This is a genomic window from Terrihabitans aquatilis (assembly GCF_052542005.1).
The window spans coordinates 782,108-835,905 of record NZ_JBOCUO010000001.1 but is presented as its reverse complement, the minus strand read 5'-3'; the positions used below and the strand labels follow the sequence as shown (position 1 = coordinate 835,905).

At 63.5% G+C, this 53,798-nt stretch carries 59 protein-coding genes and 1 tRNA gene (2 of these 60 running past the window's edge); 23 read left to right on the top strand and 37 right to left on the bottom strand.

Features of this window, described 5'->3' with window-relative positions:
• Positions 1-794, top strand: partial view of a TrmH family RNA methyltransferase gene (locus ACQ6S1_RS04200; RefSeq protein WP_445039889.1) — the 3' portion only. The gene continues 25 nt to the left of window position 1, outside the view; the window shows 794 of its 819 coding nt (coding positions 26-819); the start codon falls outside the window, past its left edge; it ends in the stop codon at positions 792-794.
• Positions 795-932: 138 nt separating this feature from the next.
• Positions 933-2,270 carry a YncE family protein gene (locus ACQ6S1_RS04195; protein WP_445039888.1) on the top strand — a complete coding sequence of 446 codons (1,338 nt, stop codon included), beginning with the start codon at positions 933-935 and terminating at the stop codon, positions 2,268-2,270.
• 49 nt (positions 2,271-2,319) lie between these two features.
• Here ACQ6S1_RS04195 and ACQ6S1_RS04190 read toward each other — a convergent pair whose 3' ends face one another.
• The 6 genes from ACQ6S1_RS04190 to ACQ6S1_RS04165 all read right to left on the bottom strand — a co-directional run bounded on the left by ACQ6S1_RS04190 (position 2,320) and on the right by ACQ6S1_RS04165 (position 8,890).
• Positions 2,320-2,706, bottom strand: a complete 387-nt coding sequence (locus ACQ6S1_RS04190) for a hypothetical protein (protein ID WP_445039887.1) — start codon at positions 2,704-2,706, stop codon at positions 2,320-2,322.
• A gap of 9 nt (positions 2,707-2,715) precedes the next feature.
• Positions 2,716-3,150, bottom strand: a complete 435-nt coding sequence (locus ACQ6S1_RS04185) for a hypothetical protein (protein WP_445039886.1) — start codon at positions 3,148-3,150, stop codon at positions 2,716-2,718.
• Between the two features lie 129 nt (positions 3,151-3,279).
• On the bottom strand, positions 3,280-4,389 hold the full coding sequence (locus ACQ6S1_RS04180; RefSeq protein ID WP_445039885.1) for an ATP-dependent DNA helicase: 1,110 nt from the start codon (positions 4,387-4,389) through the stop codon (positions 3,280-3,282).
• Between the two features lie 43 nt (positions 4,390-4,432).
• Positions 4,433-5,173, bottom strand: a complete 741-nt coding sequence (locus tag ACQ6S1_RS04175; protein WP_445039884.1) for an SIMPL domain-containing protein — start codon at positions 5,171-5,173, stop codon at positions 4,433-4,435.
• Between the two features lie 201 nt (positions 5,174-5,374).
• A complete protein-coding gene (locus ACQ6S1_RS04170) occupies positions 5,375-8,356 on the bottom strand; it encodes an autotransporter outer membrane beta-barrel domain-containing protein (protein ID WP_445039883.1) in 2,982 nt (993 codons plus the stop codon).
• Between the two features lie 458 nt (positions 8,357-8,814).
• A tRNA-Ile gene (locus ACQ6S1_RS04165) sits at positions 8,815-8,890 on the bottom strand.
• Between the two features lie 98 nt (positions 8,891-8,988).
• Here ACQ6S1_RS04165 and acuI point away from each other — a divergent pair.
• The 4 genes from acuI (at position 8,989) to ACQ6S1_RS04145 (ending at position 11,606) form a co-directional block, all read left to right on the top strand.
• On the top strand, positions 8,989-9,969 hold the full coding sequence (acuI, locus tag ACQ6S1_RS04160) for an acrylyl-CoA reductase (NADPH) (RefSeq protein ID WP_445039882.1): 981 nt from the start codon (positions 8,989-8,991) through the stop codon (positions 9,967-9,969).
• A gap of 48 nt (positions 9,970-10,017) precedes the next feature.
• Positions 10,018-10,230, top strand: a complete 213-nt coding sequence (locus ACQ6S1_RS04155) for a hypervirulence associated TUDOR domain-containing protein (protein WP_445039881.1) — start codon at positions 10,018-10,020, stop codon at positions 10,228-10,230.
• Between the two features lie 3 nt (positions 10,231-10,233).
• Positions 10,234-11,235, top strand: a complete 1,002-nt coding sequence (locus ACQ6S1_RS04150; RefSeq protein ID WP_445039880.1) for a TIGR03885 family FMN-dependent LLM class oxidoreductase — start codon at positions 10,234-10,236, stop codon at positions 11,233-11,235.
• An 89-nt stretch (positions 11,236-11,324) separates the two neighbouring features.
• Positions 11,325-11,606: a hypothetical protein gene (locus ACQ6S1_RS04145; RefSeq protein WP_445039879.1), complete on the top strand. Its 282-nt coding sequence runs from the start codon at positions 11,325-11,327 to the stop codon at positions 11,604-11,606.
• Between the two features lie 14 nt (positions 11,607-11,620).
• Here ACQ6S1_RS04145 and ACQ6S1_RS04140 read toward each other — a convergent pair whose 3' ends face one another.
• Genes ACQ6S1_RS04140 through ACQ6S1_RS04095 form a run of 10 tightly spaced genes read right to left on the bottom strand, consistent with a single transcriptional unit; the run spans position 11,621 to position 18,605 of the window.
• Complete coding sequence (locus tag ACQ6S1_RS04140; RefSeq protein ID WP_445039878.1) at positions 11,621-11,908, bottom strand: hypothetical protein; 288 nt, start codon at positions 11,906-11,908, stop codon at positions 11,621-11,623.
• A gap of 50 nt (positions 11,909-11,958) precedes the next feature.
• Positions 11,959-12,531: a HupE/UreJ family protein gene (locus ACQ6S1_RS04135; RefSeq protein ID WP_445039877.1), complete on the bottom strand. Its 573-nt coding sequence runs from the start codon at positions 12,529-12,531 to the stop codon at positions 11,959-11,961.
• Between the two features lie 19 nt (positions 12,532-12,550).
• Positions 12,551-13,177: an urease accessory protein UreG gene (ureG, locus tag ACQ6S1_RS04130; protein WP_445039876.1), complete on the bottom strand. Its 627-nt coding sequence runs from the start codon at positions 13,175-13,177 to the stop codon at positions 12,551-12,553.
• A complete protein-coding gene (locus tag ACQ6S1_RS04125; RefSeq protein ID WP_445039875.1) occupies positions 13,174-13,869 on the bottom strand; it encodes an urease accessory protein UreF in 696 nt (231 codons plus the stop codon). The genes ureG and ACQ6S1_RS04125 overlap by 4 nt, the downstream gene beginning before the upstream one ends.
• On the bottom strand, positions 13,862-14,428 hold the full coding sequence (locus ACQ6S1_RS04120; RefSeq protein ID WP_445039874.1) for an urease accessory protein UreE: 567 nt from the start codon (positions 14,426-14,428) through the stop codon (positions 13,862-13,864). Before ACQ6S1_RS04120 ends, ACQ6S1_RS04125 begins: the two co-directional genes overlap by 8 nt.
• The gene (locus ACQ6S1_RS04115; protein WP_445039873.1) at positions 14,425-14,880 is read right to left on the bottom strand and encodes a DUF6314 family protein; all 456 of its coding nucleotides are present in this window, start codon (positions 14,878-14,880) and stop codon (positions 14,425-14,427) included. The genes ACQ6S1_RS04120 and ACQ6S1_RS04115 overlap by 4 nt, the downstream gene beginning before the upstream one ends.
• Positions 14,881-14,885: 5 nt before the next feature.
• Positions 14,886-16,595, bottom strand: coding sequence for an urease subunit alpha (gene ureC / locus ACQ6S1_RS04110; RefSeq protein ID WP_445039872.1), 1,710 nt, complete (start codon positions 16,593-16,595; stop codon positions 14,886-14,888).
• Positions 16,595-17,125 (bottom strand): HD domain-containing protein, encoded by a 531-nt coding sequence (locus tag ACQ6S1_RS04105; RefSeq protein WP_445039871.1) that lies wholly within the window; start codon positions 17,123-17,125, stop codon positions 16,595-16,597. Before ACQ6S1_RS04105 ends, ureC begins: the two co-directional genes overlap by 1 nt.
• Positions 17,125-17,745 (bottom strand): urease subunit gamma, encoded by a 621-nt coding sequence (locus ACQ6S1_RS04100; protein ID WP_445039870.1) that lies wholly within the window; start codon positions 17,743-17,745, stop codon positions 17,125-17,127. The genes ACQ6S1_RS04105 and ACQ6S1_RS04100 overlap by 1 nt, the downstream gene beginning before the upstream one ends.
• Positions 17,746-17,759: 14 nt before the next feature.
• Positions 17,760-18,605 (bottom strand): urease accessory protein UreD, encoded by an 846-nt coding sequence (locus tag ACQ6S1_RS04095; protein WP_445039869.1) that lies wholly within the window; start codon positions 18,603-18,605, stop codon positions 17,760-17,762.
• 187 nt (positions 18,606-18,792) lie between these two features.
• On the opposite strand from ACQ6S1_RS04095, the gene ACQ6S1_RS04090 reads away from it, so the two are divergent.
• The 8 genes from ACQ6S1_RS04090 (at position 18,793) to ACQ6S1_RS04055 (ending at position 26,868) form a co-directional block, all read left to right on the top strand.
• A complete protein-coding gene (locus ACQ6S1_RS04090) occupies positions 18,793-20,181 on the top strand; it encodes an aldehyde dehydrogenase family protein (RefSeq protein ID WP_445039868.1) in 1,389 nt (462 codons plus the stop codon).
• Positions 20,181-21,038 carry a type 1 glutamine amidotransferase gene (locus ACQ6S1_RS04085; protein ID WP_445039867.1) on the top strand — a complete coding sequence of 286 codons (858 nt, stop codon included), beginning with the start codon at positions 20,181-20,183 and terminating at the stop codon, positions 21,036-21,038. Before ACQ6S1_RS04090 ends, ACQ6S1_RS04085 begins: the two co-directional genes overlap by 1 nt.
• An 86-nt stretch (positions 21,039-21,124) precedes the next feature.
• Positions 21,125-22,120 carry a phosphogluconate dehydrogenase (NAD(+)-dependent, decarboxylating) gene (gene gnd / locus ACQ6S1_RS04080; RefSeq protein ID WP_445039866.1) on the top strand — a complete coding sequence of 332 codons (996 nt, stop codon included), beginning with the start codon at positions 21,125-21,127 and terminating at the stop codon, positions 22,118-22,120.
• Positions 22,110-23,627, top strand: a complete 1,518-nt coding sequence (zwf, locus tag ACQ6S1_RS04075; protein WP_445039865.1) for a glucose-6-phosphate dehydrogenase — start codon at positions 22,110-22,112, stop codon at positions 23,625-23,627. The genes gnd and zwf overlap by 11 nt, the downstream gene beginning before the upstream one ends.
• A gap of 5 nt (positions 23,628-23,632) precedes the next feature.
• Complete coding sequence (gene pgl, locus ACQ6S1_RS04070) at positions 23,633-24,352, top strand: 6-phosphogluconolactonase (protein WP_445039864.1); 720 nt, start codon at positions 23,633-23,635, stop codon at positions 24,350-24,352.
• 52 nt (positions 24,353-24,404) lie between these two features.
• Positions 24,405-25,142: an energy-coupling factor ABC transporter ATP-binding protein gene (locus ACQ6S1_RS04065; RefSeq protein ID WP_445039863.1), complete on the top strand. Its 738-nt coding sequence runs from the start codon at positions 24,405-24,407 to the stop codon at positions 25,140-25,142.
• A complete protein-coding gene (locus ACQ6S1_RS04060) occupies positions 25,139-25,753 on the top strand; it encodes an energy-coupling factor transporter transmembrane component T family protein (RefSeq protein WP_445039862.1) in 615 nt (204 codons plus the stop codon). The genes ACQ6S1_RS04065 and ACQ6S1_RS04060 overlap by 4 nt, the downstream gene beginning before the upstream one ends.
• A complete protein-coding gene (locus ACQ6S1_RS04055) occupies positions 25,753-26,868 on the top strand; it encodes a biotin transporter BioY (RefSeq protein WP_445039861.1) in 1,116 nt (371 codons plus the stop codon). The genes ACQ6S1_RS04060 and ACQ6S1_RS04055 overlap by 1 nt, the downstream gene beginning before the upstream one ends.
• 20 nt (positions 26,869-26,888) lie before the next feature.
• Here the strand turns inward: ACQ6S1_RS04055 and ACQ6S1_RS04050 are convergent, their stop codons facing one another.
• On the bottom strand, positions 26,889-27,398 hold the full coding sequence (locus tag ACQ6S1_RS04050) for a hypothetical protein (RefSeq protein WP_445039860.1): 510 nt from the start codon (positions 27,396-27,398) through the stop codon (positions 26,889-26,891).
• 154 nt (positions 27,399-27,552) lie between these two features.
• On the opposite strand from ACQ6S1_RS04050, the gene murI reads away from it, so the two are divergent.
• Both murI and ACQ6S1_RS04040 read left to right on the top strand, forming a co-directional pair.
• Complete coding sequence (murI, locus tag ACQ6S1_RS04045; RefSeq protein ID WP_445039859.1) at positions 27,553-28,419, top strand: glutamate racemase; 867 nt, start codon at positions 27,553-27,555, stop codon at positions 28,417-28,419.
• 3 nt (positions 28,420-28,422) lie between these two features.
• On the top strand, positions 28,423-28,944 hold the full coding sequence (locus ACQ6S1_RS04040) for a GNAT family N-acetyltransferase (protein WP_445039858.1): 522 nt from the start codon (positions 28,423-28,425) through the stop codon (positions 28,942-28,944).
• A gap of 3 nt (positions 28,945-28,947) precedes the next feature.
• Here the strand turns inward: ACQ6S1_RS04040 and metF are convergent, their stop codons facing one another.
• The 5 genes from metF to ettA all read right to left on the bottom strand — a co-directional run bounded on the left by metF (position 28,948) and on the right by ettA (position 34,280).
• The gene (metF, locus tag ACQ6S1_RS04035; protein WP_445039857.1) at positions 28,948-29,856 is read right to left on the bottom strand and encodes a methylenetetrahydrofolate reductase [NAD(P)H]; all 909 of its coding nucleotides are present in this window, start codon (positions 29,854-29,856) and stop codon (positions 28,948-28,950) included.
• The gene (locus ACQ6S1_RS04030; RefSeq protein ID WP_445039856.1) at positions 29,853-30,881 is read right to left on the bottom strand and encodes an ArsR/SmtB family transcription factor; all 1,029 of its coding nucleotides are present in this window, start codon (positions 30,879-30,881) and stop codon (positions 29,853-29,855) included. The genes metF and ACQ6S1_RS04030 overlap by 4 nt, the downstream gene beginning before the upstream one ends.
• Before the next feature lie 78 nt (positions 30,882-30,959).
• Entirely contained in the window at positions 30,960-31,703 is a 744-nt protein-coding gene (gene aqpZ / locus ACQ6S1_RS04025) for an aquaporin Z (protein ID WP_445039855.1), read from the bottom strand.
• 164 nt (positions 31,704-31,867) lie between these two features.
• On the bottom strand, positions 31,868-32,521 hold the full coding sequence (locus tag ACQ6S1_RS04020) for a hypothetical protein (protein WP_445039854.1): 654 nt from the start codon (positions 32,519-32,521) through the stop codon (positions 31,868-31,870).
• Between the two features lie 106 nt (positions 32,522-32,627).
• Positions 32,628-34,280, bottom strand: coding sequence for an energy-dependent translational throttle protein EttA (gene ettA / locus ACQ6S1_RS04015; protein ID WP_445039853.1), 1,653 nt, complete (start codon positions 34,278-34,280; stop codon positions 32,628-32,630).
• Between the two features lie 169 nt (positions 34,281-34,449).
• On the opposite strand from ettA, the gene ACQ6S1_RS04010 reads away from it, so the two are divergent.
• Positions 34,450-35,178: a cytochrome c biogenesis CcdA family protein gene (locus tag ACQ6S1_RS04010; RefSeq protein WP_445039852.1), complete on the top strand. Its 729-nt coding sequence runs from the start codon at positions 34,450-34,452 to the stop codon at positions 35,176-35,178.
• Positions 35,179-35,273: 95 nt separating this feature from the next.
• A complete protein-coding gene (locus ACQ6S1_RS04005) occupies positions 35,274-35,453 on the top strand; it encodes a hypothetical protein (protein WP_445039851.1) in 180 nt (59 codons plus the stop codon).
• Between the two features lie 87 nt (positions 35,454-35,540).
• Here ACQ6S1_RS04005 and ACQ6S1_RS04000 read toward each other — a convergent pair whose 3' ends face one another.
• From ACQ6S1_RS04000 to ACQ6S1_RS03965, 8 genes are all read right to left on the bottom strand, one after another.
• Positions 35,541-36,653: a branched-chain amino acid ABC transporter substrate-binding protein gene (locus ACQ6S1_RS04000; RefSeq protein WP_445039850.1), complete on the bottom strand. Its 1,113-nt coding sequence runs from the start codon at positions 36,651-36,653 to the stop codon at positions 35,541-35,543.
• 89 nt (positions 36,654-36,742) lie between these two features.
• Entirely contained in the window at positions 36,743-37,099 is a 357-nt protein-coding gene (locus ACQ6S1_RS03995; protein ID WP_445039849.1) for a DUF6867 family protein, read from the bottom strand.
• 13 nt (positions 37,100-37,112) lie between these two features.
• The gene (locus ACQ6S1_RS03990) at positions 37,113-37,835 is read right to left on the bottom strand and encodes an ABC transporter ATP-binding protein (protein WP_445039848.1); all 723 of its coding nucleotides are present in this window, start codon (positions 37,833-37,835) and stop codon (positions 37,113-37,115) included.
• Positions 37,832-38,737, bottom strand: a complete 906-nt coding sequence (locus tag ACQ6S1_RS03985) for an ABC transporter ATP-binding protein (RefSeq protein ID WP_445039847.1) — start codon at positions 38,735-38,737, stop codon at positions 37,832-37,834. The genes ACQ6S1_RS03990 and ACQ6S1_RS03985 overlap by 4 nt, the downstream gene beginning before the upstream one ends.
• A complete protein-coding gene (gene livM / locus ACQ6S1_RS03980; protein WP_445039846.1) occupies positions 38,737-40,155 on the bottom strand; it encodes a high-affinity branched-chain amino acid ABC transporter permease LivM in 1,419 nt (472 codons plus the stop codon). Before livM ends, ACQ6S1_RS03985 begins: the two co-directional genes overlap by 1 nt.
• A gap of 2 nt (positions 40,156-40,157) precedes the next feature.
• A complete protein-coding gene (locus ACQ6S1_RS03975) occupies positions 40,158-41,072 on the bottom strand; it encodes an ABC transporter permease subunit (RefSeq protein ID WP_445039845.1) in 915 nt (304 codons plus the stop codon).
• Between the two features lie 178 nt (positions 41,073-41,250).
• Positions 41,251-41,982, bottom strand: coding sequence for a cellulose biosynthesis protein BcsS (gene bcsS / locus ACQ6S1_RS03970; RefSeq protein WP_445039844.1), 732 nt, complete (start codon positions 41,980-41,982; stop codon positions 41,251-41,253).
• An 82-nt stretch (positions 41,983-42,064) separates the two neighbouring features.
• Complete coding sequence (locus ACQ6S1_RS03965; protein WP_445039843.1) at positions 42,065-44,263, bottom strand: esterase-like activity of phytase family protein; 2,199 nt, start codon at positions 44,261-44,263, stop codon at positions 42,065-42,067.
• 127 nt (positions 44,264-44,390) lie between these two features.
• Here ACQ6S1_RS03965 and ACQ6S1_RS03960 point away from each other — a divergent pair, with 127 nt between their 5' ends.
• From ACQ6S1_RS03960 to cueR, 3 genes are all read left to right on the top strand, one after another.
• On the top strand, positions 44,391-44,993 hold the full coding sequence (locus ACQ6S1_RS03960) for an exopolysaccharide biosynthesis protein (protein WP_445039842.1): 603 nt from the start codon (positions 44,391-44,393) through the stop codon (positions 44,991-44,993).
• An 18-nt stretch (positions 44,994-45,011) separates the two neighbouring features.
• Entirely contained in the window at positions 45,012-45,887 is an 876-nt protein-coding gene (locus ACQ6S1_RS03955) for an NAD(P)-dependent oxidoreductase (RefSeq protein WP_445039841.1), read from the top strand.
• A gap of 215 nt (positions 45,888-46,102) precedes the next feature.
• Positions 46,103-46,576, top strand: a complete 474-nt coding sequence (gene cueR / locus ACQ6S1_RS03950) for a Cu(I)-responsive transcriptional regulator (protein WP_445039840.1) — start codon at positions 46,103-46,105, stop codon at positions 46,574-46,576.
• A gap of 1 nt (position 46,577) precedes the next feature.
• Here cueR and radC read toward each other — a convergent pair whose 3' ends face one another.
• The 3 genes from radC to ACQ6S1_RS03935 are packed head-to-tail and all read right to left on the bottom strand — an operon-like array spanning position 46,578 to position 48,783.
• Positions 46,578-47,294 (bottom strand): RadC family protein, encoded by a 717-nt coding sequence (radC, locus tag ACQ6S1_RS03945; RefSeq protein WP_445039839.1) that lies wholly within the window; start codon positions 47,292-47,294, stop codon positions 46,578-46,580.
• On the bottom strand, positions 47,291-48,124 hold the full coding sequence (gene map, locus ACQ6S1_RS03940) for a type I methionyl aminopeptidase (RefSeq protein ID WP_445040259.1): 834 nt from the start codon (positions 48,122-48,124) through the stop codon (positions 47,291-47,293). The genes radC and map overlap by 4 nt, the downstream gene beginning before the upstream one ends.
• On the bottom strand, positions 48,118-48,783 hold the full coding sequence (locus tag ACQ6S1_RS03935; RefSeq protein WP_445039838.1) for a glutathione S-transferase family protein: 666 nt from the start codon (positions 48,781-48,783) through the stop codon (positions 48,118-48,120). Before ACQ6S1_RS03935 ends, map begins: the two co-directional genes overlap by 7 nt.
• 147 nt (positions 48,784-48,930) lie before the next feature.
• On the opposite strand from ACQ6S1_RS03935, the gene ACQ6S1_RS03930 reads away from it, so the two are divergent.
• Both ACQ6S1_RS03930 and ACQ6S1_RS03925 read left to right on the top strand, forming a co-directional pair.
• Entirely contained in the window at positions 48,931-50,133 is a 1,203-nt protein-coding gene (locus tag ACQ6S1_RS03930) for a pyridoxal phosphate-dependent aminotransferase (protein WP_445039837.1), read from the top strand.
• Positions 50,134-50,198: 65 nt separating this feature from the next.
• Entirely contained in the window at positions 50,199-50,669 is a 471-nt protein-coding gene (locus ACQ6S1_RS03925; protein ID WP_445039836.1) for a DUF992 domain-containing protein, read from the top strand.
• A gap of 43 nt (positions 50,670-50,712) precedes the next feature.
• Here the strand turns inward: ACQ6S1_RS03925 and ACQ6S1_RS03920 are convergent, their stop codons facing one another.
• The 4 genes from ACQ6S1_RS03920 to ACQ6S1_RS03905 form a co-directional block, all read right to left on the bottom strand.
• Entirely contained in the window at positions 50,713-51,606 is an 894-nt protein-coding gene (locus tag ACQ6S1_RS03920; RefSeq protein ID WP_445039835.1) for a LysR family transcriptional regulator, read from the bottom strand.
• Between the two features lie 4 nt (positions 51,607-51,610).
• Positions 51,611-52,576, bottom strand: coding sequence for a thioredoxin-disulfide reductase (trxB, locus tag ACQ6S1_RS03915; protein ID WP_445039834.1), 966 nt, complete (start codon positions 52,574-52,576; stop codon positions 51,611-51,613).
• Between the two features lie 75 nt (positions 52,577-52,651).
• Complete coding sequence (locus tag ACQ6S1_RS03910; protein WP_445039833.1) at positions 52,652-53,587, bottom strand: glycosyltransferase family 92 protein; 936 nt, start codon at positions 53,585-53,587, stop codon at positions 52,652-52,654.
• Between the two features lie 13 nt (positions 53,588-53,600).
• Positions 53,601-53,798, bottom strand: the 3' portion of a protein-coding gene (locus tag ACQ6S1_RS03905; RefSeq protein ID WP_445039832.1) for a glycosyl transferase. The gene runs 708 nt beyond the window's last position; 198 of the gene's 906 nt are visible here — the last part of the coding sequence; the start codon falls outside the window, past its right edge; the stop codon is at positions 53,601-53,603.

Sequence of the window (53,798 nt, the reverse complement as noted above, 5' to 3'; positions counted from 1 at the left end):
TCCCGATTGAGGACCCGCAGGATGTGCGCGTTGCGCCTTTCCGCGATGTGAAGGAGCGCGATCTTGTTGGACGCGCGGGCCAGTTCATTGCGGAAGGCGAGGTTGTGTTGCGGGGCCTGCTTCGCTCGAAGCGGCATCGTGCGGTGTCGGTGCTGATCGCTGAGAAGAGGGTCGAGGCATTGCGCCCCCTGTTGGCGCAGGTGCCGGCGGATGTGCCGATTTATACCGCAGGGCAGGCGGTGATGGACGCTATTGCCGGATTTCACATGCATCGCGGCATCCTGGCGCTGGGCGAACGGACGCAGGAGCCCGACGCGGACGGGATGCTGGCGCAATTGCCTGAGCGGGCTTTGGTGCTCGTGCTGGTCGGCATCGCCAATCACGACAATGTCGGCGGTTTGTTTCGCAATGCTGCGGCTTTCGGCGTGGATGCCGTGCTGTTGGACGCGACGAGTTGCGATCCGCTCTACCGAAAGTCCATTCGCGTTTCCGTCGGGGCCGCCTTGGAGGTGCCGTTCGTGCGCTTGGGGGCGGGGGTGGATGCGCTCGATCTGCTGGAGCGGCATGGCTTCAGCCCAATCGCGCTGACACCGTCGGGCCCGGTCGACGTGAGCGAACTGCAACGACCGCCCCGCGCTGCGGTTATCGTGGGTGCGGAAGGGCCGGGGCTGCCGGCCGATATACTGACGCGCGTGGAGGGCGTGCGCATTGCCATGGCGCCGGGCTTCGATTCGCTCAACGTCGCGACCTCAAGCGGCATCGTGCTTCATCGGCTGGCGGACAACCTCTCCTGACATTCCGCATTTCATTACCCTGAATCCATTTCATGCGCATCTTGCTTTCATTTGCATTCAGAAGTCAGATGAAAATGCGAGAGATCGCGGGAAATGAAAAGGCTTCCAAATCAAGGAGGCCAATGGGGAGGAAGAAGGATGAGACAGACAAAATGTCTGCTGGCAGCTGCGTGTGCAGTTTCCGTATTGGTGAGCTCCGGAGCTTACGCAGCCGATTATTTTCTGGCGACAGGACGTTGGGACAACACCGTCATCGTGATCGATCTCAAGAAAGCGATCGATCCGAGCAATGACGGGACGCCGAATGCAGTCATCAACCGCCTTCGCGTAACGCCTGACATCGATGTAGGCTCGGGAAAAATGGATACAATTTCCAGCGGCCAGCCGATCGTTATCACGATCGATTCCCAAGCGCGCCGCGCTTATGTCGTGAACCATTCCGGGAAATCCACGCCGGAGCAGGCCGGTAGCTTTCAGCATGGCTGGCCCGGGTCAGTCACGATCGTCAATCTCGACAAGGCGCTTGATACCAAAAACAACGGCACTCTGGGCGCGGTCGAGGGGTACATCGATTCCCAGGGCTTCGGGGCAACTGGCTTTGCGGTGGGGCCGGACGGCAAGCATGCGGCTCTGGCGCATGCGGAAGACAAGGGCCATGAGGATGGCGGTCGCTTCATCAACATCGTCGATTTGCAGAAGGGCGAAGTCGTCCACAAGATCCCGCAGGCTTACGGCAAGGCCGGATCGGATTGTCCGCCGGCGAAGCTTCCCTACAAGGCGCCTGATCCTGGCTTCGGCTGTTACGCCGACACAAACGGCGTAACGATCAGCCCGCTCGGCGGCGGCATGATCTTTACCGCGAATGGCGGTACGAACGACGTTTCGGTGATCAGCTTCGAGAAGGCTATCACCGGAGATCAGGCGGCGGAACTCGGCCGGGTGCCGATGCAGACGGGCGGGTTCGGCATCTCGACCAGCCCGGACGGCCGCCATGTCGTGGTGGCCTCGCGCGAGGATGCGCGGGATGGCAGCGAGGGCAACACCGTCTCCATCATCGATGTAGAAAAGGCGATCAAGGATCCGGCCACGAGCGAGGTGGCGCGTATCCTGAGCGGGACAGATGACAAGAACGAGGCAACGCGTCCGTTCGCGGCGGCGTTCACGCCGGACGGTTCGAAGATCGTCGCCAGCAATTTCCGGGCGAACAATCTCTCGATCATCGATGTGAAGAAGGCGCTGGCGGGCGAAAAGGCCGAGATCAAGCGCGTTCCGCTTGAAACGCCGAATGGCGAACAGTCGCGGCCGCGCGGCATCGCCTTCTCGTCCGATGGCAAATATTTTGCGATTTCCGGAGCGCCCAAGAGCAAGGCCAACAGCGGCGTGGTCTGGATTCTGGATACCGAGACATTCGAGGTGAAGGGGCGCGTGACCGAAATCGGCAACGAGACCTACCTCATCGGCGGTTTCACCGATTGATCCGGAAGCGTCGGGAGGAGGCGGTTAGCCGCCTTCTCCACATCTCGGCTCAGCCTTTTTTGGATGAGCGCCGAACGAGTTGCATCACTGCCTCGCGTTGATCGGCATTCATGTGATCCAGGAACGAGCCGGCCGCGGTGCGTGCTTCGATCGTAGCGGGTTCGTCCATCACGGTCTGAGCGTGCTCCTTGGCCTCCTGCTCGGAGGTCGCATCACGATGGCCCGTCAGCGATGCGGTGACGGCCTTGATGCCGTCGCGGACCGCTTCCGTGCCCTCATGCGCGATCTCCTTCGCGGCGTAGGACGCGCCGGAAGCGGCCGTGCCGAGTGCCACTCCGGGGTGCTTGCGGATGAGATGCTTCAGCGCATGCCAAGCCGCGCGCTGAAGAAGTGGCCGCCGGTGCTTTTTGTCAGATCCGCCGTGTCCGCCGGCCATTCCGGGTCCTCAATGATGAGACGGGCGGGCCTTGGCGACGCGCGGAGTGCGGGCACGGGTCTTCGGCGCGACCGGAGCGCGTGCCGGCACGTCGGCCTTCGCGGCCTTTTCCTTCTCGTCGTTCTCGACACCGGGGATCACGGCGCGTGCCGCGTCGCCGATCACCTCGGCCATTGCGCCGGTAACGCCCTTGGCAAGATCCTTCGCGAGATTGCCGGCCTTCTTCGTCTTCTTCACAGCATTGTCGCCGGCGTCTTCCAGCACTTCGTGGTTCCGGGCCGCGATGATGCCGGCAGCAGCCGTGGCGCCGGCGATCAGCGCATCACCCAGGATCTTGCGACCGGTGTCACTGGCCAGCAGGCCGGTCACAACGGGAGATTTGCGGATGGCCTTCGGGATCTTGAACCCGGCAACCTTTTTCGGGATCTTGTTCTTCTTGGCCAATTCTTTGCTCCTCGCCGTTCGACGGACGTAAAACGCCTGTTACAGACAGGCTAAATGATGATCATCCCGTCATAGTTCATCGTATTGTCACAAACGAGGGCTGGCTTTGAAGATTCTTCCAAGGCTTCCTTAAAGAACGATGCTGAGGCGTTTGGCGGCGCGTGTGATGCCGGTGTAGAGCCAGCGGGCGCGGCTGTCGGAGAAGGCGAAGCTCTCGTCGAAAAGGACGACGTCGTCCCATTGCGAACCCTGGGATTTGTGCACTGTCAGCACATAGCCGTAATCGAACTCGTCGTAAGCGCGGCGCTCTTCCCAGGACATGTCCTCGATGCCGCCGAGGAAACATTCAGGCCGCACCGTGACCTTGGTCTCGCGCGCGGCGCCGTCGTCCTCCGGACGGATGCGCATGGTGACCAGCTTCGATTTCGAGGCGCGGCGCTCGGTGACGGTCCACAGACCGCCGTTGAACAGGGCCTTGCGGCGGTTGTTGCGCAGGCAGACCAGCTTGTCGCCGACCATGGGCAATTCTTCGGTGAGGCCGCGCCGCTCGCGCATGCGCTTGTTGTAGGCGCGGCGTGTGTTGTTGCGGCCCACCAGCACCTGCTCGGCCCCCAGCACGCGGGCGGGATCGAGATTCTGCCTGGTCACCACCTCCGTCTCACCATAGGTGCCCTGCACGAGCGGACGTCCGGCACGCACGTCCATGGAGAGCCGCACGATGGGATCATCCTCCGCCTGGCGGTGGACTTCGGTGAGCATTACGTCCGGCTCGGCATTGGTGAAAAAGCCGCCGCCCTGGACCGGAGGAAGCTGGGCCGGATCGCCGAGCACCAGCACGGGCACATCGAAGGACATCAGGTCGCGGCCAAGCTCCGCATCGACCATGGAGCATTCGTCGACGACGATCAGCTTGGCGCGTGAGGCAGGCGCCTCGTCCCACAATTCGAAGCTCGGCGTTTCCTCGCCGCTTTCCTTGGCCTTGTAGATCAGGCTGTGGAGCGTGGAGGCACCTTCGCAGCCCCGGCTGCGCATGACGAGCGCGGCCTTGCCGGTAAAGGCGGCGTATTTGACCGTGCCGTCGATGCCTTCCGCCAGATGGCGGGCGAGGGTGGTCTTGCCGGTGCCGGCATAGCCGAACAGGCGGAACACCTGCGGGGTGCCGCCGCGTCCGGGCTTGGACTTGAGCCAGTCCGACGCCGCCTGGAGCGCGGCGTCCTGATGGGGGGTGAATGCGGGCATGGGAATCGCCCGCAATCCTAGTGCAAGCGCCTTTGGCGGTCGATCAGGGAGCGACTTCCCACACCGTCATGACATTGGCCTCGATCTCCTGTTCGCCCTGGGCGACAGGAACTTTCGCGGCGCTGTGCTGCGCGATTTCCGCGCGCATCATCAGGGGCCGGGGCGGCGGAGCATTGACGTTCTGGTCGCTGATCTCACGCAGCCGGCCGAGCTTGACGCCGGCGGCTTCGGCAAACAATTCGGCCTTGGCGCGGGCGTTCTCGAACGCCTTCTTGCGGGCTTCGCTCAGCACCTTGTCCTTGTCGGAAATGTCGAAGACCAGATTGTCGATCTGGTTGGAGCCTTCCGTCACGACCTTGTCGAGGATGCTGCCGAGATTGGCGAGATCGCGCACCTTCACGGTCACGGCGTTGCGGACCTCATAGCCGGCGATGCGCGGAGGCTGCCGCGCAGAGGAGCTGGAAACGGACGAAACGGAAGTATAGCGTGGCTGCACGGAGAAGCCGGAAGTGGCGATGTCCCTTTCCTCGATTCCGGCCGAGCGGAGAGAGGCGATCAGCTTGTCCATGGCGGCGTTGCTGGAATCGAGCGCGGCGCGCGCGGTCTTGGCTTCGCTCACCACACCCGAGGTCAGCACCGCGATATCGGGCGCTGCGGAAGCCGTTCCCTGACCCAACAGGCTGAACGTGGCCGGCTTCGGGCCATGACCCGGAGGCGGCGATGCCGGCTGAGCAAGCGCGGGCGCGGAGGCAAGAAGGGCAAGGCAGACAAGGATATGACGCATAAAACGCTCCGTGATTTGGAACATTATCTCACGGGTCAATGAAGGCACGATAAAGGCGAAGGGCCCGTGATGGTGGATGATCTCCACGTCGAGCGAGTGGAGGGTTAAAGCGCTGCGAGGGTTTCGAAATACGAGATCTGCTAAAAACTAAAGAGCGCGCCCGGTGGGTGCCGGGCGCGCTTATTCTACGGCAATTACGTCTCAGAATTTATAGGAAAAATCGGCCTTCAGCTGATTGTCCGAGGATTCATCACCGAACTGACCCGTATATGTGATCCCAAGTGCAGTTGCCGAGGACACAGCGAAGTCGAGGCCGACTTCGACTACCGCGGCATTCTCCGATAGCGGCGCCCCGTCGATGGTAAAGGCGCCCGTGCCGGCGAAGGCCAGAGAGGTGCTCGGCTGATCATCAAATGCATGGCGCCAGCCGATCATGCCCCGGCCCGTGACTTGTTGCTCGCCCCACAGGAAGTCGGTCGATGCGCGAAGTCCCAACGTCGAGAAGGTGACATCCGTGTCCTGGTCTGCGGACGAAAGAGCTGCCGCGCCGCCATCTTCGGTGAAGCCGTCCGTGTCGACATTGACATAGGCGATGCCAGCGAAGGGTTCAAACGTGGCGCGGCCGGTCACGATCTCATAGCCAACTTCGCCGAACACCTGGGTAGTGCCCGCATCGTAGTCGGCCGGCAAGGTATCGGCGAAGCCGCCGAAGGCCACGGCTCGTTGCGTTTCCACGTCATTCCAGCTGTACGCTGCCCCGGCCTTGATGCCGAAGCCGGAAATCCTGGTTCCTCCATAGATGCCGACATGCACGCTGTCGGCTTCTGCCGAAGAAGCCCGGTCATCGAGCTCGAACTCGGAATGGCTGTAGCCGGCGAGAATGCCGAGGTGCACGCGATCGGTGATCATCCCATCGGCGCCCACGAGGAAGCCGCCGACATCACGTTCCAGCCGACCGGTGTTGGCGTTGCGGTCGTTCTCACCCCACGATCCATACACCTGGCCCCACACGCCCGTATTGTTGAAGCCCGTCGCGCCGGCCGAACCTGTCGCAATCGAGGCTGTGGTGTCGTTCTCGACGAAAGCACCCTGAACCCGTCGCAGAGCGGCGTCACGAACGTGCCGGCTTTCCTCGATGAGGCCCGTCTTCACAGAGGCATGAACCTCACCGGAAAGCTGATCGAGCGCGCCCCGGACCTCTTCTACCGAGCTCAGTGCCAAGGCGGAAGCAAGGCGGCTGCTAGATGCAAGGCCGTCCAGCGCGGAGGCGGTTGCGGACTGGTTCGACGTCTCCGCCGCGGATACGAACGAGACGTCGTTGCGCTCTATGGTGAGGAGGACGTTGTTCGCATCGTAATCCAACGTGGCGTCGATGAACGCGTAATCGTCGGAGAAGGTCACACCGGTGAACTGCGTGCCGTTCAGCGAGCCGGCCGTCAGAATGGTGTAGGGGCTGTTGAGCACGAAGCCGCCCAAAGGCGTCACCCGGACTTCGCCGTTCAACGTGGCCGTACCGCCGACCTCAATGAGATCGGAATTGCCAAGTGCGTCAATTTCCACCTCATAAATCGAGGTGGGGCTGAGCACCAGATTTCCGGCGACGCTGATCACGCCGGGAGAATTGCCCGGTGCGAGAATGCCCGCACTGCCGAGATCGCCGTTGATGTACCAATTGCCGCCCATCCGGGAGGAGCTGTCGACGGAGACGTTGCCGGCAACGTTGATGCGGTTCTCGACCGTGCCGCCGATTGTGCTCGAACCGTTGGCGAGCGTGACGTTCCCCCCGATCTGCGCACCTTGATCGCTGAAGGTATAGTCGGTGCCATTTCCGCTGAGATTGCCCTCGATCAGCGTCTCGCCCTCGAAGTCGACGGTGCCGCCGGGTGCTGAGAAGAAATTGCGGACGCCGCGGAGGATGCCGGCGAAGTCAGCACCTTCCTCGAGCCGGACATCGGTCCCGCCGTTTGCGGATTTCTCACCTTCGTCCAGGATGTCCCCGCGTGTGATGGACCCGGCGCCGAGCGTCAGATCCACCACGCCCTCCGCGCCGTTGCCGGCCCGATCGACCCGAAGCAATGTGCCGTCATTCTGCGTGGCAACCGCTCCGTCACCCAGGACAATGTTGGCCTGGGCTGCGCTATCGAAACTCGCGACGAACGTGCTTCCGGCGGAGCTGATCGTCGATGACGAAAGATCCACGTTCCCGCCATTGGTCAAAACGACTCCGGAACCCGCGGCCGAGCTCAGCTGAGCGTTTCTGATCGTGACGGAGCCGCCTTCCAACTCGACTGCTGCGGCGCCTGCACCGGATGTCGACACCGAGCCGCCATCCATCACGACATCTCCAAGGTAGGAGAGGATGCCGCTCGCATTGGTGCCTTCTGTCGAGATGGACACGTTCGCGAGGTTGATGTCGCCCTGATACGCGTAGGCGCCGAGAGCGCCAGCGCCGCGCGTTTCTATCGAGGTTCCGCTGGCATCGATGCGGGAATTCGCTCCCTGAGCCAGCAATCCGTAGGCGTTCTGGCCGGAGGTCGTAATCGAGCCGCCTTCGATGTCGATCGTTCCGGCTCCCACGCCAGCGGCGTCGGAAAAGGCGAAAGCCCCCCAAGCCCTGTCGCCGGTCGTCGTTATGGTGTCGTTCGTGCTGAATGCACGGCTTTGCTGCCGGTTGCCCGAAGCGAGAAGGCCGAGAACCGCGTCTCCTTCCACCTGGATCGTGCTGTTGGACGTCCGGATCGTTCCTGAGCGCACTTTCACGCCGGCCGCAGGCTCGGCGGTTGTCGAACCCGTCGCCCGGAGGGTGATATTCAGGTTGTCGCCAATGATCTCGGCTCCGGAACCATTGGTATAAAGGCCGCCGGCGTCCTTGGCGCCATCGATCGAAATGGCCGTGCCGCTGAGGGTGGCCTGGCCACTCACGACGCTGACCCCGCTCACATACTTCGCAGTTCCGCTCTGGGTGATCGATCCGCCGGAGAGGCGGGCGGATCCCTCCGTCAACGTCAAGCCTGCATTATTAGAGCTCTGGGTGATGACGAGGCCCTCTCCCTGCAGAGCCGCGCCATTGGTCACTCGAATGCCGCTGTAGGGATTGCCGGCCGACGTGAGCGTCTGGTCCGTGCCGATTGTCGTCGTCTGGGCGAAGGCCCCGGTCGCGCTTACCAGGAGAAAAGAGGTCAACGCGCTTGTGCTGAGGAGTACCGCCCGAGACCGGGATCGTTGAGCACGCGGCTGGCTTGTCGGGTTCATAAGCGGACTACTCCCTCAATTTCAGGAGCACTCCACATATAATAACCCCAAGTTGCAATAATTTATTCCCTCAACCAAACCGTATGGCCGATGGTCGTGGTTTTATCGCAACAGTATAAAATCATTAACTTTTTCCGTTCCGCGTATGCCGGCGTTTCGGATGCTCTGCTTCCCTCTTGCGCGCATACGAATTCGGAAAAATTTCAAATGCCAGCACCATCATGAATGGAATCTGGCGCCAGATTTTCTTTGGTTTATTAGAAACAACAACGCAGTCGCGTCAGCGATCTCTTTTGCGTTGTTACCTTGATGATTCTGCGTGTTGGCCGCAGGGGTGCCGGGTTATTGGACAGGATGCAGAGCTCCTGTCCCCGTAAGCCTTGAAACTGTGGTGGGCCCGGAGGGACTCGAACCCCCAACCAGACCGTTATGAGCGGTCGGCTCTAACCATTGAGCTACAGGCCCAGCCCGAAGGCGATTCTTCATAGACCAGAGCGGGGGCGGCCGTCACCTGGATTGAGACGATCCGGCGATCATTCAACCACCCATTTCAGGAGGGGCGCATGTTTCGGGGAATCGTGATCGAGCGCGTTGGCAAGAACTCCGTGGCGCGACTGGCCGATCTAAACGAGGAGGATCTGCCGGAGGGCGACGTCGTCGTTGCGATCAGCCATTCCACCCTGAACTACAAGGATGCCCTGGCCATAACGGGGCGGGGACAGGTGGTGCGGCGATTTCCGATGGTGCCGGGCATCGACTTTGCCGGCCGGGTCGAGGCGAGCCATCATCCGGATGTCGCTGTCGGTGACCGCGTTCTGCTCAATGGCTGGGGACTGGGAGAGACCCGCTGGGGTGGGCTGGCGGAAAAAGCGCGCGTCTGCGGAGACTGGCTCATTCCACTGCCCCCGGGCTTCGATGCCGAGCACGCCATGGCGCTGGGAACTGCCGGCTATACGGCGGCGCTGGCTGTGAGGCGCTTGCAGCACCTCGGCATCACGCCTGCACGCGGCGACGTGCTGGTGACCGGCGCCAATGGAGGAGTGGGCGGTGTTGCCATCGTGCTTCTGCACGCGCTCGGCTTCCGGGTGGTCGCGGCGACCGGACGGCCCGAGCAGGGCGATTATCTGCGGTTGCTCGGTGCGGACGAGGTGATCGACCGGGCGGAATTGTCCATGCCCGGCAAGCCTCTGCAGGCGGAGCGTTGGGCCGGCGCGATCGACAGCGTGGGCAGTCACACGCTCGCCAATGTTTGTGCGGCGATGAAGCATGACGGCCTGGTGGCCGCCTGTGGGCTGGCACAGGGAATGGAGTTCCCCGCGACCGTGGCGCCGTTCATCCTGCGCGGCGTCACGCTCGCCGGCATCAACAGCGTTTATCGCCCGCGTATGGACCGGCTCGACGCGTGGAGCCTCCTGGCTGAGCATGTCGATGCCGAACGGCTTGCCGCGATGACACACACAATCCCGCTCGGCGCGGCAATCGAGGCGGCGTCCGATCTGCTGGATGGCAAGGTGCGCGGCCGCCTCGTCGTGGCGATGGACTGACGGAACGAGCCTTTGCCGCCAGCGTTGCCTCCCGACAGGAGGAGCGTCATGGCCGGCAAGAGCTTCAAAGCGGGCGACACGGTGAAATGGGACACCTCGCAAGGTGAGACCCGGGGCCATGTGGTGAAGACCATTACGAAGCCCATGAAGATCAAGTCGTTCACCGCCAAGGCGTCCAAGGACGATCCGAAGATCCTCGTGGAGAGCGACAAGAGCGGGGCGCGTGCCGCGCACAAGCCCGGCGAATTGCGCAAGGACTGAGGGATGGCGGTTCGCATCGGTTATCACGCCTCCCACGAGCAGTTCTCGCCGCGTGATCTTCTTCGCCATGTGCAGGAAGCGGAGGAGGCGGGCTTCGCCTGCGCCATGTCGTCGGAGCATTTCGCGCCGTGGAGCGAGCGTCAGGGCCAATCCGGTTTCGCCTATTCCTGGATGGGCGCAGCGCTGCAGGCGACTTCGCTGCCCATGGGCATGCTCTCCATCCCCATGAATTTCCGGTTTCATCCGGCCATCGTGGCGCAGGCCGGCGCGACGCTGGCACAGATGTTTCCCGGCCGGTTCCGCTGGATGGCGCTCGGCACCGGCGAGGCACTGAACGAGCACATCCTGGCCGAGCCCTGGCCCGACAAGGCGGAGCGGACGGAACGGTTGCGCGCGGCGGTCGATATCATCCGCGCGCTTTTCCGGGGCGAGACGGTGAGCTGCGACGGGCCTATACCCACCGATGAGGCGCGGCTCTACACGCTTCCGGAAACGCCGCCGCTTTTGTTCGGCGCCGCGCTGACACCGAAGACGGCGGAATGGGCCGGCGGCTGGGCGGACGGGCTTGCCGTGATCAACCAGCCCATCGAAAAATTGCAGGAGATGATCGCAGCGTTCCGGCGTGGTGGTGGTGCGGGCAAGCCGATCGCGCTGCAGGTTCATCTGTCCTACGCCGCAAGCGACGGCCTTGCGCGCGCCAATGCCTTCGATCAATGGCGCAGCAATGTGATGACCCCGGACATGGCCGCCAATTATCGGATGCCGCGGGAATTCGACCAGGCGGCCGAGAACGTGCGGCCAGAGGATTTGGATCAGGCGGTGCTGATCTCATCAGACCTCGATTGGCATCTTGAGCGATTGCGGGACTTTGCCGCGCTCGGCTTCGAGGAGATCTATCTGCACAATGTCGGCCGCAACCAGAGCGAGTTCGTTCGGGACTTCGGGCGAGACATCCTCCCGGCCTTGGGTCAGAATGTGCCGAAGACTGCGGATATGGCGCTTTGATCAAACTTTCCTGTTCCCGGCAAAGACAAAGTCGCGCAGCGCCCTATATGTAGGGTGTGAGCAATTTGAATGCATGAAGGAGCCGGCCCATGAGCGATAAAGAACTCACCCGGGAGACGCGGCTCAAAGTCGCCGAGGAGAAGCAGCGCGAAGGCGCCAAGGCCATGGCGGAATACGAAGCCGCACGTGTGGCGCTGAACGAGCGCACCGTGAAGCTTCGCGCACTGCGGCTCGAGCGCGAGGCCGCCGATGCCGTCGCGGAGGCGAAGGCCGTCAAGGCCAAGGCCGCGGCCGCCAAGAAGGCTGCTACCGCGAAAGCCGCCAAGGCCGCTGCGAAGCCTGTGCGGAAAAAGGTTGCCGCGACCGCCTGACGGGCCGGAGCGAACTAGTCCAGCGTTTGCGGATCGAAGGGATCGGAGTTCGGGTGGCTCGGGACTTTCCCGGCCTGCCACATCTCGTCGTGCACGCGCGTGCCGGAATCGGTGACGCGGTAGATTTCCTCGTCCTGCTCATTGCGGCCGCGCGATTCCAGCAGGCCATGGCCGATCAACGCCCGGATGGCTTCGCTGCCGAGCTCGGGCCAATTGCTGGCGGGAGATTCGAAATCGTGCGCGCGGGCGAAGCGATCGAGGGCGCGTCGTTGGGCCGTGTTGAGGTCGCGGTAGGTCGTCATCCGCGTCATCTAGGCCGGCAGCGCGTGCGCCGCCAGCCCGACAAGGCCAATCAGCCCACGAGAAGGGCGATCCCGGTCAGCGCCATCGCTGCACCGGCTGTGCGGACGACCAGCGGATTGCGCACAAGGACGCCCGCGCCGACGCCCATTGCGTGGAGCAGGATCGTCGCCGCCGCGAAGCCGGCGCTGTAGCCAAAGGCATCGGCGTCGAGCGGCATTTCCGCGCCATGGGCGTGGCCGTGAAACAGGGCGAAGAACCCGACGAGCGCCATCGCTGCCGTAAGCGGCCATGACAGGCCGAGCGCGGTCACGGCTCCCAGCATGATGATGGACGCCGTGATGCCAAGCTCGACGGCCGGCAGATCGACACCTGTTATGCCGAGCCCGCCGCCGACCAGCATCATGCCGACGAAGGCCGCAGGCACGGCCCACAGAGCGCGGCCGCCCAAAATCGACGCGAACAGGCCCACGGCGACCATGGCAAGGACGTGATCGAGCCCGCCGATGGGATGCGCGAAACCGTGGATGAAGCCGTGCGTATCGCCAACACCCGTATGAGCAAGAGCCGGCGTCGCGGCGAGAGCGGCGACAAGCCCGAAGGCTGCGATGGGTGTTCTGGTCATCCTGCGTTATCCCCCCGGATCAGGCTGCGGCGGCGGATAGGCCGCCTGCGCGTTCGATGAAGCTCGCCACGGCATCCACCCCGATGCCGCCGCGAATGTTGCTGAAGACGTAGGGCCGCTGGCCGCGCATACGCCTGGTGTCGTCTTCCATGATCTGCAAATCCGCGCCGACATAGGGTGCCAGATCGATCTTGTTGACGACGAGAAGGTCGGAGCGGGTGATGCCGGGGCCGCCCTTGCGCGGGATCTTCTCGCCGCCGGCGACGTCGATGACATAGATCGTGATGTCGGCGAGTTCCGGGGAGAAGGTGGCGGCCAGATTGTCGCCGCCGCTTTCGATCAGCACCACGTCGAGCGCCGGGAATTTGCGGCGCATGTCGGCCACGGCCGCGAGGTTGATCGACGCATCCTCGCGGATCGCCGTATGGGGGCAGCCGCCGGTTTCGACGCCGATGATGCGCTCTTCCGGCAGCGCGCCGGCCACGGTCAGGAGCCGGGCGTCTTCTTTGGTGTAGATGTCGTTGGTGATGGCGCAGATGTCGTAGCGATCGCGGAACGTCTTGCAGAGCGCTTCCATCAGCGCCGTCTTGCCGGAGCCGACCGGGCCGCCGATGCCGACACGCAGGGGACCGTTGGGGGAACTCATGAGCGGAACAGCCTCGTATATTGGGTTTCGTGGCGGAAGGAGCCGAGATCGGCCCGGAACGTGCAGGCGCTGAGATCGTCTATCGTCGCGCGTTCGGCTTCGGCCGCGATCTCGCGGATGACTGGCATCAGCGCATTGATGACGCGCATGCCAGCGGTCTGGCCGATAGGCGCCGAGCGGATCGCGGCGGAAACGAGATTTTGGGCGAAGGCGAGGACGAATGCGGGCAAGGTGTCGCCCAGTGGAATGCGATGTGCGGCGGCGGCCATGCCGACCGCGACGGGATAGGCGATGCGATCGATGTCCCCGGCCAGCGTGGTGATCTGGGGCCGGGGCCAGGCTGCGAGCGCGGCATCGAGGAAGCTTCGGCCCTGCTGCGACGTTTCCAAATAGAGCTCGGCGGACGGAGCGAGGGCGAGGGCGAGTTCGTTGATTCCGCTCAAGGCCTTGGCGTCATCGGCTGAGACGGCACGCCAGCTTTCCGCGAGCAGGATGGCGTCGTTTCGGCCGGCTCCATGCTTCAGCATGTCCGCGAGCCAGATGAGCAGGGATGCTTCATCCATGATGTCGCCGTCTTCCACGGCCCATTCGAGGCCGTGGGAGTAGGCATAGGCGCCGACCGGGAAGGATGGCGACAGCCAGGCGAACAGCGGCAGCGACGATGCTGCATATTCGCCCGGCCGATCAGTCATGGTGATGACCGCAGCCGCATTGATGGCCGTGCTCGTTCTCGTGGTGCTCGTGAACGTGGGGCCGGTCATCGCCGTGGACGTGAAGCACGTCGCGGCTGGCCGTGCTGCCGTGGCCATGGTCCGTGTGCTCGTGATAGGCGCCACGCTCGGGGCGGAAGGGACGCTTTACGGGCTCGGCGCTGCCGCCGAGCCCGCGCACCATCTCGACCAGTACGTGGTCCGGTGCGAAATAGATCGCATCCTTCGTGATCTCCGCCGGCACATGACGATTGCCGAGATGCCAGGCGAGCTTCATCAGCCGAAGGGGGTTGGAGGTGGTCACCTCGATCAGGTCTTCGTTCGCGGCCACGATCTGTATGAGGCGGCCATCGTCGAGCTTCACGGCATCGCCGTCGTCCGTCACCGAGGCGGTTCCGAGATCGAGAAGGAATTCCAGGCCCTGATCGGTCGTCATCGCCATGCGGCGGCGATGGCGCGATTGATGATCGAGCGTGATGGTGCCCGCGACATCGGCGGGCTTTACCGCCAGTTTGCGGACGATCTGGGTGGCGCGGTTCATGCGGCGTTCCTCTGTGATCCGATGCGGGTGTAGGCACTGGTCACAGTATAATCCTTGTTGGGGCCGGTGACGCTGTTAACGATGGTGAAGGTCCCGTCCGACGCAAATCGATAGGCGGTGACGTAGAGATCGCGCCCGCATCGATGCGGAGCTTCTCCGATCAGGCTGCCCTCGTCCGTGCGCGACAGACGCACGCGGTGGAACAGGCGCGGCGCGGCGTCCGCGAAGTGAACCGAGAAGCCGTCATCCTCCGGGTCGAAACGGTACCGCCGCTCGGCGGCGAATGTGCCGTGCGGAAGAACCAGGTCGCCACGTTCCTGATAATCGAGCCCGCCATCCGACCGCAGGCTGAAATCGGCGGTGCCGCTGAGCGTGCCAGCGGGTGCGACGACACGGTCCAGTCTCCACGATCCTTCCAAACCGGCGAACAGGGAACGCAAGGTGTCGTCCATCGGCATCAGAACATGAAATAGCGCTGCGCCATCGGCAGCTTTTTGGCCGGTTCGCAGACCAGAAGCTCGCCGTCGGCGCGCACGTCGTAAGTCTCCGGGTCGATCTCGATGACGGGCGTGGCGTCGTTCAGGATCATGCTCTTCTTGCCGATGCCGCCACGCGTGTTGTCGACGGCGACAAATTCCTTCAGCGCTCCGAGCCGGTCGCGCAGACCGTTTTGCAAGGCCGATTTCGAGACGAAGGTCAGGGACGTGGACTGCGCCGCACGGCCATAGGCGCCGAACATAGGACGGTAGTGCACCGGCTGCGGAGTGGGGATGGAGGCGTTCGGGTCTCCCATCGGGGCCGCCGCGATGGCGCCGCCCTTGATGATGAGATCGGGCTTCACGCCGAAGAAGGCGGGCGTCCACAGAACGAGATCGGCCAGCTTGCCGGCTTCGATCGAGCCGATGTGCGCCGAGACGCCGTGGGCGATCGCCGGATTGATGGTGTATTTGGCGATGTAGCGGCGCGCGCGCAGATTGTCGTTCTCGCCGCGCTCCTCGAACAGCCGGCCGCGCTGCTGCTTCATCTTGTCGGCGGTCTGCCAGGTGCGGATGATGACCTCGCCGACGCGGCCCATGGCCTGGCTGTCGGAGGACATCATCGAGAGCGCGCCGAGATCGTGGAGGATGTCCTCCGCTGCGATGGTCTCCTTGCGGATGCGGCTTTCGGCAAAGGCGAGGTCTTCCGGGATCGACGGCGACAGATGGTGGCAGACCATCAGCATGTCGAGATGCTCGTCCAGCGTGTTCACCGTGAACGGGCGCGTGGGATTGGTGGAAGAGGGCAGCACGTTGTGCAGGCCCGCCACTTTCATGATGTCCGGCGCATGGCCGCCGCCCGCGCCTTCGGTGTGAAAAGCATGAATGGTGCGGCCCTGGAAGGCGGCGATGGTGTCCTCGACGAAGCCGGATTCATTCAGCGTGTCGGAATGGATCATCACCTGCACGTCATGACTATCCGCCACCGAGAGGCAGCAATCGATGGCGGCGGGCGTGGTGCCCCAATCCTCGTGGAGTTTGAGCGCGCAGGCGCCGGCCAGCACCATCTCCTCCAGCGCGCCGGGCAGCGACGCATTGCCCTTGCCGGCGAACCCGAGATTCATGGGGAAGCTGTCGGCCGCCTCGATCATGCGCGCCAGATGCCATGGTCCGGGCGTGCAGGTGGTGGCGAAGGTGCCCGTGGCCGGCCCGGTGCCGCCGCCCAGCATGGAGGTGACGCCGCTCATCAGCGCCTCCTCGATCTGCTGCGGGCAGATGAAGTGGATGTGCGTGTCGAAGCCGCCGGCCGTCAGAATCTTGCCTTCGCCCGCGATGATTTCGGTGCCGGGGCCGATGATGATGTCGATGCCCGGCTGAACGTCCGGATTGCCAGCCTTTCCGATGGCGGCGATGCGCCCGTTCTTGAGCCCGACATCGGCCTTCACGATCCCCCAATGATCGAGGATCACGGCATTGGTGATGACGGTGTCCATGGCGCCGTCGGCATTGCTGATCTGGCTCTGGCCCATGCCGTCGCGGATGACCTTGCCGCCGCCGAACTTCACCTCTTCGCCGTAGGTGGTGAAGTCCTTTTCGATCTCGATCTCGAGCGAGGTGTCGGCCAGGCGAACCTTGTCGCCGGTCGTGGGGCCGAACATGTCGGCATAGGCGGCACGGGGAAGGGAGGCCATTAGATCAGGCTCCTTGCTTCTTCTGCTGTGCGGTCGAACAAGTCTGCTAGAGACGTGCTGCCATCGCGACAGCCCGCTACCACCTTCTCCGCGAACGACACGTAATCCAGCAGACGATCCCGCTCCCAGTTATCGGGGGGGCTGGCCATGAGAGAGCGGACATTGCTGATCTTGTCCGCGATCTTCAGCGCTTTGCCAGCAGCAGATTTGTGAGGAGCGTTCTCGATCTGCTTCTGGCGCTGCTCGGCTTTTAAAAGACTTTTGTCATCCGTGGCTTCGGCAACGAGAGACGCAACGTTGGCACCAAACTCTTTTTCGAGCTCATCGCGCGTTGTTTCCGTGTCTTCGATTGTGTCGTGGAGCCATCCTGCTGCAACGAGATCAGCGTCCGCACCATGGTCGGCAAGAAGGGCCGCAACCTCTGCGAGGTGGTTTATATAAGGTTCTTGAGCGCGGCCCTTGCGTCGGTCGCCAACATGTCGGCGGGCGGCGAGATCAGCCGCGCGTGAAACCAGTTGGATGCCGTCCATCAAAGTTTTCCCATCACGTCGCCACGGAAGCCGTAGACTTCGCGCTTGCCGCCAAGTGGGACGAGCGTCACCTCACGGCTGGCGCCGGGTTCGAAGCGGACCGCGGTGCCGGGCGCGATGTCGAGCCGCATGCCACGTGCCTTCTCGCGCTCGAAGCGCAGGCCGGGATTGGCCTCGTAGAAATGATAATGGCTGCCGATCTGGATCGGCCGGTCTCCGATATTGGCGACTTCGAGCGAGATGCGGGTTGCGCCCTCATTGAAGATGATCTCGCCAGGCAGTGGGGTGACGCAGCCGGGCACGTTCTCCGACGCCGCTCCCCTGATGGGATGGTGAACCGTGACGAGCTTGGTGCCGTCCGGAAACGTAGCTTCGACCTGGATGTCGTGGATCATCTCGGCGATGCCTTCCATGACCTGGTCGGTGGTCAGGACGCCCGCGCCGCCCTCCATCAGTTCAGCCACGGTCCGGCCGTCGCGCGCGCCTTCCACCACATATTCCGTGATGATGGCGACTGCTTCCGGATGGTTCAGCCTGACGCCGCGTTCCAGCCTGTTGCGGGCCACCATCGCGGCCATGGCGACGAGCAGCTTGTCCTTTTCACGGGGCGTGAGGTTCACCGATGAGGTCCTTGTTATCCGTGCCAGACGCGGGGCAGGGGATGCCCCAGAAACTTGGTGAGAAAAGCCGTGCAGCTGCGTCGCAGCGGACCGATCTCAGGTGCCAGAAAGCGAACGGAGAGAAGGCCGTTCCAGGTACTTGCACCGCATGCACATTCCGCGCCAACGAGATGCTCACGCGCGGCTTCGAGGCGGGCTTCGGCGTCGGGCGCGACGTAAAGAAAAGTGGCGATGGCCGTGGCCCCGGCGGTGATGGACGGACGGGCCAGCTGTTCGTGAATGGGCCCCTGAAGGTGAAAATCCTCGGCGAAGACGAGGCGGTCTTCGCGGCGGATCCGCCAGCGATCGTGAAGCAGGCCGTCCGTCATCCGCTCGCCCCGGGCGCTGCGGCCGAACATGATGGCTTCGAACATTGCGAGACGGGAATCGGCTGCGATCTCGGCCTCGAACGAGCGGCGGGCACGGGCATGGTCGTAGAGGATCGTTTCCTGCGGAAGCCAGGACAGCCGTGCCCCCCTTTCCAAATTCAGGCGGACGTGGATTTCGGAAACATCCCCATCGGACCGATAGATCCGCTCGGCGGCGGGCGAGGTGATGACGATTTCGCTGCCTGTTTTTGCGGCAATCTGCACATTCATGCGGTCGCCGCAGGCAATACCTCCGCCTGTGTTCATCATCACGGCTTCGAGTCGTGGACCGTGCGCGTTCGGGAAACGCAGCCGCAGGGGCCCGCTCTCGGCCAGATGCATCGTGCGGGTCGCAGACCCGAAGCGGCCGGCCTCGAAGACGATGCGTCCCTCGGCACGCTGGCGCCGTGGGCTTTGTGCCGTAAATGAAGAGGCGCGGGGATCGGCGTACATCGGTATCCGGCATTGGAAATTCGCCGGACGGTCGGGCTTTTTGCCAACAAAGTCAAAGCGGCGGCCGTGCAAAATCCGTGCAAAAACACGAGGCGGCTGGGGTCGCGGCATCGGTCATCCGTCGCTACATTGCCCTTCATGCGAGGATCGGCTCCGGTTTTCGCCTCCCTCTGACAGGACGTGCATCATGAGTGACATCGTTTGCATCTCCCCGGTCGATGGCCGCGAAGTGGCGCGGCGGCCCATTGCGCGTGGATCGGAGATCGAGGCGGCGCTGGAGGAGGCCCGTGCGGCACAGGCCCGATGGCGGGACGTGCCGGTTGCCGAGCGCTCCGCCTTTGCGTTGAAGTTCATGGATGCGTTGCTGGCCATGAACCAGGAGATCGTGCCCGAACTCGCTCTGCAGATGGGCCGACCGGTGCGCTATGGCGGCGAGTTCCGGCCTGTCGAGGAGCGGGTCCGCTACATGGTGGACATCGCCGAGGAGAATCTGGCTCCCATCGTGCCCGCGCGAAAGGAAGGTTTCCGGCGTTTCATCAAGCGTGACCCTCTGGGTGTCGTGCTCGTGGTGGCGCCATGGAATTATCCGTATCTCACCGCGGTGAACACGATCGTTCCGGCGCTGATCGCCGGCAATGCGGTGCTGCTGAAACATGCTTCGCAGACCATCCTGGCCGGTGAACGGTTCCAGCAGGCGTTTGACGCAGCGGGCGGGCCGAAGGGCCTGTTCCGCAATCTCGTGCTGGGCCATGAAGACACGACCCGCATTCTGTCGTCGGGCTCCGTGGACCACGTCAATTTCACAGGTTCCGTGGCGGGCGGCAGGGCCATTGAACAGGCTGCCGCCGGCACGTTCACCGGCATCGGCCTCGAACTCGGCGGCAAGGACCCGGCCTATGTGCGGGCCGATGCCGATTTCGACCACGCGGTGGAAAATCTCGTCGACGGCGCGTTCTACAATTCCGGCCAGTGTTGCTGCGGCATCGAGCGGATCTACGTGCACGAGAGCCTCTACGACGATTTCGTGGAAAACTATGTGGCCAAAGCGGGCGCCTATGTGCTGGGCGACCCCCTGGATGAGGCGACGACGCTCGGTCCGATGGCCAGCACGAGGTTCGCCGATGCCGTGCGCGCCCAGACATTGGAGGCCCTTGCGAAGGGGGCGGTGGCGCATATCGATGCGTCGCGGTTTGCGGCTGACCAGTCCGGCACGCCCTATCTCGCGCCGCAGGTTCTGACGAATGTCGACCATTCGATGAGCGTGATGAAGGAGGAGAGCTTCGGCCCCATCGTGGGCATCATGAAGGTCTCGTCCGATGAGGAAGCGCTGCGGCTGATGAACGACAGCCCCTATGGGCTGACCGCCTCGATCTGGACCGCCGATATCGATTCCGCCGAAAGGCTCGGCGGGCAGATCGAAACCGGTACCGTTTTCATGAACCGCTGCGATTATCTCGACCCGGCTCTGGCCTGGACGGGGGTGAAGGACACCGGGCGCGGCGCGTCCCTGTCGGAGATCGGTTATTCCATGCTGACGCGGCCCAAGAGCTTCCATCTGCGCGAGGCGTTGGCCTGATGCGCATTCTCGTTGTCGAGGGAAACACGAGCCGCGCCCGCGAGCGGCAGGCGGCCTGCACGGGAAAGACCTTTGGCGAGGGCTATGCCGATGTGCTGCGCGGCATCGCATCCGACGCGGTGGTGGACATCTGCTTCCCGGCAGACGAGGGCGCGAACGTGCCGGACGGTGGCGGCATCGAGGGCTATGACGGTGTCGCCATTACCGGCTCGTCGCTCAACATCTACGAGGGCAAGCCGGAAAGTCTGCGGCAGATCGATCTGGCGCGTGTGGTGTTCGATACAGGCGTGCCGTTCTTCGGCTCATGCTGGGGGCTGCAGGTGGCAGCGGTGGCGGCTGGCGGGGTCGTCGCGCGTTCGGTTAAAGGCCGCGAACTCGGCCTGGCCCGCAAGATCCGCCTGACCGAGGAGGGGCGCGAGCACCCGATGTATGCGGGCAAAGGCGAGGTCTTCGACGCTCCGGCCGTGCACACCGACGAGGTGGCGACACGCCCGGAAGGCATGGTCGTGACCGCGACGAACGCATTTTCCGACGTGCAGGGCGCGGAAATCCGCCACGGCAGGGGCACGTTTTGGGGCGTGCAATATCACCCGGAATTCACGCTTTCGGAGATGGCCGCAATCCTTGAGCGCTACGGCCAAACGCTCGTTGACGAGGGGCCGTTCAGGAACCTCGATCAGCTTTCCGCGCATGCGGCCGATCTTCGTGAACTGGAAGCGGATTCCGGCCGCACCGATCTTGCCTGGCGGCTTGGCTATGAAGCGGACGTTCTGGATACGGAGCGTCGCGTCACCGAGCTTCGCAACTGGATCGAACGCATGGTGCGCCCCACAATGAGCCGGCGCGGCCGCGCCTGATCGCTCGATCTGATACGAATTGTTGAAGTGCCGCACGTCTTTAGCCTGTCGTGGAGCGGCACTATGTGGAAGCGGGGAGAGATCCGATGCAGCTTGGAATGATCGGCCTCGGCCGGATGGGCGCCAACATCGTGCGCCGTCTTCATGCGACCGGCCACAGCGCCGTGGTTTATGACCGCGACCAGGCCGCCGTGCAGGTTCTGGCGGACGAGGGAGCCGTCGGCTCCACCGATCTCGCCGATCTGGTGGCCAAGCTGGAAAAGCCGCGCACCGTATGGGTCATGGTGCCGTCCGGTGAGATTACCGAGGGCGTGGTGCAGGAATTGCTGCGCCTGCTGGAGCCCGGCGACACCATCATCGATGGCGGAAACACGTTCTGGAAGGACGATATCCGGCGCGCCCGGCAAGCGGCCGAGCTCGGCATCTTCTATCTCGATGTCGGCACGAGCGGCGGCATCTGGGGCGTCGATCGCGGCTATTGCCTGATGATCGGCGGCGAGGAATCCGAGGTCGAACGGCTGGAGCCGATCTTCTCGGCGCTGGCGCCAGGCCATGGCGAAATTCCGCGTACCGCCGGTCGCGAGGGCGAGTATTCCCGTTCCGAACAGGGCTATATCCATGCCGGGCCGAGCGGTGCCGGCCATTTCGTGAAGATGGTCCACAACGGCATCGAATACGGCTTGATGCAGGCCTATGCCGAGGGCTTCGACATCATGCGCAACGCCGCCTCCGAGCGTCTGCCCGAGGAGGAGCGGCTGGACATCAACGTCACCGAGGTGGCCGAGGTGTGGCGTCGCGGCAGCGTGGTGACATCTTGGCTGCTCGATCTCACGGCCGCCGCCCTCGTCGAGGATGGCACTCTCAAAAATTATTCCGGCTTCGTTGAGGATTCCGGCGAGGGACGCTGGACCATCCAGGCCGCTATCGCCGAGGCGGTGCCCGCAGAGGTGCTGTCGTCGGCCTTGTTCGCGCGCTTCCGCTCGCGCCAGGAACACACGTTTGCGGAAAAGGTGCTGTCGGCCATGCGCAAGGGGTTCGGCGGCCATCTCGAACCCAAGGTGCCGCCGCCCGATGTCCATTAAACGCAAGATCCAGACGCCTCCGGCCGACCCCTGTACCTTCGTCATTTTCGGCGCGCTGGGCGATCTGACCCGGCGGCTCCTGATGCCGGCGCTCTACAATCTGGCGGCGCAGGGCCTGTTGGCCGACGAGTTCAGCATCGTTGCCATCGGTCGCGAAGAAATGAGCGCCGACGCGTTCCGGAGCGAGATGCGGGCCGCGCTGGCGCAACACGCGACGCAGAAGGTGGACCGTGACGTGGCGCAACGGCTGCTGGCCTGCGTGTCGTTCGTGTTCGGCGACCTGCGCGACCCGGCGACCTATCAGAACCTGCGGGAGCGTCTCGAAGGCATCGAAAAGGAGCGTGGAACCAAGGGCAACCGCCTTTTCTATTGCGCCACGCCGCCTTCGGTCTTCGCGACGATCGCGCAACGGCTCGGTGATGCAGGACTGACGCAGGAGGGCAGCGGCTCCTGGCGTCGGGTGATCGTGGAGAAGCCGTTCGGCACCGATCTGGAATCCGCCAAGCAGTTGAACCGAGAGCTGCTATCCGTGCTGAAGGAAGAGCAGATCTTCCGCATGGACCATTATCTCGGCAAGGAAACGGTTCAGAACATCCTCATCCTGCGGTTCGCCAACGGCCTGTTCGAGCCGGTGTGGAACCGTGACCACATCGACCACGTACAGATTACCGTGGCCGAGACCGTGGATGTCGGGCTGCGCGGCGCATTCTACGATTCGACCGGCGCATTGCGCGACATGGTGCCCAATCATCTCTTCCAGCTTCTGGCGCTCGTGGCCATGGAACCGCCCTCGCGTTTCAACGCCGATGCGGTGCGGACGGAAAAGGCCGATGCGCTCGATTCCATTCGCATCAACACGCCCGAGGAGGCGCTGGCGAGTTCGGTGCGCGCGCAATATCTCGCCGGCCAGGTCGGAGACCGGCATGTGGTCGGCTATCGCGAGACCGAAAACGTGGCGCACAGCAGCACGATCGAGACATTCGCGGCCTTGCGGCTGGAGATCGACAATTGGCGCTGGGCCGGCGTGCCGTTCTATCTGCGCACGGGCAAGGCGCTCGGCAAGCGCCGCACCGAGATCTCGGTGAAGTTTAAGCAGGCTCCCGTCAGCATGTTCCGTCATCTGCCGATGGATGCTCTCGGCGAGAACCAGCTCGTCATCGGCATCGCGCCGGAGGAGGGGATCAAGCTGCACTTCAACGCCAAGATCCCCGGGCCGGAGATCGAAATCGCACCGGTGGGCATGACGTTCAATTACCGCGATTATTTCGAGGCGGTGCCGGCCACCGGCTACGAAACCCTGATCTACGATTGCATGACGGGGGATTCGATCCTCTACCAGCGTGCCGATGGGGTGGAAGCCGGCTGGCGCGCCGTGCAACCGTTCCTCGATGCCTGGAAGGCGGCTGGCGAGCGCGGGCTCGAGACCTATGTTGCAGGAAGCGACGGGCCGAAGGCGGCTCATGATCTTCTGGCACGAGACGGGCGCCATTGGCGCTCGCTAGGGTGATGCTCATGATCGACGATCACCACATCAACCAGCAGGCCGATTCCGATGCGCTCGCACGCGCGGCGGAGCAATGGTTCATCGATATCGTTCAAAGCGGTGGCGAGCGCATTGCTGTTTGCCTTACCGGCGGCTCCACGCCGGAACGGCTCTACCGTCTGCTGACCGCCCTCGATCTGCCTTGGCAGAAGATGCATTTCTTTCTGAGTGATGAGCGTTTCGTGCCGGCCGAGGACAGCCGCAACAACATGGCCATGGCGCGCCGCGCGTTGCTCGATCATGTGCCGGTGCCGGCTGAGAACGTGCACGCTGTTCCGACCGATTCCGCGAGCCCCGATGAGGCCGCTGCTCTCTACGAGCAGGATCTCAAGGCCTTCTATGGCGCCGATAATCTCGACCCTGAAAGGCCCCTGTTCGACCTCGTGCTCAACGGCATGGGCGATGATGGTCACACGGCCTCGCTCTTTCCAGGATCGCCCGCTCTCGCCGAGCGCGCACGCTGGGCGGTCGCCGCGGATGCCGGAATGGAGCCGCATGTGCCGCGCGTGACGTTGACCTATCCCGCCTTGGAGAGCTGCCGCGCTTCCGGCTTCCTGGTCAGCGGGGCCGGCAAGGCCAACGCATTGTCACGTGTACGAGCCGGAGAGCATGTTCCCGCGGCGCGTTTGAGGCCTCAGGGAACCTTGACGTGGTTTATCGATCGCGCGGCGGCGGGCGAAGAACGCTAGCGATCCTTTTCGCGAACTTGTGGCCCACGTCGTCCGACGTTAAGCCACGGGAATGGGTGCCACGTCTCCGTCCTTGTCCGGCAAGCCTTATCTCGCCTTCGCCGATGTGACGCTCGCACGTGGCGATCGCCTCGTGCTCGATGGCCTCGCACTGGGCCTTTCCGAGCCGCGTATCGGCCTGATCGGCAATAACGGATCCGGGAAAAGCACGCTTCTGCGTCTTGCCGCCGGGCTGCTGCTGCCTGATTCAGGCGAAGTGCGCGTGTGGGACAAGGAAACGCGCGAACATCGCCGTGATCTGCCGCGCGAGATCGGCTTCCTGTTCCAAAACCCCGACCATCAGATCCTCTTCCCAACCGTGGGGGAGGAGGTGGCTTTCGGGCTGACCGAGGCCGGGATGCGGACAAAGGACGCCGATGAGCGGGCGCGGGCCTTGCTGGCGCAGCATGGCTGCGCAGGCTGGGAGGACCGCGCCACGCACGCCCTCTCCGATGGACAGAAACAATTGGTCTGCCTGCTGGCGGTGCTGGCTTCGGAGCCCTCGATCTTGCTGCTGGACGAGCCGTTCTCCAGCCTCGATCTGCCGACGCGGCTCGACATCTCAGCCCGCCTCGAAGCGCTTCCGCAAAAGATCGTGATGGCGAGCCACGATCTCCATCTGCTGGCGGAGTTCGACCGGGTCATTTGGCTGCAGGACGGACGCGTGCGGGGGGATGGCCCGGCACGCGATGTCCTGGCCGCCTATGAGGCCGATGTCCGTGCCGGGCGCATGAAAGGGGACGCGTCGTGATCTCCGGCTATTTCGAGGCCCGTTCGTGGCTGCATCGGGTGCCGGCCGGTGTGAAGCTCGCGGCGCTGGCCACTATCAGTATGGGTTTGCTGCCCATCAATGATTGGCGGCTTCTTCTAGCCGGTCTGTGCCTGTGCCTTGCACTCTATGCGTCGCTCGGCAAAGCCGCGCTGCGGCGGGCCGGCGGAGGCATGCGCGCGTTCCTGCCTATCCTGATGATCCTGTTCGCGCTGCATCTCCTGTCCGGCGATCCGCGCGCAGGTGCGAGCGCGGTGATCCGGCTCGTCCTGATGGTGCTGCTGGCCGATCTCGTCAGCATGACGACTACGATGCAGGCCATGATGAATGCCCTGATGCCGCTGCTGAGGTTGCTGCAGCCGCTCGGCGTGAACCCACGCAAGCTGGCGCTGGCCGTCGCACTGGTGATCCGCTTCGTGCCGGTGCTCAACGCGAACTGGCAGGCACGCAGCGAAGCCTGGCGTGCCCGGACCGGGCGGCGGGCCTCCTACCGTCTGATTGCGCCGTTCATCGCCGAGACGCTACGACTGGCCGATCAGGTTGCCGAATCGCTCGATGCGCGGGGCTTCGACCGTCGGGGCAGGGGGATGTGATGGACATTCGTGGGTTGGGCCGCATCCTGTTTTTCGCGGCTCTGATCGCGGCGCTGGGTCTCGTACCAAAGATCGACCTTCCGCTCCTGGGCGGCGTGCCGATCACGGCGCAGAGCCTGGGCGTGACGATTGCGGGCGCTTTTCTCGGTGCGCGCCGCGGGGCACTGGCCGTCATCCTTTTTCTCGTGGGCGTTGCCTTCGGCCTGCCGCTTCTTGCCGGCGGTCGCGGCGGCGTCGATGTGTTCACCGGCCCGACCGCGGGCTATCTCATCGGCTTCGTTCCGGCAGCCTTCGTGACGGGCTGGATGGTGGAGCGCTGGGGCGACCGTTTCGGCCTGCTCCTCGGCGGCACGCTGGCGGCCTTTGTCGGCGGTTACGTCGTGCTCAATCTCATTGGCATCCCGTTCAATGCCTGGATGACAGGCAAGAGCTTGAATGCCTGCGTTGATCTGGCCATGGGCCTTCTGCCGGGCGGCATCGTGAAAGCGCTGCTGACGGGCGTTGCAGCCTATTTGTTCGAAGAATCGGTTGGGGCTGACAAAGGGGGGCAGAACATGTCGCTGGATACGCGGGATATCGTGCGGGTTTCGTTGTTCGCCGCCATCATCGGCGCCCTGGGATTGCTGCCGCGCTTCGACCTTCCGATCGTCGGTGGTGTTCCCGTGACGGCGCAAAGCCTGGGCGTGATGCTGGCGGGCGTGATCCTCGGAGCCCGGCAGGGTGCGCTGGCCGTGATGCTGTTTCTGTTCGTCGTGGCACTTGGTGCGCCGCTTCTGTCCGGGGGGCGCGGAGGGCTCGGCGTGTTCTTCGGCCCGACGGCCGGATATCTGTTCGGTTATGTCGCCGCCGCGTTCGTCTGCGGTCTCGTCATGGAACGCATGAGCCGCACTCCGACCATGATCGCGGGCATCATCGCCTCGGTCATCGGCGGCATTCTCGTGCTCTACGCGTTCGGCATTCCGTGGATGGCATGGAAAGCCAATATGAACCTGATGTCTGCGATCGCGGCCAGCACGGTGTTCCTGCCGGGCGATCTTCTGAAGGCGGTCGCGACCGGCCTGATCGCCGATGCCGCCAGCCGTTCGGCGCCGCAGACGAGCGCGCGGCGCGGCTGAGGCCGCGCCGCTGACAGGATTTATTTCGACAGGTTGATGTCGGTCATGCGGACGGTCTTGCCGCCCGGCTGGTCGAGATCGTCCACGGCGAAAGTAAAGCCGTTGCCCTTGTTGGTGATCGTCATCGTGGCCTTGGTGTCGCCGTTCACGGGCTTGGGCCAGGTCACGTTGAGGCGAACGGTATCACCGGAGCGCTTGCCGGAGATTCTTGCGGGGCCGATCTTCGAGCCGACATAGGTGCCGCTATAGGTGCCGTCCGGGCTGATCTTGAGGTCTGCGCCGATCTCGCGGCTGACGACGACCGCAGCCGTGCAGGTGCCCTTAATGCTGACCGAGGTGGGCGAGGATTTGCCCGTTACCTTGCACTTGGCGTTCCAGGGGCTGCCATTCGCCTCGGTGCGGACCTTGCCGCCGCCGCTGAAGGAACCGTCGAAGCGCTTGGCGTAATCAGCCTCGGAGGTCTGTGCGAAAGCGGGGCCGGCGAGAACCGCCAGTCCTGCGACGAGCGCCGTACGCGTCAGATAGGTCATTTCAGAAATCTCCAACAGAAGTCTGCTCGATGGCCACGCGGCCAAGGGCCCAATGCCTGTTAATGGTGAGTCTGCGCAAAGGTTTCGTTCGTTAACCAGTTTCGCTATGAAATCGGTCTAATCTGAGGAGACACAGGCGGACCGGAGCTTTGGTGTGAGGGTCGATCTTCTGGCGGGTGCCGCGGGCAGCGGACTGACGCGTGTTCCCGATCGCAGGCCGCGGATCGGTGTGTTCGATTCCGGCCTCGGCGGGCTGACCGTGCACGCCGAAATCGCGCGGCTGTTGCCCGGCGCCGAGCTGATCTATCTGGCCGATACGGCCGTGTTTCCCTACGGCCGCCTGCCGCCGGACGTGCTGGTCGAGCGCATCGATGCCGTGATCGGCACCTTCGTTCGGGCGCACGATCCCGATCTCGTAGTCATCGCTTGCAACACCGCATCGACATTGGCTCTTCCCGTGCTGCGGCAGCGCTACGATCTGCCATTCGTCGGGACGGTGCCGGCCATCAAGACGGCCGCGCATCAAACCCGTTCGAGGCGCTTCAGCGTGCTGGCGACGCCCGGCACCGTGACGCGTGACTACACGCGTGAACTGATCGCCGTTCATGCCGGGGATTGCCAGGTGACGCTTGTCGGCAGCCCTTCGCTGGCCAGCCTGGCGGAGGCTGAATTACGGGGTGCGCCGCCCTCCGATGAGGCGATCGCGGCCGAGATCGCGCCATGCTTTGTCGCGGACGAGGGAGGCCGCACCGACACGATCGTTCTGGCGTGCACGCATTATCCCTTGCTGCTGCCGCGCCTTGAGCGCCTCGCGCCGTGGCCCGTCCAGTTCATCGATCCCGCGCCTGCCATCGCCCGGCGCGTAGCCAGCCTGATCGGCGCCGAGGACGGCCTGCAATTGCCGCCCGTTCCCTCGCGCGCGTTCTTCACCAGCGACGCGCCCGTTTCGGCCGAGCTTTCGCATGCGCTGGCCGCCCGCGATTTCGGCGATGTCGCGACCGCCTGTTTCTGTACGTCCTGAGCCATGCTGAGCCTCCTGTTTCCCACCGTTGTCGAGATCGCCGGCCTGTTCGGCGATGTGCCGCATGAGGGACATCTCGTGGGCGTGGAAAAGGCGTTCGGCGATCCGGAGATGATGAGCAAGCTGGGCGGCGTGCGCGAGCCGGCCGCCGCAAAGGCATTCATCCGCCGCGAGCGTAGCCATTGGCGCGAGAACCATTACGGCATGTGGTTCTTCCGCGATCTGGAGACCAGCCGCTTCGCCGGCTGGGGCGGATTGCGCCGCTCGGAAATCGAGGGGCAAGAGGTCATCGAGTTGACCTATGCCCTGACCGCGCCGCATCGGGGAAAGGGCCGGGCAACCGAGATCGGCAAGTTGGCGACGCAGCTCGGCTTCGAGAATCTCGGCCTTCCTGAGATCGCAGCCGTAACCCAGACATCCAACGCCGCATCGGAAGCGGTGCTGGTGCGCTGCGGGTTTTCGTTCGAGCGCGCGCTTACGCGGGCCGGGCAGCCGCACCTGATGTATCGGCTGCGGGCAAAATAGCACTCAGACCGTTTCGAGCGTCTTCGGCCGCAGGCCCAGAAGATGGCAGGTGGCGTAGACGAGGTCTGCCCGGTTCATCGTGTAGAAGTGGAAATCGGTGACGCCGCGGTCCACAAGGTCGAGCACCTGTTCGGAAGCGACAGCGGCCGCCACCAGCTGGCGCGTCTCGGGATCGTCGTCCAGCCCCTCGAAACGCTGGGCCAGCCAATCCGGCACGCTGGCGCCGGCCTTCCGTGCGAAACTCGATACCGCCTTGAAGGAATGCACCGGCGCGATGCCCGGCACGATCGGCAGATCGATGCCGGCCCGGCGGACGCGCTCCACGTATCGCTCGTAGACGTCGTTTTCGAAAAAGAACTGGGTGATCACCCGCGTTGCCCCGGCATCGACCTTGGCCTTGAGGACTTCGATGTCAGCGTCGAGCGAGGTGCTTTCCGGATGCATTTCCGGATAGGCCGCGACCGAAATCTCGAAATCGCCGATGCGCTTCAGGCCCGCCACGAGATCGGCGGCATAGGGATAGCCGTTCGACTGCGGCTCGTAGCGCGTGCCTAGCCCGCCCGGAGGATCACCGCGCAGGGCGACGATGTGGCGGACGCCGGCATCCCAATAGGCACGGGCAACCTCGTCGATCTCCTCGCGTGAAGCCGAAACGCAGGTGAGATGGGCCGCGGGCTGGATGTCCGTCTCGCGAACGAGCCGCGTCACCGTCTGGTGGGTGCGCTCGCGCGTGGAACCGCCGGCACCATAAGTGACGGACACGAAGCTCGGCGATAACGGCAGCAGCCGGTTGATGGAGGCCCAGAGCGCCACTTCCGATTCCGGAGATTTCGGCGGAAAGAACTCGAAAGAGACATTGATATCGAGTGGGCCGCCACAGCGGCTGAGACGTTCGGAGGTAGGGGGCGTCATGCCACGGACCGGTTCGGATCGAGAGGGGGAAGATCGGTGATGATTCTTGGGTCGCGCGCGAGCCACAGCGACACGGTAAGCTTGTCGCGGGCGCTGTCCGGCGCAGCGAGATCGCGGCGGTTGCAGGGCTCAAGCCCCGCCTGACGCAGCCATTGCTCGACGACATCGGTCGCGAAACCAAGCCGCCTGTGCGCGTGGGCCTCGCGCAGGAATTCGAGCTCGTGCGGAGCAAAATCGACGATGAGCAGCCGGCCGCCAGGCGCGACCGCGCGAGCGGCTTGACGCACGGCGCGGGCTGGATCTTCCAGGAAGTGCAGGACCTGATGGATGACCACGAAGTCGAAGCTGTGGGCGGGCACGGGCAACGCGTAGATATCGCCCTGGCGCAATTGCGCGCGGCCGAGATCCGCCTGCGCCAGCCGCGAGCGCGCCACGGCCAGCATGTCGGGCGACATATCGAGGCCGGTGATGCGATCGGCCTGCGGCCCCAGCACCTCGATCATACGGCCCGTGCCCGTGCCGATGTCGAGCAAGGCGCGGATGGGTTCGGGACCGGCGGCCTCGCGGATCGCGGCTTCCACCGCCGCTTCCTCCACGTGAAGCGCGCGGATCGTGTTCCAGTTCTGGGCGTGATCGCTGAAATAGGCGGCGGCCCGCGCATCCCGGGCTCCGCGGACTTCCGTCATTCGCTCCTGATCGGCGAGGAGGGCTGGCTCATCGGCTGCGATGCGGGCCACTATATCGCGGGCAAGGCCAGCTCCCGGTCCCTCGTTCGCGAGCCGGAAGAAGGCCCAGCTGCCTTCACGCTGGCGCTCTATGAGGCCGGCTTCGGCGAGAAGCTTGAGGTGGCGGGAAATACGCGGCTGCGATTGTCCGAGGATCTCGGTGAGATCGGTGACGTTCAGTTCCCCATCGGCAAGGAGCGCCAGAAGCCGGAGCCGCGTGGGCTCACCAGCCGCGCGAAGGCCGGCGAGCACATCGCGCAGGGGGGAGGCTTCCTGTGATGAATAATCGTCCTTGGACATAAAGATATGTTTATGCGGAGCGTTGGCGCTCCGCAAGCGTGTTCGATCCTGGCCAGGCTGGTTTGCCGGGAAAAACGATCACACTGGCGTGGACCGTTCCTCGATCACCTCCGTGTCGATAATGCCCGCAGGCTCATAGAACCAGCGCGCCAGAGCTCCGGCAATGACCGCGCCCGCGATGGGTGCGATCCAGAACAGCCAAAGCTGGGCGATGTATTCGCCACCCGCGAACAAGGCCGGGCCCGTGCTGCGTGCCGGATTGACAGAGGTGTTGGTCACCGGGATCGAGATCAGATGGATCAGGACAAGGGCGAAGCCGATCGGAATGCCGGCAAACCCGGTGGCCGCGCCCTTGGACGTCGTGCCGATGATGATGAACAGGAAGAAAAACGTCGCCAGCAGTTCCACCGTGAAGCCGGCAGCCAGACCGTATTTGCCGGGGCTGAGCTCGCCGTAGCCGTTCGACGCAAAGCCGCCCGCCACCCAGCCGGCCTGGCCGGATGCGATGATGTAGAGCGCGGCCGCGCCAAGCACTGCGCCCAGGACCTGCGCAACGATGTAAGGCAGGACGTGATGATTGGCGCAGCGTCCGGCAGACCATAAACCGAACGTGACCGCTGGATTGAAGTGTCCGCCGGAGATATGGCCGACGGCGTAGGCCATGGTCAGCACCGTCAGGCCGAACGCGAAGGCGACGCCCAGAAAGCCAATCCCCAGCTCGGGGAAAGCCGCCGACAGCACCGCCGCGCCGCATCCCCCAAAGGTTAGCCAGAACGTCCCGAACAGTTCGGCGGCAGAACGCCGGATCGTATCTTCATTCATCTCAGCCCCCATGGGCGAGACAGATGCGAACGCTCGTTTCAGGACGCGTTCAGAAGTTCATGTCCGGGAGACTCGCCCGCTCCCCTTCCCAAAGGTGGAGGGTTTTTCAAAGCAGGACAAGCAAAAGCTGCAATTCGGCAAGATTCACGCGAGCGTTTGCTGCTTTAAACCTTGTCGGCATCCGATGGTTTCTCGCTGGCGGGCGTGGCGTCGGACACGGGCTGCTCGACATCGGAGGGCGCCTCGATTTCCGGGCTGGCGGGTGGTTGCGTCTGGACGACAGGCTCAACAGGCTCAATTCCGTCTTTCGCGACGCTGCTCTTGGCGGCTGAGGGCTTTCGGCTGCGGGCCGGCTTCTTCGGCTCGGGAGCCGCTCCATCCTTCGGTTCGGCGGGAACGGCTTTCAGCGGAGCCGCACGCTTGCGAACGGCGGCCGGCTTGGGAGCGAGATCCTTCTCGCCGTCTTCGACCTTTGGTTCGGAGGCCGCGCCGCGTGGTTTGCGGGCAGGGGCTTTCGACGAGCGCGCGGCATTGTGGGCCGGAGATTTCGCCGTGTTGCGCGATCGGGCGGGGCTGCGCGCGGCCACGCTCTTGCGGGGCGGTGGAGGCAGCGGGGTGGTTTTGGCGGTATCGACGAGATCCTCGTCGGTATTCTCCGGCTTGTCGTGGGCCGAAGCCGGCATCGCGTTTTCGACGCGTTCGGTCAGATCCTCGACGGTCTCATGCGCCTTCTTGATGATACCGCTGACGCGATTGTCGTCACCCCACGAAAGGACCCGCTCCAGGAGCCGTCCCCAAAACGTTCCTTCCTTCGCCATGCCGCAAATGCCTCCGCTCGTGGTGTTTGCGAAGGCTAACGCGAGATAACGGAGGTTCCAAGACAGCGCAGGCGGGAAGATCCCGCCTGCGACAATGAAACTGCGATCAGCGCGAAAACTTCTTGTATTTCAGGCGCTTGGGCTCGACGGCATCCGGGCCGAGGCGACGCTTCTTGTCTTCCTCGTAGTCCTGGAAATTGCCCTCGAACCATTCGACATGGCTGTCGCCCTCGAAGGCGAGCATGTGAGTCGCGATGCGGTCGAGGAACATGCGGTCATGGCTGATGACCACGGCGCATCCGGCGAAATCCTCAAGCGCCTCTTCCAGCGCGCGCAAAGTCTCGATGTCGAGATCGTTGGTGGGCTCGTCGAGCAGGAGGAGGTTGGCGCCCGATTTCAGCATCTTGGCCAGATGCACGCGGTTGCGCTCACCGCCCGAGAGTTGGCCGACCTTCTTCTGCTGGTCGGAACCCTTGAAGTTGAAGGCGGAGGTGTAGGCGCGCGAGTTCACTTCCTTCTTGCCGAGGTAGATGATGTCGTTGCCGCCGGAAACTTCTTCCCAGACATTCTTGTTGGGATCGAGCGCGTCGCGCGACTGATCGACATAGCCGAGCTGGACGCTCTCGCCGACCTCGATCGTGCCGCCATCCGGCTGCTCCTGCCCGGTGATCATGCGGAACAGGGTGGTCTTGCCCGCGCCGTTCGGCCCTATGACGCCGACAATGCCGCCTGGCGGCAGCTTGAACGACAAATCGTCGATCAGCAGGCGATCTCCGAACGCCTTGTTGAGGTTCGTGAAGTCGATGACATTGTTGCCGAGCCGCTCGGCCACGGGGATGACGATCTGCGCCGTGCCGGGTGCCTTGTCGGCGGCCTTCTTGACGAGGTCCTCGTAGCGCTGGATGCGGGCCTTGCTCTTGGCCTGGCGGGCCTTGGGCGATGCCGAGATCCATTCGGATTCCGCGGCCAGGGCACGCTGCCGAGCGGTGTCCTCGGAGGCTTCCTGCGCGAGACGCTTCTGCTTCTGCACCAGCCAGGACGAGTAATTGCCCTCGTAGGGAATGCCGCGGCCGCGATCGAGCTCGAGGATCCAGCCCGTCACATTGTCGAGGAAGTAGCGGTCATGGGTGACGATGAGGATCGCGCCCGGATAGTTCCGCAGATGGTTTTCCAGCCAGCCCGTGGTCTCGGCGTCGAGATGGTTGGTCGGCTCGTCGAGGAGGAGAAGTTCGGGTTTTTCCAGCAGCAATTTGCAGAGCGCCACGCGGCGGCGCTCGCCACCCGAGAGCTTGGTGACGTCGGCGTCATCCGGTGGGCAGCGCAAGGCTTCCATCGCTTGATCGACCTGGCTGTCGAGATCCCACAGGCCCTGCGCCTCGATCTCGTCCTGCAGGCGGGTCATCTCGTCCGCCGTCTCGTCGGAATAATTCACCGCAAGCTCGTTGTAGCGGTCCAGGATCGCCTGCTTGGCGGCCACACCCTCCATCACGTTCTCTCGCACGGTCTTGGCGGGATCGAGATGCGGTTCCTGCGGCAGATAGCCGACGCGCGCGCCGGGAGCGACCCAGGCTTCGCCGCTCCATTCCTTGTCGGTGCCGGCCATGATGCGGAGCAGGGTGGATTTACCTGCGCCGTTGACGCCGAGCACGCCGATCTTGGCGTCCGGGTAGAATTGCAGGTGCACGTTGTCGAGCACCTTCTTGCCGCCGGGATAGGTCTTGGTCAGACCGCTCATGTGATAGATGAACTGACGGGCCATGACGGTTCGCCTCGCGAGAAAGTCGTGATGGTTCGGATGGATTGCCGCTCTTCTAGAGGGCCGCACCCGCGCGAGCAAGGCATGCGTGCGCTTCGGGCGCATGGCACCTTGCCATTTGCGGGCTTAAAAGCAGCCTGAACGACCGGGATCGAAAGGACCCTCGACCATTATGGAGATCACGCTTCCAGCGGTGTTCTTCGCCGGAATGCTGAGTTTTCTGACGCCATGTGTGTTGCCGCTGGTGCCGGCCTATCTCAGCTTTCTGGCCGGCGCCACGCTGGACGAGATGGCCGCAGAGGAGCCGGATCGCGTGGTGGTGCAGCGGGCACTCGTCACGTCGCTGCTGTTCGTTCTGGGCTTCGGCACCGTGTTCGTGCTGCTGGGGGCGACGGCGTCGGCGCTGGGCGGCCTTATCCGCCAGCATCTGGACTGGCTGACGATGTTCGCCGGCATCGGCATCATCGTCATGGGTCTGCATTTCCTGGGCGTGTTCCGGATTGACCTGCTGTACCGCGAAGCCCGCTTCAACCCTTCCAAGCCCGTGGGGTTGTGGGGCGGCTATGCGATGGGCCTCGCCTTCGGCTTCGGGTGGACGCCGTGCATAGGCCCGGTTCTGGCCGCCGTGCTCACAGTGGCAGCGGCGGAGGCAACGGTTGTGCGGGGGGCCGGTTTGCTCGCCGTCTATGCCGCCGGTCTCGGCCTGCCGTTTTTGCTGGCGGCGTTTGCCATGGGACCGTTCACGGGTTTTCTCGCGCGGTTTCGCCGCCATCTCGGGCGGGTGGAGCAGGTCATCGGCGTGCTGCTCATCCTTGTCGGCATCGCCTTCCTCACCGGCTGGATCACCCAAATGTCGTTCTGGTTGCTGGAAACGTTCCCCGCGCTCGGCAGGCTGGGCTGAGCACAATCGGATTTTCTGTGAACCACACGGAAAAAGTGCGGAACTCTCCGATCACGAACCCGTTAATCAAGGGAGACAGGACGAGAGGGTCGTCTATGCCAAACAATTTACATCTGGCCGTTGCCATTGCAGACACAACCGCGACCACCCCCATTGTCGGGGAGGAGGAAGCGATTGCGAAGGCCGAGCATCTGGCCGCACGGCATCCCGAATCCGATGCCAGCGTCGAAGAGGTGGCGGATGCGCTGCGCGAGGCGAGCCTAGGCTGCTCGTAAGACAGCCGACATGGCCTGCCAAAGCTCTTTCCACGCATGAAAAAACCCGCTCCGAAGAGCGGGTTTTCTCGTTCTTTCGGCATTGGCTCAGTTGGTGGCGTAATCGTAGGCGCCGGCCTTCCACTGGTAAACGACATAGCCCGGAAGGGTGACATCGCCCTTGTCGTCGAAATCGATCTCGCCGATCACGGTCGGGAACTTGCCGTCGTCCAATTGCTTGATGACAGCCGCAGCCTCGGTGGTCTTGGCGGCTTCCACCGCTGCCTTCCACGCCTGGATGGCGGCGTACGTGTAAAGCACGTAGCCCTCGGGCTTGATGCCCGCATCGTTGAAGCTCTTCACGATGTCGGCGTTCTTCGGGTCCTTCGCCGGATCGGGGGAGAAGGTCATCAGCGTGCCTTCGCCGGCCGTGCCGGCCACGGTCCAGAACTGGTCGGAAACCAGGGCATCACCCGCCATGAGGGTGGCCTGCACGCCCTGCTGGCGCAGCTGCTTCAGGAGATTGCCGGCTTCGGTGTGGTAGGTGCCGGTGTAGACCAGATCGACCTTAGCCTGCTTCAGCTTGGATACGAGAGCGCTGAAATCGGTGTCGCCCTTGTTGAAGCTGTCGGACAGGACAGGCTTGCCCCCGGCATCCTTGAAAGCCTTCTCGGTTTCGCTCGCGAGGCCTTCGCCATAGGGTGATTTGTCGTGCAGGAACGCGACGTTCTTGCCCGGGAAGTTCTTCATGATGTAGGCGGCGGCCGTCGGGCCCTGCTGATCGTCACGCCCGCAGACGCGATAGATGCCGGGGCCGGGGCGCTGGTCGGTGAATTTCGGATTGGTCGAGGCGGGGGAGATCTGGACGATGCCGGATTCGGCATAGACGCTCGATGCCGGAATGGACGCGCCCGAGCAGAACGAGCCGGCCACGAACACGACGCCCGAACCGGCGATGCGGTTGGCGACGCTGGTGGCTTCCGTGCCGTCGCATTTGTCGTCTTCCAGAGACAGCTGGATCTGCTTGCCCAGCACGCCGCCGGCGGCGTTGATGTCCCGGACCGCGGCTTCCGCACCGACCTTCATCTGTGCGCCGAAGGTGGCTTCCGCGCCCGTGATCGGTCCCTGAAGGGCGATCTTGATCGCCTCCTGCGCTTGCGCGCCGGACGCGACCGTGAGGGCGGTACCGAGCAACAATCCCGTGAGCAATTTCCTGGTCATTTGCCGTCTCCTAGCGAACGCGTCTGAGCGCGCTTTCCCAACCACAGCTTGCATTGTGCACGAGCGTGCGCGGAGCGAAAGCCCGTCTATCAGGCGCTCTGCCCACTTTTCAGCCGCCACGATAACGCGCCGGCCGGTTCGATCGCCCAGCCATAGCGCCGCGTCATCTGCCGCGTGCGGGTCAGGCGATGGCCGAGCGTCGCGGCAAGGGCGAGAATGATGAAATCGACGATGTAGAACTGCGCCGACAGCAATGTGCCGTGAAACAGCGCGAAATGGACGAAGCGCACCGCCGCCGCCAACAGGACCATCCAGACGATGGCGCGCCACAGCGGCCCCCAGCCATTGGCCACGGCCCGACCGGCCATGTAGGCCGCGCCGCCGCCGAGCACGAGCGTGACGATGATGAAATCCGCGAGGCCGATTTCCCAGAGAATGCCCTGCATCTGCCGGTCTCCTTCAATGGGCGCCTTCGAGGTAGGCCGCACGGACCTCCTCGCGGGACAAGAGTTCGCGGCCGGGGCCGCTCAGGGTGATCTCGCCATTGACCATCACATAGCCCCGATGGGCCAGTTTCAGCGCGTGGAAGGCGTTCTGCTCGACGATGAAGACCGTCAGGCCCTCCTGCTGGTTGAGCAAACGGATGGCGTCGAAGATCTGCTTGACGATGAGCGGCGCGAGGCCGAGCGACGGCTCGTCGAGGAGGAGGAGCCGCGGACGCGCCATGAGGGCACGTGCGATGGCCAGCATCTGCTGCTCGCCGCCGGACAAGGTGCCGCCGCGCTGGTGCAGACGCTCCTTCAGACGCGGGAACAGCTGGAACATGCGCTCGAGATCTTCCTCGAAATGCGCCGTACCTGCGACGACCGAGCCCATCTGCAGGTTTTCCAAGACGCTCATGCGCGCGAAGATGCGGCGACCCTCGGGCGATTGGGCAATGCGCAGGCGGGCAATCTCGTGCGTCGACAGATTCGTGATGTCGTGGCCGTCGAACAGAACCTGGCCCTGTCGGGCGCGCGGGCTGCCGCAGATCGTCATCATCAGGGTCGATTTGCCGGCGCCGTTCGCCCCGATCAAGGCGACGATCTCGCCCGCATGTACATCGAGATCGACGCCGGACAAGGCCCGGATGTTGCCATAATAAGTGTGGACGCCGCGCACTGCGAGAAGAGGCGTGCTCATGCCTTGATCTCCTCGGTCACGGCGTCCGCCTCGTCTTCCTCGACGCCCAGATAGGCTGCGATAACCTTGGGGTCTTCGCGCACGGCGGCCGGCGTGCCGTCAGCGATCTTCTTGCCATAATCCAGAACCACGATGTGGTCGGAAATGCCCATGACGACGCTCATATCGTGTTCAATGAGCAGCAGCGAAGTGTTGTGTTCCTGGCGGATGAAGCGGAGCAGGCCGTTCAGATCGGCGCTTTCGCGCGCGTTCAGGCCGGCGGCCGGTTCGTCCAGGCACAGAAGGACAGGGTCGGAGCACATGGCACGGGCGATTTCGAGCCGCCGCTGATCGCCATAGGGCAGGGAAGCCGCCGGATCGTCCGCGCGGTCGATGAGGTTCGTCCGGTCGAGCCAATAGCGGGCTTTGTCGATCGCCTCCCGCTCGGCCCTGTTGTAGCCGCCGATGCCGAGAAGACCGAGGAAGGCATAGCCCGAGGCCTTCATCAACCGGTTGTGCTGGGCGACGAGGAGGTTTTCCAGCAGCGTCATGCCGCCGAACAGGCGGATGTTCTGGAAGGTGCGGGCGACATGCGCCTGCTCGGACACTTTGTGGTTCTGCAGCCGCTCCAGCAGGAACAGCGCGCCGTCATCGGTTTTGAGGGATTGGGCGCCGGTGTTGGTGATCTCGTCGAGACGGCCTAGGACTTGGTCGCTGCCATGCACGAGCGCAATGCGCCCTTCGCTCGGCTTGTAGAAGCCGGTGATGCAGTTGAAGACCGTGGTCTTTCCGGCGCCATTGGGGCCGATCAACGCGGTGATCTCGCCGCGCCGGGCGTCGAAGGACAGATTGTCGATGGCCACGAGGCCACCGAAGCGCATCGTCAGATGCTCGACCCGAAGAAGAATGCCGCCGTCCGCCATCAGCCGCGCCCCTCGCTGACCATATCGGACGTCACGGTTTTCTTTTCCTTCAGGAACACTGTGGGCGAGCGCGAGGAGACGAGGCCGCGCGGCTTCCACACCATGATGATGACCATGACCAGGCCGAAGATCAGCATGCGGTACTGCACCGGATCGAAGCCGGGGCCGAAGATCTCGCGGATGAAGCCGAGATTGCGCAGCATTTCGATGCCGCCGATCATTACGACCGCCGAGAACACCACACCCAGATTGGACCCGAGGCCGCCGAGCACGACGATCGCGACGATCAGTGCCGACTGGATAAACGAGAAGTCCGACGGGCTGATATAGCCCTGCCGCGCGGCGAACACGGTGCCCGCGAAGCCGCCGAACATGGCGCCGAGCGCGAACGCCGTCAGCTTGGTGTTGACCACCGATATGCCCAGCGAGCGACAGGCGATCTCATCCTCACGCAAGGCTTCCCAGGCGCGGCCGATCGGCAGACGGCGCAGGCGGATGGTGACGAGCAGCGTGACGAAGGCGAGTGCCAGGATCACGTAATAGAAAAATATCAGCCGATGGACCGGCGAGAACGGGATGCCGAAGAAGGCGGCGAAGCTGTTGGGCCCGGCCGCCGTGAATTCCAGGCCAAAGAAGCTTGGACGCGGGATCTGGTTGATGCCGGACGCGCCGCCCGAAAAATCGCGCCAATTGATGAGGACGAGGCGTATGATCTCGCCGAAGGCGAGCGTGACGATGGCGAGGTAATCGCCCCGCAGCCGCAGCACGGGAAAACCCAGCATGATGCCGAACAAAGCCGCCATCATGCCGGCAAGCGGCAGGCAGACCCAGAACGACAGGCCGAAATTCATCGACAGCAGCGCGAAGGAATAGGCGCCAACCGCGTAGAAGGCGACGTAGCCCAGATCGAGCAGGCCGGCGAGGCCGACCACGATGTTGAGGCCCCAGCCAAGCAGCACATAGGTCATGACCAGGATGCCGAGGTCGACCCAGTAACGGCCGGTGATCAGCCCACCGGACAGCCAGACCGACAGAAAGGGATAGCCGATCGCCAGCAGCACCATGACCGGCACGAGATAGCGGCGAAGCTGGCGCGCCACGGGGCTGTCGAGCGCCGTTCCGGATGCGGCGCGAGCGGTGGCGGTCTTCGGCTTCCGCCAGATCGTGATGTTGAGGAAAATGCGGCCGAAGAAGACGATCGCCGCGAAGACGAAGACCACGCCCCAATGCTGCTCCAGCTGATAGCGGCCACCCTGGGCGACCGTCTTCAGGCCGATGATCGGCCCGGTGAGCAGCAGCGTGATCAGGCCCCAGATCGCAGCGTCGATCAAAAGGGAGACGGTCGGATGGCGGCTCTGCACGGGCGAGGGGGCGACCGGGGCTTCCTCGGGAGCCGTCTGAATCGTTTCGACCGACATGCTCATACCTTCTCGACTTCGGGACGGCCGAGCAGGCCAGTCGGCATGAAGATCAGCACGATCGACAGGATCGAGAAGGCGGCGACGTCCTTGTAGTCTACCGAGACATAGCCCGCGAAGAAGGTTTCGATCAGGCCGATGGTGATGCCGCCGAGCACGGCGCCGGGCAGTGAGCCGATGCCGCCGAGCACGGCCGCCGTGAAGGCTTTGATGCCGACCACGAAGCCTGCATAGAAATCCGTCACGCCGTAATAGAGCAGGTGCATCAGGCCGGCGACCGCGGCCAAGGCCGCGCCCATCACGAAGGTGAGGGAGATGGTGCGGTCGACGTTGATGCCCAGCAGCGAGGCCATCTTGATGTCCTGCTCGCAGGCGCGCTGTGCCCGTCCGAACGGCGTCTTCGTCACCACATAGGTGAAGATCAGGAGCACAACGATTGTCATGACCATGACGGCGATCTGCGAATATTGCAGCCAGACCGAGAAATCGGCTTCCTTGAAGAACTCGATGCCGCCGGGGATCAGCGCCGTGAAGGCCTTCTTGTCCGCGCCCTGCGCGTTCTGTGCGTAATTCTGCAGCACGATCGACATGCCGATGGCCGAAATCAGGGGAGCCAGGCGGAACGATCCGCGCAACGGGCGATAGGCCATGCGCTCGACCGTCCAGCCGTAGAGCGATGTCAGCAAGACCGAGAGCACGAGGATGGTCAGCAGAATGATCGGGATGCTGGCAATGCCCACGGTGGCGAGCAGGACCAGGATGACCAGCGAGATCATCGTGGAGATCATGAAAATATCGCCATGGGCGAAATTGATCATGCCGATGATGCCGTAAACCATCGTGTAGCCGATGGCGATGAGCCCATAAATGGAACCGAGTGAGACGCCGTTGATCAATTGCTGGAGGAAATACTCCATCCGCGGTCCTGCTCTCGATCCTGGGGCAGCCTGAAGGACGCCGGTTGCCGGAAAGGCGATTCCCCGCAGGGCTTGCCTGCAAGGGTAGGTAGCGCAGCTTTCAGAAGCTTCCGAGTCTTTTCAAGTTTTTTAATCGGGCATCCAATGCCCGGTTTGGTGGCAGCCCGTGGGCGAAGCTCTACCAATAGATGTCCGCGCCGAAGCGGCTGTAGGCACCGATGCCGTCGTCGTCGTGCAGGGCGCCGGCCGAGGCTTTCAATGTCAAACGCCCGAGCGGGACCCCTTCCACAAAGAGGCCAAGGCGCTGCTGATCCGACTCGCTGTTCTTGAAGGATTCGGCTTCGAGGCCGGACAGGACATTGCCAATGATCGCGTAGCCGCCGGCAATCCGGGCGCGGTAGAGATCGAAGGCCGAGCCATAGGCGCCGGACACGTCGAGGCGCGTGCGGTCGGTCGGCTTCCAGGAGAGCTCACCGGCGATCCGCACGCCAACTCCGGTGCCTTGCACCTCGTTATCGGGATCGATCCTGTCGAGCGCGTGATTTTCCACTTCGAGCCCGACCAGAGCCGCAGCCCACATGCGCGGACGCAGGATCCGCCAGCCGGCCAGAAATTCGCCGGTCACGACCTCGCCGTTGACGTGGCCGTTCTCGATGTCGGCATTGTAGGAATAGCGGCCCGTGCCGCCGACGATGCGCAAAATGGGCCCGGAAACATCGCGCGGCCCGAACAAGGGAGCATCTACCCCGACCCAGGTGAAATTGGACACCGTGGACAGATCCGCGCCGCTGAAGAAGAGGACGTTGCGGGCCTTCTTCGCATCATCCGGTTCGGCGGAGGCCGAACCCATGCAGGCGAAAAGCAGCGTGAACGCCCATGCCGCTCCCCTGAAGCCTGATGTCGATGTCATTTTCGCCCGCCACGTACCCCATTCGCTTAGCGAATTTCAGGGCTTGGGGCGAGCGAAATTACCAACCGAGGCTCGAGGGATTCTACTCGGCGCCGAACTTCCCCAAACGGATCAGCTGGGTTTCGCCGGACGAGCCATCCACGCCGTCATTGTCGGTAATGATGAAAGCCGCGCCGGCCGCATCCACCGCAAAACTCTCGACCTTTTCGATGACGGTTCCGTGCGGCTTCTCAAGATCGGGCAGGAGGTCCAGCAGTTCTGTCTTCTTCAGCACCGGGATTTCCTTGGAGCCGATCGGTGCGGGCTCGATGCCGTCGAGACTGGTCTTCATCAGCTTCTTGACGCGGGCGGCATCGCCGATCTGGTTGTCGCGTTCGATGACGATCCAGCCATCGCCGGCGGCGGTCAGCTCCGAGAGGCCGATCCAGCCCTTCTCGGCCTTATCGAGCGGGTAATGCACGGCGCTCCAGGCTTTGGTTGCCGGCTGGTAGGACAGGATCTTGGTGAAGCCTTTCGGATCGTCCTTCCATTCGCGCTGTACGGCCAGCCAGATGCGCTGATTGTCACCCGAGCCGGTCACGGCGACGCCTTCGAAGCCGAAACGCGTGGCCTGCGCCTTCAGCTCTTCCGGCAGTTCGATGATTTCCTGAATAGCTCCGGCCTCATCCACGCGGACGAGCTGGGACTGTGTCGCCTTTTCCTTCTTCTCCGGATTGCCTTCGGAGGCCAGCCAGAAGCCGCCTTCGGCGCGCACCGCGATGCCTTCGAGGTCGAGGCCTTTTGCGGGCTTGCCGTCCTGAGTGACCGTCAGGGCATCGGTGATGAGCGCGGGTGTCTTGCTGGCGTCGATCGTCAGGATCTGCGCTTCGGAATAGAAACTGTCCGTCACGGCATAGAGCTTGCCGGGTTCGACGGGGTCGGCGGCTGTGCCCGAGATCGCTCCCCAGGCGATGGGCAGGCCGTTCTTGTCCGCGGATTTCAGCGTCGGATACAGGGCCGGGCCGTCCGTGCGGGCGTAGATCGTGACCTGAGATCCCGCACCGCCTTTCTCACGGGCGTCGTTCTCGCTGGCGGTGACGAAAAGATTGCGGCCGGGAATGGCGAGCAGGCCTTCCGGACCGATGCCGCCGGGCAGGATCTGGAGCAGTTCCGGCGCGGCCTTTGCGCCCGCGTCCCGGTAGACGCCGACGACGGAAGCCCGCTCCGAGCCGACGAAGATCAGACGGTCCTGGCCGAACGTGTCGACCTCGATGCCCTCGGGCTCGATCCCCTTCTTGTTGCGGTTCTCGGGATAATGGCCGATGCGCACCACCTCGTGCTCGAAGCTTGCGCCGCTTTCGTAATCGATCGTGCCGTCGCGGTTGAAGATGGTGAAGCCGCGTGAGCCGCCCTTCCAGTCGCCTTCATTCGCGGTGACGAAGCGATTGTCGTCGATCCAGTGCACGGAATCCGGCTCCCGCGGCACGTCCTTCATCGAGCCGGTGAGGCGGATCACGCCGTCCTTCTCGGTGTCGATCTGCTCCAGCGAAACGGTGCCGGCGGGGAAATGCGCGGAAATCTTCGCCGTTGCGAGATCGACGATGGCGATGTGGTTGTTTTCCTGAAGCGACACAATTGCTTCGTTGCGGTTGTTGATGTCAACGAATTCCGGCTCCGCATCGTCTGGCCCGATGGCGGCGATTCCGGTCAGATCGACGATCTGCTTGCCGGCGCAATCCGGCTCGCCGTCCTTCAGGCGCACGATGGTGAGATTGCCGGTCGGCAATTGGGGGATCGCACCGTCGTTCAGCTCCTCGTCGCGCTCGTTCTCGATGACGATGGCGAGGAATGCTTTGTCCGGGCTCGAAGCGATGGAATCGGGCTGGCCGCCGAGCTCGCATTTCGCCACGACCGCCTTCGTGGCGAGGTCGACGACCGCGAGATGGCCGTCGGGGCTGGTATAGGATTCGGAGGTGTTGACGGCGACATAAGCCCGTCCGCCCACGATCTTCACCGAGGTTGGTTCGCCCTCCAGCTGAACGAAGCCGGCCGGCTTGGGCTGGGCGGGGTCGATGATGTCGACCAGGCCAAGCGCCCCGCGTTCGCTGTCGGTATAGGCCAGCAGATTGCCGTCCTCGGTGGCGCTGATGATCTCGGCGATGGTTTTCTTCTCGATGTCCGCGCCTTCGGGCAGATTGCGAACCACTGGGAACGTGGCCACGCGATTGAACATTTCGGCGGCTGAGGCGGGCGCGGTGCCGGCAAGAAGCATTGCGGACAAAGTGAGAAGGGGCGCGCGCATAAGGAACCTTCCGGTAGGATAAGATTGTTGCCTTACGAATGCGCCGTGACGGCGCGATGACTGCCTCTTAGCCGCCGCTTTACCAGCTTCGGGTATTCTTGGAACGATCAGTAGAAAAAGAGGTCGAGTGGAACAGCGTGCCCCCCGAACCTCGGAATTGATTTCCGAGCTGCCCGACAGTTTTCCCGGAGACACGCTGACGCTCGGCGAGCTGATCTCGGCCCTGCGCAATCGCGCGTTCGGCATGGGAATCCTGCTGTTCGCCATTCCCAACATTTTCCCCATGCCACCGGGCATCCCGGCCATCAGCGGCGGCGTTCTGATGCTGTTCGGCCTGCAATTGGCAATGGGCCGTTCGAGCCTGTGGCTTCCGGAGAAGCTCGCCCGCCGCAGCATCGGCCGCGACACGTTGCTGCGTATCTCGGATCGCTCGCTGCCCTGGATCCGCCGCTTCGAGAAGTTCAGCAAGCCGCGCATGCAGCAATTTGCGACGCCTCTGGCCGCGCGCGGCGTGGGGGCGATGATCTTCGTGCTGGGGCTGGTGCTGTTGATGCCGTTCCCGCTGCTCGGCAATATTCCGCCGGGCATGGCCGCCTGCGTGTTCGGCCTGGGCCTCGTCGAACGTGATGGCTTGATCGTGCTCCTGGGCTATTTGGCCTCTGTCGTGGCTCTGGCGCTGACGGCGCTTGCCACCTACGCCATCTATTACGGCGTCACCTGGTTCTTCTGATTCTGCGGACGTTTTCTCATGTCGCTCAAGCTTTCCTTTCTCGGCACCGGCCTGATGGGTGCCCCCATGGCCCGGCGCCTGCTGGCGGGTGGCTTTTCGCTGACCGTCTGGAACCGAACGCTTGAGAAGGCCCAGCCTCTGGCCGAGCAGGGGGCGATCATTGCCGCCAATCCGGCCGACGCCGTGCGTGATGCCGATATCGTCATCACCATGCTCGACAGCGGTGCGGTGGTGACGGACGTTCTCTTCGCGCAGGGCGTGGCCGAGGCGTTGAAGCGCGGTGCAGTCATCGCGGATATGAGCTCGATCCCCCCCGCGATCGCCCGGGAGCATCATGCCCGCCTGGCCGGACAAAGCGTGCATCATCTCGACGCGCCGGTCTCCGGCGGCACGGTCGGAGCAGAGGCCGGCACACTGGCCATCATGGTGGGCGGTGAAGCAGATATATTCGAGCGCGTGAGGCCGGCGTTCGCACCGATGGGCCGTGCGCTTCATGTCGGGCCCACCGGATCCGGGCAGCTGGCGAAGCTCGCCAATCAGGCCATTGTCGGCATCACGATCGGAGCCGTGGCCGAAGCGCTTCTGCTGGCCGAGCGGGGCGGGGCCGACCCTGCCGCCGTGCGAGAGGCCATCCGTGGCGGCTTCGCGGAAAGCCGGGTGCTGGAAGTGCATGGCCGGCGGATGGTGGAAAACGACTTCACCCCCGGTGCCCGCGTCACCACGCAGATCAAGGACATGCAGACCATCGTGGCTGAAGGGGAAGCGCTGGGGCTCGACCTGCCGCTCAGCCGTGACGTGCTTGTTCGCTACGAAGACCTTCGCGATCGCCTTGGCGGCGGCGACCTCGACCATGCTGCCCTGTTCCTGCAATTGCAGGCAGAAACCTCGCATTAACCCATCTTCGTGACCGCGCCGGCTTGGAACCAACATTCGTTGGCTGGTGTTTCGTGTCCAGGAAGGTTGGGGGAATGATGAAGGGCATCCGCTTTGGCTGATTTGCGTTTCTTTTCTCCCTCGGCTCTCAGGGTTTTTCAGGTTTCTTCCATGAGGTGCGGGGGCCAAGGTGCCCTGGTTTCTCCGGACGACGCCGAAGCGAAGGGAAGCGCGCGATGAACATCGCAGAAGCCGCACGCCGTGCCGCGCTGACGCCGAAAGCCATCCGCTTCTATGAAGCGCAGGGTCTGCTGCGTCCTGACCGCGCCGCGAATGGGTACCGCGCCTTCAACGATCAGGACGTGCACACGCTGCGTTTTCTGAAACGAGCGCGTGATCTCGGATTTTCCGTGGAAGAATGCCGGGCGCTGCTCGCGCTCTACCATGAGACAGAGCGTTCGAACGCCGAGGTGAAGGCGCTAGCGGAAAACCGCGTTGCGGAAATCGACCGGAGACTCGCCGATCTCTCGTCCATCCGCTCGGCGCTCGCGCATCTCGCCAGTACCTGCAGTGGCGACGAACGGCCGGAATGTCCCATTCTGGAAGATCTGGCTGGCGGCAACGATTTGTCGGAGAGCGACTCAACACGGGAGCGCAGCGGCAAGAACGGATCAAGCGTCCGGACCGAGCGACGCTCCTCCGCAGCTTAGCCTAGAACAGTCCGAGGCTTTTCAGGCTGCAATGACCATCCCGGCCCACGATGATGTGGTCATGCAGCTTGATGCCAAGAGGCGTCGCGACCTCGTTGATCGTGTGGGTCATGGCCACATCGGCTCGGCTCGGCTCGGGATCGCCGGAGGGATGGTTGTGCACCAGCACGATCGCCTTGGCGGAGAGTTCCAGAGCGCGGCGCACCACCTCGCGCGGATAGACAGGCGTGTGATCGACCGTGCCGGTCTGCTGCACTTCGTCGGCGATCAGGGCATTCTTGTTGTCGAGGAAGAGAATGCGGAATTGTTCGCGATCCTCGAACGCCATAGCGGTGCGTATGTAATCGAGCACCTTGTTCCATGAGCCGAGCACGGGCTTCTTGCCGATTTCCCCACGCGCGAAACGTCGGGCCGCCGCCTCCACCAGCTTGATCTCGGTGACGGCCGCTTCCTTGATACCCTTGGTTTCCATAAGCCTGGCCGGCGGCGCCGCCACGACTTCCGCGAACGATCCGAAGCGGCGGATCAGTTCCTTGGCGATGCCTTTGGTGTCCTGACGAGGGATGGCGCGGAACAGCAAGAGCTCGAGAAGCTCGTAATCGGGCAGGGCGTCGGCGCCGCCCTCGCGAAAACGGCTCCTGAGGCGATCGCGGTGGCCGAAATAATGCGGAGCCTCGCTCAGTCCGCTCGGCTTTCCGCCATCCTCGTTCTTGCTCATGCCCGCGCGGCGACAGGATTTTCGAGGCCGGCCCGGGACAGGGTGAAGATCTCCACCCCGGTCTCGGTCACGCCGACGGAATGCTCGAACTGAGCCGACAGCGAGCGGTCGCGGGTTACGGCTGTCCAGCCGTCGCTCAGCACCTTCACATGCGGGCGCCCGAGATTGATCATCGGCTCCACGGTGAAGATCATGCCGGCTTTCAGCTCCACGCCATCGCCGGCGCGGCCGTAATGCAGGATGTTCGGCTCGTCGTGGAACAGCTGCCCGACGCCGTGGCCGCAGAAATCGCGTACAACGCCCATGCGCTCCTCGCCTTCCGCATAGCTCTGGATTGCGGCGCCGATATCGCCCGTCGTCCGGCCGGGCGCGATGACCGCGATGCCGCGCATCAGCGATTCGTAGGTGACCTCGATAAGGCGTTCGGCCCGGCGCGGGATCGGGCCGGCGGCATACATGCGGCTGCTGTCGCCATGCCAGCCGTCCAGCAAGACCGTGGCATCGACGTTGAGAATGTCGCCCTCGCGCAGCGGCTTGTCGCTCGGGAAGCCGTGGCAGACCACATGGTTGATCGAGATGCAGGTGGAATGAGTGTAACCCCGATACATGAGCGTGGCGGGGAGGGCGCCATTATCGAGCACGAATTCGCAGACGGCGCGGTCAAGCTCTGCCGTCGTGACGCCCGGCGCCACCTTGTCGGCCAGCATGTCCAGCGCCTCGGCAACGAGCTTGCCGGCCCGGCGCATGCCTTCGAAAGCCTCTTCTCCATAAAGGCGGATCTGCCCCGTCTTGCGGGTGGAGGCGAGGGAGGCGTCGATGTAAGTCATGATCCCGCTGTATGTAAGCGATCCGCAGGTGTTGAGCCAGATGTCTCCGTGGATGGGCGCCACGACATGGGCACAAAACCGTTCTGCCGGGAAAAACGCTGCAGCCAGATCCGTACGGCCTGAAACGGGGTCAGATCGAACCCGCCCTCGTGCGCGAGGTGCGTGTTGGCGTAGAGCGCGATATCCGCCAGCGTTGGAGCCTCACCGCCGAAAAACGGATGGGCCGCCAGATAGGTCTCCATGACGCGCAGCGCCTCGTAGCCCCGATCCTCCCATTCCTCCAGCAGGTTCTGCTTCAGCTCACGCCCGCCTTTCTGCAGAGCGAGCCAGAACCGCGCCTGCCCGATAAATGGATCGTGGGAATGCTGTTCGAAGAACATCCAACGCAGGGTTTCCGCGCGGGAGAAAGGCTCTTGCGGAAGCAGGGGGCTGCCCTCCGCGAGGTAATGCATAATGGCGCCCGATTCCGGCAGTGCCCGGCCATCTGCCAGGATGAGGATCGGCACCTGGCCGGCGGGGTTCATGCGCAGATAGTCCGACGTCCGGTTGCCGCCGGCTAGGATATCGACATCAAGCAGCTGAAACGGCGCGCCGAGAAGCGCCAGCGCCAGACGCGCTTTATAGCTATTTGCCGAGCTTTGCATGGAGTATAGCTTATACATACCGATTCACTGCGTTTTATTTGCTGGAACGTCAAGCAGGCATTCCAGTCTGTTCCAAAAGTGTTGCATTTGCCGCTTGCGTGTTTCGCTCTTGCGCACTAGGTTCCGCCCCGTTTCAATATCCCCCAGCCAGTCCGGAGAGTAATTATGGGCTTCCTCGCCGAGAGCCTCAGCCGCGTTAAGCCGTCCGCCACGCTTGCCGTCACCCAGAAGGCGCGGGAGCTGACGGCCCAGGGCCGGAGCGTTATCTCGCTCGGCGCGGGCGAGCCCGATTTCGACACTCCGGACAACATCAAGGCCGCCGCCATTTCCGCCATAGAGCGTGGCGAGACGAAATACACGCCTGTGCCCGGCATTCCGCAGCTGCGCGAGGCCATCGTCAAGAAGTTCAAGCGCGAGAACAATCTCGATTATCTCCCTTCGCAGGTGATCGTCGGTACCGGCGGAAAGCAGATTCTCTACAACGCCTTTGTGGCGACGATGAATCCGGGGGATGAAGTCATCATCCCCGCGCCGTATTGGGTCAGCTATCCGGAGATGGTGGCGCTGAATGGCGGCGAGCCTGTGATCGTTTCGACCACGCAGGAGAACAATTTCAAGCTCCAGGCGGCCGATCTCGAAGCGGCCATCACGCCCAAAACCAAGTGGCTGATCTTCAACTCGCCGTCGAACCCCTCGGGCGCCGCCTATACGCGCGACGAACTCAAGGCTCTGACGGACGTGCTCGTGAAGCATCCCCATGTGTGGGTGCTGACCGACGACATGTATGAGCACCTGACCTATGGCGATTTCACATTCGCCACGCCTGCCGAAGTCGAGCCCGAGCTCTACGAGCGGACCCTGACGATGAACGGCGTGTCGAAGGCCTATGCCATGACCGGTTGGCGTATCGGCTACGCAGCCGGTCCGCAGCAGCTGATCAAGGCCATGGACATGATCCAGGGCCAGCAGACCTCGGGCGCCTGCTCCATCGCCCAGTGGGCGGCCGTCGAGGCTCTGGAAGGTCCGCAGGACTTCATCGCCGAGCGCGCCAAGATTTTCGAGGAGCGTCGCGATCTGGTGGTGTCGATGCTGAACCAAGCTCCCGGCATCGATTGCCCGTCGCCGGAAGGCGCGTTCTACGTCTATCCGTCGTGCGCAGGCACGATCGGCAAGACCGCGCCTTCGGGCAAGGTGATCGAGACCGACGAGGACTTCGTTTCCGAATTGCTCGATTCCGAAGGCGTGGCGGTCGTCCACGGTTCGGCTTTTGGACTCGGCCCCAATTTCCGCATCTCCTACGCCACGTCGACGGAGAAGCTGGAAGAAGCCTGCCGCCGCATCCAGAAGTTCTGCGCCGAACTGCGCTGAGCCCAGTAGGAACCTTGCCTGAACACGCTGCGTTCTGACGCCAGCGTGTTCAGGAGGTTCTTTCGATGAAAAAGCTCGTATTCGCGGCGGCCCTCGGCGGCCTCCTGCTGCCAATGGCCCCGGCGCACAGCGCCACCGAAGCTGGCCTCCTGGAATGCGACGTGTCCGGCGGCGTCGGATTGATCGTGGGCTCCACGAAGGCCATGAGCTGCCGCTACACGTCAGCCGACGGCAAGATCACGGAACCTTACAGCGGCGAGATCAGCAAGGTCGGCGTCGATATCGGCGTCACGGGCAAATCCGTCATGGTGTGGACGGTCCTTGCCCCGACGGACACGTTGAGGCCGGGTGCTCTGGAAGGCACCTATGCCGGCGTTTCCGGGCAAGCCACGGTGGGCGTCGGCGCGAGCGCCAACGTGCTGGTCGGTGGCTCTGATCGCACCATTTCACTGCAGCCGCTTTCGGTAGGCATGCAGACGGGCCTCAACGTGGCCGCAGGCATCGGCTCGATCACGCTGCGTTCGCCGACGCGCTGAGTGTGCGCGCGATAAAAGAAAGGCGCTCCCGGGAGCGCCTTTTTCATGACCAGCCGGAGACCTTCGCCAGAAGGAAATCCCGGAACACCTGGATACGCCGCACGCTGCGCAGCTCTTCCGGATATGCGAGGTAGGCCTCCAGCACCGGCGTGTCGTAATCTTCCAATACCCGGACCAGACGATCGTTCGGCTCATAGAGATATTGCGGCAGCACGCCCAGGCCGACGCCCCCTTCGACCGCGCGCTTCAGCCCCAGCATGTTGTTGACGGACATGCTCGGCTGGCGCGGATCGGAATCCTCGCGCCCCACATAAGCCAGCCAGTTCAAGGGCTGGAGGAATGTCGGCACCAGGCCGCCGAAGCCGACGATACGGTGCTTGTCGAGATCCGCGGCGGTCTTCGGCTGGCCGAAACGCTCCAGGTAATCCGGCGATGCGTAGACGTGGTAATGGACCGGGAACAGCTTGCGCTGGATCAGCTCAGACTGGGTGGGCTGCCTCAGACGAATGCCGACATCGGCCTCGCGCATGGCAAGGTCCAGCTCGTCGTCGGTCAGCATAAGCGTGACGAAGATCTCGGGATAGAGATCGAGAAATTCACCGAGCAGGGGCGACAGCCAGCCGCCGCCGAGGCCGACCGACGTCGTCACCTTCAGCACGCCGTGCGGGCGTTCGCGGCTATCGGTCAGCAGGAGCTTCGTGGATTCCAGCTTGGCGAACAATTCCTGCGTGGTGCGGAACAACAATTCGCCCTGTTCCGTCAGCAGCAGGCCGCGCGCGTGGCGGTGGAACAGCGGAACCTTCAACTCGGCCTCGAGCGCCGAAACCTGTCGGCTCACCGCGGATTGGGACAGGCCCAGTTTATCGCCGCCATGGGTAAAGCTCTTGGCCTCAGCCGCGGCGTGGAAGATTCTCAGCTTGTCCCAATCAAGCGACATGGCCTTATTCCGCAGCCATTGCAAGGGAGGCCTGGGCGTGCAGGTAGCGCTCGGCATCGAGCGCCGCCATGCAGCCCATGCCGGCGGCCGTGACCGCCTGCCGGTAGACCTTGTCGGTCACATCGCCGGCAGCGAAGACCCCGGGAATGCTTGTCTGTGACGTGCCTGGCTCAACCAAGAGATATCCTGACTCATCCAGCGGGAGCTGCCCCGCGAACAATTCGGTTGCCGGCGCATGACCGATGGCGACGAACACGCCTTCCACATCGATCTGCGTTTCAACCGAGGTCTTGATGTTCTTCACACGGATAGCGCCGACCGCAGGCGGCGTTCCGCCACCTACGATTTCGTCCACGACGGAATCCCACACAAGCTCGACCTTAGGATGGGCAAACAGGCGATCCTGCATGATGCGTTCGGCGCGCAAGCTGTCGCGACGGTGGACGAGATAGACCTTGGAGGCGAAATTGGTCAGGAAGAGGGCCTCCTCCACCGCCGTGTTGCCACCGCCGATAACGGCGATCTCCTTGCCCCGGAAGAAGAACCCGTCGCAGGTGGCGCAGGCCGACACGCCATATCCCTTGTAGCGGTCCTCGCTCGGCAGGCCGAGCCAGCGTGCCTGCGCACCGGTCGCGATGATGAGGCTGTCGCAGGTCCAGACCTTGCCGGACTCGCCCCGCAGCGTGAACGGCCGGCGCGACAGATCGACCTCGGCGATGTGATCATTCTCGATGCGGGTGCCGAACCGTTCGGCCTGTGCCTGCATCTGCTCCATCAGCCACGGGCCGCCGATGGGATCGGAAAAACCCGGATAATTCTCGACATCGGAGGTGATCGTCAGCTGTCCGCCCGGCTGGATGCCGCAGATCATGACCGGCGTCAGCATTGCGCGCGCGGCGTAGATGGCCGCGGTATAGCCCGCCGGGCCCGAGCCGAGAATGATGAGACGCGTGTGCTCGGGAGAGGTCATCGGATCACTTCACTGCGGACGAAAGCGTGGTGCCCAATGTAGGTGCGCCGGACAGACTCTTTCAAGGCAAAGGCCTTAGATGCCTGTGGGTACGTCTGAGACTTCCAGGACGATGCCCTTGCGGTCGAGGAAATCGATCATGGCGCGGTCCTCGATCATGTCGGATTCGATGCTCGCCATGCCGGTCTTGACCCGAGTTGCATGACGCTGTCTCGACGCTGGTGAGGCTGGACCACGGGCGAGCTTCGCCTCCAATTCCTCAGCTGATTTCGAGTAATAATGGTTTAATTGCAGGAATTTCGACGAATAGAATGCTGGTGCCTTGCGACCCTTTCGCGTCGCCGTGAAACCTGCATCGTTCGCCATCAATTCGCCGTGCCGTGCGCTCTGAAAATGGTGAATACTAACCCGGCTCACCTCACTTGGATCCACGATGCACTTGAAGTTGCTCGCATTCTTCTTGGCGCTGAGTGGGTCGGTACCACGCATTGTGTAATTCCGGAGCACCGGTCCGGAAGGGCGCGTGCGATGGCCGCTCGTTCCGAACATATGCCAAGGCAGGGCGATGATCGGAAACCCCTGAGCTCCGACCAGTGCATCCTCGATATTGTCTCCCGTCTTGGGTAGCAGGAACTCGTCCACATCGATGAATGCCATCCAGCGATAGCCTGCCCCAAAGTTCAGGAGGGCGTGCGCGAAGGCCAGAGCCTGGGCGTTGAGAACAACCTCACGAGGCGCGTCCGCCAGCCTCATATGCCAAGGAATGACGGTGAAATTCTGGTTCGGCAACGTCTTTGCGACGATTTCGAATGTGCCATCCGTGGAGGCGTCATCGTAAAAATAGAAATGCCGTATTCCGACCGCCTGATGGAAGCGGATCCATTCCTCGATATAGACCCGCTCGTTTTTGACCATGACCGCAATCGCCACGCCGTGCCGATCGGCCGCGGGTTTCGGCGGCGTGATCGACAATTGCTTGGTGAAGGGGTCTTTTTTCTTGAAAAGCCGCACTGTCTGTCCCGCGTTAGAGAATCTGGTTGAGCAGCGATATCGGCGAATGACTGCGAAGATGTGTTCCCTGATCCCGACAGACATCCTTGGCCAGCACCATGTGCCTGAGAATGCGGGCTTGTGACCTCTTGATGCCGGACGGTGCCGTGTCACCCGACGTCTCATAGAAGCGCGGCTGGTCGGCGTTCATGATGTCGATGCCAATCAGCCC

What these genes read in the sequence shown, in the direction of transcription:
- ACQ6S1_RS04195 (WP_445039888.1), top strand. Translation starts at nt 933, where the DNA reads ATGAGACAGACAAAATGTCTGCTGGCAGCTGCGTGTGCAGTTTCCGTA.
- ACQ6S1_RS04190 (WP_445039887.1), bottom strand. Translation starts at nt 2,706, where the DNA reads ATGGCCGGCGGACACGGCGGATCTGACAAAAAGCACCGGCGGCCACTT.
- ACQ6S1_RS04180 (WP_445039885.1), bottom strand. Translation starts at nt 4,389, where the DNA reads ATGCCCGCATTCACCCCCCATCAGGACGCCGCGCTCCAGGCGGCGTCG.
- ACQ6S1_RS04175 (WP_445039884.1), bottom strand. Translation starts at nt 5,173, where the DNA reads ATGCGTCATATCCTTGTCTGCCTTGCCCTTCTTGCCTCCGCGCCCGCG.
- acuI (WP_445039882.1), top strand. Translation starts at nt 8,989, where the DNA reads ATGTTTCGGGGAATCGTGATCGAGCGCGTTGGCAAGAACTCCGTGGCG.
- ACQ6S1_RS04155 (WP_445039881.1), top strand. Translation starts at nt 10,018, where the DNA reads ATGGCCGGCAAGAGCTTCAAAGCGGGCGACACGGTGAAATGGGACACC.
- ACQ6S1_RS04150 (WP_445039880.1), top strand. Translation starts at nt 10,234, where the DNA reads ATGGCGGTTCGCATCGGTTATCACGCCTCCCACGAGCAGTTCTCGCCG.
- ACQ6S1_RS04145 (WP_445039879.1), top strand. Translation starts at nt 11,325, where the DNA reads ATGAGCGATAAAGAACTCACCCGGGAGACGCGGCTCAAAGTCGCCGAG.
- ACQ6S1_RS04140 (WP_445039878.1), bottom strand. Translation starts at nt 11,908, where the DNA reads ATGACGACCTACCGCGACCTCAACACGGCCCAACGACGCGCCCTCGAT.
- ACQ6S1_RS04135 (WP_445039877.1), bottom strand. Translation starts at nt 12,531, where the DNA reads ATGACCAGAACACCCATCGCAGCCTTCGGGCTTGTCGCCGCTCTCGCC.
- ureG (WP_445039876.1), bottom strand. Translation starts at nt 13,177, where the DNA reads ATGAGTTCCCCCAACGGTCCCCTGCGTGTCGGCATCGGCGGCCCGGTC.
- ACQ6S1_RS04125 (WP_445039875.1), bottom strand. Translation starts at nt 13,869, where the DNA reads ATGACTGATCGGCCGGGCGAATATGCAGCATCGTCGCTGCCGCTGTTC.
- ACQ6S1_RS04120 (WP_445039874.1), bottom strand. Translation starts at nt 14,428, where the DNA reads ATGAACCGCGCCACCCAGATCGTCCGCAAACTGGCGGTAAAGCCCGCC.
- ACQ6S1_RS04115 (WP_445039873.1), bottom strand. Translation starts at nt 14,880, where the DNA reads ATGGACGACACCTTGCGTTCCCTGTTCGCCGGTTTGGAAGGATCGTGG.
- ureC (WP_445039872.1), bottom strand. Translation starts at nt 16,595, where the DNA reads ATGGCCTCCCTTCCCCGTGCCGCCTATGCCGACATGTTCGGCCCCACG.
- ACQ6S1_RS04105 (WP_445039871.1), bottom strand. Translation starts at nt 17,125, where the DNA reads ATGGACGGCATCCAACTGGTTTCACGCGCGGCTGATCTCGCCGCCCGC.
- ACQ6S1_RS04095 (WP_445039869.1), bottom strand. Translation starts at nt 18,605, where the DNA reads ATGTACGCCGATCCCCGCGCCTCTTCATTTACGGCACAAAGCCCACGG.
- ACQ6S1_RS04090 (WP_445039868.1), top strand. Translation starts at nt 18,793, where the DNA reads ATGAGTGACATCGTTTGCATCTCCCCGGTCGATGGCCGCGAAGTGGCG.
- ACQ6S1_RS04085 (WP_445039867.1), top strand. Translation starts at nt 20,181, where the DNA reads ATGCGCATTCTCGTTGTCGAGGGAAACACGAGCCGCGCCCGCGAGCGG.
- gnd (WP_445039866.1), top strand. Translation starts at nt 21,125, where the DNA reads ATGCAGCTTGGAATGATCGGCCTCGGCCGGATGGGCGCCAACATCGTG.
- zwf (WP_445039865.1), top strand. Translation starts at nt 22,110, where the DNA reads ATGTCCATTAAACGCAAGATCCAGACGCCTCCGGCCGACCCCTGTACC.
- pgl (WP_445039864.1), top strand. Translation starts at nt 23,633, where the DNA reads ATGATCGACGATCACCACATCAACCAGCAGGCCGATTCCGATGCGCTC.
- ACQ6S1_RS04065 (WP_445039863.1), top strand. Translation starts at nt 24,405, where the DNA reads ATGGGTGCCACGTCTCCGTCCTTGTCCGGCAAGCCTTATCTCGCCTTC.
- ACQ6S1_RS04055 (WP_445039861.1), top strand. Translation starts at nt 25,753, where the DNA reads ATGGACATTCGTGGGTTGGGCCGCATCCTGTTTTTCGCGGCTCTGATC.
- ACQ6S1_RS04050 (WP_445039860.1), bottom strand. Translation starts at nt 27,398, where the DNA reads ATGACCTATCTGACGCGTACGGCGCTCGTCGCAGGACTGGCGGTTCTC.
- ACQ6S1_RS04040 (WP_445039858.1), top strand. Translation starts at nt 28,423, where the DNA reads ATGCTGAGCCTCCTGTTTCCCACCGTTGTCGAGATCGCCGGCCTGTTC.
- metF (WP_445039857.1), bottom strand. Translation starts at nt 29,856, where the DNA reads ATGACGCCCCCTACCTCCGAACGTCTCAGCCGCTGTGGCGGCCCACTC.
- ACQ6S1_RS04030 (WP_445039856.1), bottom strand. Translation starts at nt 30,881, where the DNA reads ATGTCCAAGGACGATTATTCATCACAGGAAGCCTCCCCCCTGCGCGAT.
- aqpZ (WP_445039855.1), bottom strand. Translation starts at nt 31,703, where the DNA reads ATGAATGAAGATACGATCCGGCGTTCTGCCGCCGAACTGTTCGGGACG.
- ACQ6S1_RS04020 (WP_445039854.1), bottom strand. Translation starts at nt 32,521, where the DNA reads ATGGCGAAGGAAGGAACGTTTTGGGGACGGCTCCTGGAGCGGGTCCTT.
- ettA (WP_445039853.1), bottom strand. Translation starts at nt 34,280, where the DNA reads ATGGCCCGTCAGTTCATCTATCACATGAGCGGTCTGACCAAGACCTAT.
- ACQ6S1_RS04010 (WP_445039852.1), top strand. Translation starts at nt 34,450, where the DNA reads ATGGAGATCACGCTTCCAGCGGTGTTCTTCGCCGGAATGCTGAGTTTT.
- ACQ6S1_RS04005 (WP_445039851.1), top strand. Translation starts at nt 35,274, where the DNA reads ATGCCAAACAATTTACATCTGGCCGTTGCCATTGCAGACACAACCGCG.
- ACQ6S1_RS04000 (WP_445039850.1), bottom strand. Translation starts at nt 36,653, where the DNA reads ATGACCAGGAAATTGCTCACGGGATTGTTGCTCGGTACCGCCCTCACG.
- ACQ6S1_RS03995 (WP_445039849.1), bottom strand. Translation starts at nt 37,099, where the DNA reads ATGCAGGGCATTCTCTGGGAAATCGGCCTCGCGGATTTCATCATCGTC.
- ACQ6S1_RS03990 (WP_445039848.1), bottom strand. Translation starts at nt 37,835, where the DNA reads ATGAGCACGCCTCTTCTCGCAGTGCGCGGCGTCCACACTTATTATGGC.
- ACQ6S1_RS03985 (WP_445039847.1), bottom strand. Translation starts at nt 38,737, where the DNA reads ATGGCGGACGGCGGCATTCTTCTTCGGGTCGAGCATCTGACGATGCGC.
- livM (WP_445039846.1), bottom strand. Translation starts at nt 40,155, where the DNA reads ATGTCGGTCGAAACGATTCAGACGGCTCCCGAGGAAGCCCCGGTCGCC.
- ACQ6S1_RS03975 (WP_445039845.1), bottom strand. Translation starts at nt 41,072, where the DNA reads ATGGAGTATTTCCTCCAGCAATTGATCAACGGCGTCTCACTCGGTTCC.
- bcsS (WP_445039844.1), bottom strand. Translation starts at nt 41,982, where the DNA reads ATGACATCGACATCAGGCTTCAGGGGAGCGGCATGGGCGTTCACGCTG.
- ACQ6S1_RS03965 (WP_445039843.1), bottom strand. Translation starts at nt 44,263, where the DNA reads ATGCGCGCGCCCCTTCTCACTTTGTCCGCAATGCTTCTTGCCGGCACC.
- ACQ6S1_RS03955 (WP_445039841.1), top strand. Translation starts at nt 45,012, where the DNA reads ATGTCGCTCAAGCTTTCCTTTCTCGGCACCGGCCTGATGGGTGCCCCC.
- cueR (WP_445039840.1), top strand. Translation starts at nt 46,103, where the DNA reads ATGAACATCGCAGAAGCCGCACGCCGTGCCGCGCTGACGCCGAAAGCC.
- radC (WP_445039839.1), bottom strand. Translation starts at nt 47,294, where the DNA reads ATGAGCAAGAACGAGGATGGCGGAAAGCCGAGCGGACTGAGCGAGGCT.
- ACQ6S1_RS03935 (WP_445039838.1), bottom strand. Translation starts at nt 48,783, where the DNA reads ATGTATAAGCTATACTCCATGCAAAGCTCGGCAAATAGCTATAAAGCG.
- ACQ6S1_RS03930 (WP_445039837.1), top strand. Translation starts at nt 48,931, where the DNA reads ATGGGCTTCCTCGCCGAGAGCCTCAGCCGCGTTAAGCCGTCCGCCACG.
- ACQ6S1_RS03925 (WP_445039836.1), top strand. Translation starts at nt 50,199, where the DNA reads ATGAAAAAGCTCGTATTCGCGGCGGCCCTCGGCGGCCTCCTGCTGCCA.
- ACQ6S1_RS03920 (WP_445039835.1), bottom strand. Translation starts at nt 51,606, where the DNA reads ATGTCGCTTGATTGGGACAAGCTGAGAATCTTCCACGCCGCGGCTGAG.
- trxB (WP_445039834.1), bottom strand. Translation starts at nt 52,576, where the DNA reads ATGACCTCTCCCGAGCACACGCGTCTCATCATTCTCGGCTCGGGCCCG.